A 54,573-nucleotide genomic window follows, 5' to 3' on the forward strand; every position below is an offset into this window, starting at 1 on the left:
CGAATGCGGATGGGAGTGATGGACGCGGCCCAGTCGTCCAACAGTGTATCCGTTTCTTACGGTGTACTACTGAAAGCTACTGAAAATTGGAACGGTTACAGCTCGTTTAGCTTCCGCAGGAGCTGTCCGCGGTACTCCTCGTCGCTCGTGATGCCTTTGACCTCCAAGACGTTGCGCTCGAGTTTGTCGAGAGCGACCCGGAAGGCGTTTTCCGCGCCGTAGCCTTCGCCGGTGCCGGCGACCTGGCCCTTGTTCGTCCGCAGGCGGATCTGACACTGGACCAGCGGCGTTCCACGGAGTTTCTCTTTGTGTTCTTTGAAACGCACGTGGGCGTGCATTACCTGCATCTCGGCGTACTTATCCGAGACATCCTGGATGCTCTCGGTGATCGACTCTCGCGTGATCGTATCGAGCATCGAGATGTTCGTGATCTGAACGTCCATGCGCTCCTCTTCGGTGAAGGTGAGCGCTCGCAGAACGTCGGTTTTGGTGATGACACCGATGACGACCCGGTCGTCGTCGTCGGGCGTGACCATCAGGCCACCGTAGTCGAGTTCGAGCATCGTCTCGACGGCCTCGTCGACGGTGGTATCGAGCGTCGTCGTCTCGACCGGGCTGTTCATGATGTCGTAGACGGGGACATCGAGCATTCGATCGTTGTCACCAACGCGGTCGCCGGTGGTCATCCGTTCGTTCTCACGGATGACGAAGTCCGCGATGTCGTGGGTCGTCACGACGCCGGTGAGGTAGTCGTTCTCGTTGAGGACCGGGATCCGAGAGATCCCGTGTTCGCGAAGTATGTTGATCACCGTCCCGACCCCGTCGCCTTCCTGAACCGTCTCCGGGTCAGACGTGTAGACATCGTCGACGGTCAACGCGTCGAGGTTCTCGAGGACTGCCTCGAGAACTCCGTCACTGCTGATTACGCCCCAGAGTTCGTCGTTCTCGAACACGGGCGCCATCTTCGCGTTGCTCTCGATCAGCACCCGGGCAGTTTCCCGAACGTCCTCGTCGCGGCTGACCCGCGGCGCTGGCGCGCTCCGGCTCGGTTTGATCAGCGCCGCGACTTTCGCATCGTCTTCGACGTGAGACTGGAGGACCTCCCGTTCGCTGATGACGCCCTCGTAGTCACCGTCATTGGTGACGATTATTCCTTTGGGGTTGCCGTCCTCGAAGGTCGAACGGACCTTCCCCATGCGCGTGCCAACGTCGACTTCGATGTACTCCTGGGTGGCGATATCAGCGATATTCATCGTTCCGGCTCGAGATACTCGCGCAAGGGATTTGAAGATACTGCCTGTTCCCACCCCGCTGGCGTATCTTCTTGTTGGTAGCCGCACAAGAGCCCCTATGAGAGTCGATATCAGCGTACTCGGTCGATACACCTACCTCGCAACCGAACTGTTCTGGGGAACGATCGCAGCGTTACTTTGCTACCGAGCCGGTGCCCTCCGGAGGGCCGCAGTGACAATTGTCGCCCTCTATCCGATCGCCTACGTCTGGGACCGATACACGCTCGCCGTCGGCGTGTTCGATATCACCCTCCGGACCGGGATCGACATCGCGGGCATTCCGCTCGAGGAGCACCTCTTCATGGCGGTCGTTCCCGGCCTCGTCGTCGGCGTCCACGAGACGATCTTCGGTTCCGAGGCCGACCGACCGTAGCCCATCCGCGCCTCGAGCAGTTCGTTCCCACGCCATCGAATCTCGACGAGGATCCCGTTCCATCGCATTTCGGCGGTCGTTTCGCGACGACGGTCGCTGCTATCACCGACTGCAACCGACCATGGGGCTCTTATCGCGAGGGCTCTATTCGAGAGACGATGGAGCGCCGTCGTCAGTCGGACCCCTCGCCAAATCGATCCCCTCGAAGCGATCGGGCGCTCGTCCGATCGATCCTCCGCCTACTCGTCCTCGCAGTCTGTCTCGTCAGCATCGTGGTTGCGGCGGTGACGGTCGGCCCGATCGTCCTCGAGGAACTCGAGGAGCTAGACGACGTCGAGATCGTCGACCGACCCGCGCCGAGTTCGGAGCCCCCGCCGGCTGGCGAACGCGACCCCGCCGTGACCGACCCCGGCGATCCCGGCGAGTCGAGCTACGAAACCAACGTCGAGACCGTCACCTCGCCAACCGTCGAGGATTTCATTCACGCCGAAGTCAACGACCGGCGGGCCGAGCACGATCTCGAGTCCCTCGAGTGGGACGGCACCGTCGCGTCGGTCTCGCGTGCACACAGCTACGACATGGCCGAACGCGATTACTTCGCCCACACGAATCCCGACGGGGAGGCGCCGTTCGATCGGTTCACCGACATCGACGACTACTGTCGCGCCTACGGCGAGAATATCGCGCTGACGTGGGTCGATCGACCGGTCGATCGCCCTGGTGAGGACGGTTCGACCACCTACTACACTGCGGAGGAACTCGCGACCGGGCTCGTCGACCAGTGGATGGACTCACCGCCACACCGAGAGGCGATCCTCGACGAGCACGGCGGCCCAGGCTGGGATCGCGGCGGGATCGGCGTCTACCTCGACGACGACGGCAGCGTCTACGCGACGCACAATTTCTGTCACGAGTGGTAGTTCGTCAGCGGACCGAAGCGTCTCCGGCTCGAGACACAGCAGATGCGAACGTGTTACAGTTTCTTGATGGATCGGCTCGTAGGGACCATATGGACGTCACGACGACGATCGCGTCGGTCTATCGTACGGCGACGGATCGGGAGATCACCTTCCTCGCCGCCGCCTTCGCCTACTACGCGTTCGTTTCGCTGATTCCGATGGTACTGTTGGCGCTCGTCGTCGGCTCGGTGCTCGGCGGCGAGGAGACCGCTCAACAGTTGATTCTTGTGGCGGGGGACTTCCTCCCCGACGCCGGTGAGGCGTTAGTGACCGAGGCGCTGACGACCGAAGCCGGCCGCGCCGAGGCGACCGTCGTCGCGCTCGCGGTCGCCACCTGGGGCGCTCTCAAGGTCTTTCGCGGGCTGAGCAAGGCCTTCGATACGGTCTATGACGAGGTCGTCGAGGAATCGCTGCTCGAGGAAGTTCGCGACGGCGTCATCGTCATCGTCGCGGGTGCGGGCGCGCTCCTGTTGATGATCGTCGTCGGCACCGTCTTGGGGGTCGTCGCTGGAACGATACCGTTTGCCAGCGCGATGAGCTGGCTCGTTCTCCTGATCGGGCTCGTCCTCGTCTTTCTGCCGGTCTATTACGTGCTTCCCCCAATATCGGTGTCTGTCTCCGAGATCCTTCCGGGCACGATCGTCGCCGCTGTCGGCTGGACCGCACTGCAGGTCGGGTTCCAGGTCTACGCCGGGAACGCGGGCCAGTACGAAGCCTACGGCGCCGTCGGTGCCGTCTTGTTGCTGGTTACGTTCCTCTATTTCGCCGGCATCATCGTCTTGCTCGGTGCCGTGGTCAACGTCGTCCATTCGGAGCCGACACTCGCCGAGTGAGCGGACGCATCGGTTTCCTGTACGTCATTGCCGGGACACCGTCCGGGTCGTGGGTGTGCGGGGACAGCGGTACAGGAATCCGTATCACTGGTAACGACCAAAAACCCACTACCGGTAGTTCTTGAACAACAACGCCCTGACATCGTCTTTGGTCTGGACGTCCTCCGTCGAGCCGTCCGGCAACGTCACCGTGTAGCGGTGATCCGACGAGTCCGACTCCGCCCACTTGTCGTCGTGGGTCTCGAGCAGGCTCATCATCTCGTCTAGCATCTCGTCGTCGTCGGCGTCGCCGCTCGCGTCGTCCGCGTTGGACTCGACGTCATCTTCGTCGCCGGTATCGCCCGCAGAATCCTCGTCGTCAGTCGCAGACTCACCGTCATCGCCGACGGACGACTCGTCCGGGAGCTTCGACGCCGTCGTTTCGTCGTAGGCGACTTCCTCGAGTGCGGTTGGATCGGGATCGCCGTCGATCGCAGCGCCGACCGAGGCGGCAACGTCGTCGGTCGCCGAGGAGTCGAACTCGCCGTCGAGATCGATATCGTCGTCGAGATTGTCGATCAGATACTGAAGCGCATCCTGTTCGCGAACGTAGCCGTACTTGCCGACGACGTCCTCGGAAATTTCCTCGCGGAGGTGCTGAATGAACGCGTACTGGTCGTCGGTCACCTCGAGGGTTTGCATATGCCTTCGATGCGGGTGACGGTACAAATATGTACGCCGTCCCGACGCGTACCGGCTCGTAACGAGCGCTATTCTTACGTCGATAGATACGAATGGATCACGTATGGTCCTACAAGAGTCCGATTCGACGCTCGAGGCCAGCGACGAGGCGCCCGCCTTCGAACTCGAGGGTGTCGACGGCCAGACGTACACGCTCGAGTCGTTTGCCGACAGCGAGGCACTGCTGGTCGTGTTCACCTGCAATCACTGTCCGTACGCGAAAGCGAAGTTCGACCTGTTGAACGAACTGGCCGCCGAGTACGACGACGTTGCAGTCGTCGGCATCAATCCAAACGACGCCGAGGAGTACCCCGACGACTCCCTCGAGGCGATGCAGGAGTACGTCGACGACGGCCGAATCCAGTACGACGCCTACCTTCGGGACGAGTCCCAGAGCGTCGCCCGCGAGTACGGCGCAGTGTGTACGCCCGATCCGTTCCTCTTCGACCGCGACGATGGTGCGTTCAGACTCGTCTACCACGGTCGACTCGACGACGCGCTCAATCCCGAGGACGAGCCGACTCGGTTCCACGTTCGCGAAGCGATCGACAGCGTGCTGGCTGGCGAGGCGGTCGACCTCGAGTGGCAGCCCTCCCAGGGATGTTCGATCAAGTGGGCCGACGACTAGTGGCGTCCCGACCCTGATACGGTTTACTGTAAGTCATTTCTGGCGCACCCGCGACCTGGACGGCGGGTGCGCCGGTAAATCGTTACAGCAATCCGTATGAACGACGGGATCGAATCCGGCGGAGTGGGTCGGTTCGATGGTCGGACGGCTACTTGACGACGAGATCGCCGACCTGATTTACTTCGTGATAGCTACAGACGTACGTCGCCATCGCACTGTCTGCAGTAAACTCGAGGGATGCACTCTCGCCTTCGGAACTGACCTCGTCGCTGATCAGGTCGTCGACGACGTCGTCGGTATCGTCCCAAATCTGGATGTCGTGTGGCATGTCGTCGGCGTTGATCCACTCGATGGTGTAGGCTTCACCGTCGGTGAGTGCGAGCGTCGGATTTTCCTCACCCTCGATCGCAGTCGGTTCGACGCCGTCCCAGTGGGTAGCGTAGCCCTCGAGGACGATCTCCGTTCCAGGCTCGACCTCGATGCCGTCGCTACCGTCGGTTCCGTTTCCATCGCCGGTTCCATTTCCATCGCCGGATCCACCGTTACCGTCGCTCCCGTTATCGTCGCCGCCCATACATCCTGCGAGGGTGAGCATTGCTGTCGATGCCCCTGCAGCCTTCAGGACCGTGCGCCGAGTATGATCGGTCATGGCTCTTCGGCCGACGGTTCGGGTCAGATACCGTTGAAAATGCGACCGCGTTCCCAGCGGGTGAGGCCTCGACCGATCATATTCGGCGCCGGACTATCGGACGGCGCGACGGTATTGGACCGGCCATCGGTCGGCCGACTCGTCCTCGAGGCGGTCGGCGGCATGGAGTCCGAAGTACGGATCCTGGAGGAACTCCCGACCGACGAGCACGAGGTCGCCACGTCCGTTGCGAACGATCGCGTCGGCTTGTTCGGGCTCGGTGATCCCGCCAACTGCACCGACGGCGATGTCTGCCCCGTCGCGAATCGCTTCGGCCAGGGGCACCTGGAAATTCGGTCCGCCAGGCGGTTCCTGATCCGGATGGACCGAACCCGAGCTCACGTCGATCAGGTCGACGCCGAGTCCGGCGAGATCGTCGGCGAGTCGAACCGACTGCTCGAGATCCCACGAGGGTCGATCCTCGAGCCAGTCCGTTCCGGAGATACGCACGAAGAGGGGCTTGTCCGCGGGCCAGACCGCCCTGACTTCCTCGGTGACCTCACGGAGGAGTCGCGTTCGGTTCTCGAAACTCCCGCCGTACTCGTCTTCGCGTCGGTTGGTCACCGGCGAGAGAAACTCGTGGAGCAGATAGCCGTGTGCAGCGTGAATCTCGGCGATGTCGAACCCGGCCTCGAGCGAGCGCTCTGCCGCCGTTCGGAATGCGCCGATTACGTCGACGATGTCGTCCGTGCTCGCTCGTTTCATTGCCGGCCGATCCCCGCGAAACGGCGGGTAGGCGTCGGGTGACGGCGAGAGCGTTTCCCAGCCACCGTCGGCGGGCGACAGCGGCAGGTTCCCCTCCGAAGGCGGACACTTGCTCGCCTTGTGACCGGCGTGAGCGAGTTGAATACCCGGGACGGCACCCTGTTCGCGAACGAAGTCGGTGATCGGCTCGAGTGCGGCCGCGTGCTCGTCGCTCCAGATACCGAGGTCCGCGCCGGTGATACGGCCGCGGGGCTCGACGGCGGTGGCTTCGGTCAAGACGATGCCGGCACCACCGACGGCGCGACTCCCGAGGTGAACGCGGTGCCACTCCGTCGGCAGTCCGTCGCGGTCACAGGAGTACTGACACATCGGCGAGACGGCGATTCGATTCGGTATCTCGCAGTCACGCATCGACAACCCGTCGAACAGCGCTGGCATAGCCGGGGCTTTCGACCCAATCGGGAAAACGACGATGAACGGGGCCGCGTTTGCCGGCTCGCACGGCGGGACAGTCATCGGTCGACCGTATGGTTATATATTGGGTTAGAAACACGTCTGGCGCATGGAAAACACCGCTAGCGAAACAGCGTACTGTTCCGCGTGTGGAACCGAGATTCGTTCGGACACCGCCATCTGCCCCACCTGTGGTGCCAACCAGAACGGGCGCTCCACCCAGCACGGAGACAGCAGCCACCACCAGGACCACCGACAGGAACCGGCAGAACCGACGGGCCGATACGTCGCTGCAGCGGTCGGCGCGCTGATCTCGTTTTTCATCGGTTGGTTTCCGTTCGTCGGTCCGATCGTTCCGGGTATCGTCGCGGGATATCTACGCGGGAGCGACACGAAAGAGAGCGCACTCGCCGGTACCCTCGCGAACGTGATCGCCTCGATCCCGATCGTCGGACTGCTGATGCTCTTTTTCGGCCTGGGCGCGATCGGCATGGTCACCGAAGGCAACGGCGAGGCCGGACTCGGCCTCGGCATCCTCCTGGCAATGACTCTCGTCTCGCTTCTGTACTACTACGGCTTCGGTGCCCTCGGCGGCGTCATCGGTGCCGCGATGACCGATCGTCGCGACCCCGAGTGAGACGGGTTCGTCAACGTCGTGCAACCCGCCCTCCCGTGGATCCACCGGAACATCGATACACCAGACTGGAGACTGACCCCGTCGCACAATCAACTGACGAACAACAACGGCCCGATCAACACCCCCATCAGATGGACGCGCCGGGCCCGCAGCCGAACCGGAACCATGCCGACGGCGGCCGCGACGAGAAAGATCACGATTCCGATCGGACCAGTAAAGAGAAACGACAGCCCGATCAACAACGCGAGGACGACTGCCGAAATCTTCCAGTAGGTCATCCGACCGACTATCTCGAGATAGGCGTCGCCGACGACGATAACGAGCACGAAGCCGATCGCACCTGCGAGCACGACACCAGTAAGGAGAATCGGCAACTCGAGGGGGACATCGGCGCTGTCGACGGCGACCATCACCCCCGTTCGGGGTTGGCCGATGGCGACGAGAGCAAAGAGCGCGAAGATCGTATTCGCCGTATCGACGCCACTAGTCGCGACGATGTAACCGCGGTCACCCGAGCCGCCGGGCACGAGCACCAGGACGGCGACGGCAGCGATCGCGGCGGAGATTCCCGGAATGTAGCCGACGACGGCCCCCGCGAGCGCGCCGGCGATCGCCGTACCGGCGACGAGCCAGCGCGGGAGGGCGATCGTCTCCTCGCGCTGGGCCGGAACCCCGCTGCCGAAGATGGCGTCGATCAACACCGGCGCACCGAAGAGACCGGCAAACAGTGGTGCGAGCATCCCGCCGGCCTCGAGCGGCGCGTTCGGCGAGAGATCGAGTGTGAGAAACCCGAGCGCCGCGGCCAGGGCAAACGAGACGAGGGCAGCCACGCGTCGAAACCAGGTGTACTCCGAGGCGATCAACGCGACAACGACCATCGCCAGCACGAGCGAGAGGTTGTCACGAATCGTCGGGTAGACGGCCATCACGCCCCAGGTGATCGGAACCGCCAGCGGGAGAGCCACGAGAACGGCGAGCAGACTCCCGATCGCCGAGAGTCGAATCGCCTCGTACCCCCGTCCCGCCATGACCATCCGGTGGCCCGGGAGGGCCGTCACCGCCATCTCCGCGTCGGGGACGCCAAGCGCCATCGCCGGCACCGCGTTGAGAAACGTGTGGACGACGCCGGCGGCGAGCATCCCACAGCCGATGAACAGCGGCGGACCGGGAATCGACGTCGCGACCCCCGCCAGCAACAGGGCGAAGTTGTTCGCGTGCAGACCGGGAACGAGCCCACTACAGCTTCCCAGTACCGAGCCAGCCAGAATCCACGCGAGCAACGCAAGCGTGAACTCGAGATCGACGACCACCTCGAGGCCGGAGACCATCGCTCTTGTTGGTCCGGCGTTTGGATTTAAACCTGCGCACGGACGTGCTCGAGCCGCGCCCTCGACTCACAGCGATACTGTGGGGAAGCCAACGGCGTCAGCCGCTGGTAGTCGACCAGACGAGCAGTCCCTGCGTCCTGTCGAGCAGTGTGACGACGACGACGTGGGGCAGCGTCAGGACTGCGAGACAGACCAGGTAGAGGGCCAGTACGTCGGGAACGTTCGTCGGTGCGTACGGAACGAGCACCGCCAGTCCACCGAGGACGGCGAGGGCACCTGCGGTCAGGGGCGCGGCGTCGCGGACGAACCGCCAGCTCGCAAGCCGATCGTTTCCTGCCGCGAGCGCTTCCGACGCCACGTCGTCGACGAGCATCGTGCGGAGGATGTGACGCACCGAGTGCCAGAGCGGGAAATAGAACCCAATCGCGAGAATCGGTGGCACGACCGCGAAAAACCCCACCAGACCGAGAGTTTCGACGACGTCGGCGAGCCAGGGCTCGAGCGTCTCGGCCCGCCGGTAGCTCAGCGACAGCGATCCGACGACGAGCGCGCCGACGCCGACGGCCACGCCGAGTCGAACCGTCGGCTGGAAGATCGGCTCGAGTGCGGCCGCTGCACCCGGATCGAACAGCCCGACGAGCGACTCCGCGACGACGGCATATTGGCCGGGAAAGGCGACCAGTGGGACGAGCATCGGAATCCCGCCGCGGACGAGCACCGTGAGAGACGCCGGCGCCAGACCCTCGAGGTAGCATCCCCCGGTGAGGACGCGGACGGCGTAGACATCGCCTTGCCCCCAGTGTAGCAGCGTCACGAGGATGAACAGTACGAAGGCGACGACGGGCGCGAGAAACCAGACGACGGCGTACGCGCCGCCGACGACCAGATAGAGGCCACCGACGACAGCGAACGACCGTGCCGTCGGTCGCCGGTTGGCGGCCCTGGGAACCACGAGGTGGTCGACGGCTCCGTGGGGAAGCCCGAACGCGAGGACGCTCACTGCCAGCGGGAGGTATTGGTACGCGAGCGGAACGGAGTCGACGAGAGTCGAGAGAGCGAGCCCGGCCAGTACTGCGAGCGCGCCGAAGCCGTAGCTCGCACGCGCGGCGCGACGCCGGGCGCTCTCGGTTGGCTCCGTATCGTCGCCAGCGCCCGCACTGTGGGAGTCGCTACGGACCATTCGTCGGGTTCGAGCCGATCACGGGCAGTCGATCCAGGCTTGAATCGCCCTCGAGGCGCTCGAGCACCCAGACGTACAACACCAGCCCCTGCACGATGAACACGTTCGTCAGGAGGAAAAAGAGCGCTTCCTCTATCGGCAGCCCGAGAAGCGCAATTCCGGTCGTCTGCGTGCTCGAAATCATCCAGATCCCGAGTTCGATGGCGATCCGATCAACGACCCAGAGATACAGCGTCGGCACGGCGACAGCCAGGCCGACCATCGGCCAGACTTCCCGAAGGTACGGCAGGCCGAACCCCCACTGGATCGCGAGGATCGGCCCCGCCCAGAACAGGAGCCAACCCAGGTAGTACGTCGTCGTCGAGCCAAGCAAGAACCAGCCAGCGAGACACACGACGAGACCACCCGCCACGCCGGTCGCCCGGTGGCGCAGTGAGACCTCGAGCGGCCGGTCGACGACATCGAGGAACTGAAAGAGCCAGAGTCCGGTCAGTACTGGCTGGAGGACGAAAAACAGGTATTCCTCGACCGGCGTGTGCCAGATCGTCGCGAGAACTGCACCGTCGCCGTACCACCAGACGCCGGCCGGAATGAGGTGGTTCGTCCACGGCGTGGTGTAGACGACAGCCAGCCCCACGAGGACACAGAGTCCCGACAACGACCGCCGATCGATCCAGGCGTCGCTTCGCCACCAGGCAGCGGCCGCCAACACCAGAATCGGCGGGAGCAGAAAGACCAGGTGGAACTCGAGGTAACTCAGCGGTGGGCTCACGCACGATCACCGACCCTGGGTGGGCTGTCGGCACCCACGTCGACGACTCGGCTGTCGACGGACGCAGACGGCTGTTTCACCGCGCGGTCCCGAACCATCGCCATCGAATCCTTCTCGAGACTCCACCGACAAAAACGGACACCCATACAGTCGTAGATCGTTGGTGTTCACCAACACGGGAATTACTGTACACGGTAGGTGCACGTGACTTTAACCCGTCAGGAGTAGGGAGGCATGCACACACATGACCCCACCGACGCTCGGCGATCCGCCCGCGTTCGAATCGGTCGGCGTCCCGCTCGAGACGACACAGTCGGAACTCTTCGAGTTCGTCCATAGCGACCCACTGCTATCGCTGTCGTTCGTCGTCAACATCGCCCTTGCCGGGCTGACGATCCTCCTGATCGTCTATCTCGGCCGGAACCTGACCGACCCCCGTGCGAAACTGATCGCCGTCTCCGTAATGCTCATCTCGGTCGTCTCGATCTCGAGTTACACCGGACTCGCCTCGGGACTCACGCTCAGCTTTCTCGAGATGCCCCCTGGACACGCGATGGCGGGCGACGAGGTACTCGCGATGTGGGGCCGATATCTCACCTGGACGTTCTCGACACCGTTTATCCTGATCGCGCTCGGAATGATCGCCGGGTCGAACCTCACGAAGATCTTCACGACCGTCGCCTTCACCATCGCGATGTGTATCACGGGCCTGGCTGCAGCGTTTACGACCTCGAGTTATCTGCTGCGGTGGTGGTGGTTCGTGATTAGCTCGGCGTTCTTTCTGGTGATCGTCTACGTGTTGCTTTTCGATTGGGTCGAGGACGCGAAACGGGCCGGAACGATCGACCTGTTCAACACCCTGAAACTGCTGACGGTGGCGAGCTGGTTTGGCTATCCGATCCTGTGGGCCCTCGGCGTGGAGGGGTTCGCGCTGCTCGACATCGCTATCACGTCCTGGGGATACAGCGTCCTCGACATCGTCAGCAAGTACATCGTGACCGTGTTGATCATGGTGTGGCTCGCGAAGGAACCCTCGGCGGTCACGGCTGGCGCTGCGTACGGCTCGAGTCGACCCGGCGTTACCCCTGCCGACGACTGAGACGGATTGCTGTAACGATTTACCGGCGCAACCGCGACCCGGGCGGCGGTTGCGCCGGCAATGACTTACAGTAAACCGTATGAGACGGATTGCTGGCAGTCATTTCCGGCCCGCCCCCGGACAGGAGCGGTCACGCCGGAAGATCGTTACAGCAGACCGATACTGCCTGCCCGGCTGTCGTCTCCGCACAGCAGTCGCTTCTCGGGTAGTGGTCGATAAAAATTCGTGGTCGTCGATATCGTCGCGTCGCGACTTAGCCGAAGAGTTCGCCGAGACCCTCGCCGTCGGCTTCCTCGTCTTCCTCGTCCTCGTCGTCTTCGGTCGTGTCCGGCACGTCGGCTTCGCCGTCGTCGTCGTCGCCGTCGTCAGCAGCCTCGTCGGCTGCCGCGCCACCGGCAGCTGCGCCGCCTGCAGCGGGGACGGCAGCAGCTTCCGAAACCGCTTCGTCGATGTCGACGTCCTCGAGGGCGGCGACGAGCGCTTTGACACGGGATTCTTCGACATCGACGCCAGCGGCGTCGAGTACGTCGGTGAGGTTGTCTTCGTTGATCTCTTCGTCCGTCTCGTTCAGGATGAGTGCAGCGTAAACGTATTCCATTGTAAGGTCCTCCGTGGTTATCCGAACATCTCGCCGAGGCCGGACGCGCCGTCACCGTCGTCTTCGTCGTCATCGTCGTCGGTGTCGGCGTCGTCGGCCGCAGCGTCGTCTTGGTCGTCAGCCGATTCGTCCTCGCCCTCGTCGTCGGTATCCGCCGTCGCGGCGGGTGCGTCGACATCCTGCAGTTCCTCGGGCAGGGCCTCCTCGTCGTCGATCTGGGCCGCGAGCGCACGCAGCTGTGCGTCGGCCTTGCTGACGAGGTCGGGCAGCAGGTCTTCGTCCTCGATGGCGGCCTGGAGGCCAAGGCTCTTGGCTTCGCCCGTGGCCTTGGCGATGAGCGTCGGTGCCGTCGTCTCGGTCGGGAACGTCGCGTTGACCGCGAGGTTCCGTGCGCGAGCGGCGGCCGTCGCCACGTCGCTCTCGTAGGCCTCGATATCGATATCGAGGTCGTCCGGATCGAAGCGCACGCCCTCGGCGATGACGGCGCGCAGGTCGAGCCCGACTTCCTTGGGCTCGATACCGAGTTCGTTGAGGACGTTCGAGAGGTCCGCAGAGACTTCCTCGCCGGCTTCTAAGACCGTCGAGTCCTCCATGACCTGAATCGAACCGTCCTCGATGCGTGCGTTCGCACCGACTCCCTGCAGTTCGCCGACGAACGGTCCCGGGTCGACACCCGTGTCCCCTTCCGGAATGACGATATCGTTCGGGGCGACTTCGCCCTCGTTGATTGGGGCCGGCGTCTTCGAGGCCTCGAGTTCCTTGTAGAGTGCGAAAGGATTGTCGTTCGTTCCGACGAGTCCGACCTGTCCCTCGACCTCCTCGACGAGTTCGTCGAGTCCGGCCGATTCGAGCGCGCGGACTTGCAGCGTGTTCCGGCTGACGCGCAACTCGGCGGTCCCGTGGAGATCACGGCGCATGTCCTGGAGCTGCTTCGACGGAATGCCGGCGATGCCGACGACGCCGACGCTCTCGTAGTTCTCGATGAGGTCGGTAAGTTCGTCGACTTCCTCTTTCTTCCACTGTGGAAGGTTCTCTGTCTTGCGTTCAGCCTGTGCGCTCATCTTAGGCCACCTCCACGGACGGGCCCATCGTCGTCTTGACGAAGACGCCGTCGATGTTCTGTGGACCTTTCTCGAGGTCGGCGTGCAGTCGACGCAGGATGACGTCGATGTTGTCGGCGATATCTTCGGCGTCCATGTCTTCGGCGCCGACGAGCGTGTGGAACGTGCGTCGGTCGCCCGAGCGAAGCTGCACGGTATTTTTGAGTCGGTTGACGGTCTCGACGACATCGTCGTCGGGGGCGAGCGGATCCGGCATCTTTCCTCGCGGACCGAGGATGGTACCGAGATGCCGGGCGATGTCTTGCATCATCGCCTCTTCGGCGATGAAGAAGTCCGTCTCGTCGGCCATATCTTTGGCCTCGTCGTCGTCCAGATCGGCCACGTCGTCGACCGAGAGCACGTCGTCCGCAACCTCTTCGGCACGGACGCCGGTTTCGCCCTCGGCGATAACGACGATGATCGTCTCTTGGCCGGTTCCGGACGGCAAGACGATTGACTCGTCAACACGATTCGACGGTTCGTTCAAATCAAGGTCGCGCAAGTTTATCGCGAGGTCGACCGTCTCGGTAAAGTTCCGGTCCGGCGAGTCCTCGAGTGCGCGAGCCACTGCGGTTTCGATATCCGAATCTGCCATCGTTCACCTCCGTAGTACGCAGGAGTGCTCCTACGGGTCAGTGAAACAGGCTACGCCTGTCTCTGTTGGACGAAGTGGGATCCCGAACTTAAACCCGTCGAACTGGAGCCGTTGCAGTGTGCGCGACTGACCACAAATGCTATTGTCCCTGTCAGAGTATTGTCCAGCAATGAGTGGGTTAAATTTACTCGATATTGCTGCCGTATGGGGGGCCGATGGGGCGGCGGCCATCGCAAACAGCGGCTGGCTCGAGCAGTACCAGTCGCTTGGCGTCCTCGAGCGCGTTGGCGGGCAGTTCGTTCTCACGGTCGTCGTGGCCATCGTCGTTCTCGGGATGATCCATCGTCACGGGACGGACGCGGTCACGAAAGCCCGGCGAAGCCCGATCATTTCGCTCTGTATCGGGACGCCCACGTTACTCGTGATCAGCGGCCTCACCGCCGCGGGCTACTATATGCTTGGCTCGAGCGTCGGTACGTTCTTCGGCGTGGTACTCATCGCGATCGGATTCGCTGCCCTTCCAACGAGTATCGCGATCGGGTTCGTGGCGATCGGCCAGGGTATAACCGGTCGGCTTGGACGAACGAAACTGTGGCACGGTATCCTGATGGGAGGACTGTTGGCGGGCCTTTCGGGCGTCTCGCTCTCAGCAACGCTCGTTGCCGTTACGATTACCGGCACGCTCGGAACGGGGGCACTCGTTCGGATCCTGTTTGGGGCCGGCGGGACGACCAGTCCCGAGGAGCGGACCGTTCCACCCGCGAACAAAATCTGAGACCGGTTCGTCTCTGGGAGAGTAATACTACGGTTCGTCGTCGTCCGGGAAAATCTTTCCCGGATTGAGTGTTCCAGTCGGATCGAGAGCCGCTTTGATGCGTCGCATCATGTCGACGCCGCCAGCACCGTGTTCGGGCTCCAGGTAGGCCTGTTTGCCCTGCCCGATACCGTGTTCGCCGGTCGCGGTGCCGCCCATCTCGATCGCTAGTTCGACGATCTCCCGATAGGCACGCTCACCGCGGGCCAGTTCGTCGGGATCGGTCGGGTTCGCAAGGACGGTGTAGTGTAAGTTCCCGTCGCCTGCGTGACCGAAACAGGGGATCGTCACGTCGTACTCGTCGGCGACCCGCTTTGCCTCGCGGACGATGTCGGGATAGCCGCTGATCGGGACGGTAACGTCGCCGGGATGGAGCGTCTCCCGGTCGGGATCGTAGCTTCGGGTGGCATACGCTAGTTCCCGACGAGCCTCCCAGAGGCGATCCATCTCGGCGTCGTCGTCGCTCACCTCGAAGCGCTCGAGGGCGTAGTCCGAAAAAATCGTTCGACAGAGGCCGATCTCTTCCTCGATGCCGTGGTTGGCGTGGAACTCGAGAAAGACCATCGGCGCGTCGGGCAGATCGCTGCCGAGATACTCGTTTGCTATCCGTGCGCTCAACTCGTCGACGAGTTCGATCCGGGCGACGTCGATTTCGGTCTGGAGGGCATCGGCGATCGCCGCGGCGGCGGCGTCGAGCGTTTCGAAGATAGCGCGGCCGCCCCGAACCTGTTGTGGTCGGCCCGCCAGCGCGAGCGTCGCTTCGGTGACGACCGCGAGGGTCCCCTCGCTGCCGATCAGCAGCTCGGTCAGGTTGTAGCCGCTCGAGGTTTTGATCGCACGCGAGCCCGTCCGAACGACGGTACCGTCGGCGAGGACGGCCTCCAGAGCGAGCACCCAGTCGGCGACCTCGCCGTACTTGACGGTCTGCATGCCGCTGGCGTCGGTCGCGATCATGCCGCCGATGGTCGAGATATCGCCGGAAGAGGGAAGCGGCGGGAAGAAGAGGCCGTCGTCTGCGACGTACTCGTCGACTGCCGAGCCGATGATCCCCGGTCCGACATCGATCTGGAAGTCCTCGGGGCGGTAGTCCCGAACGTCGTTCATCCGGGTGAGGTCGAGGCTGATTCCACCCTCGGCAGGGACGGCGTTGCCTTCGAGCCCCGTCCCCGCTGCGTAGGGCGTGACGGGAACGCCCTGTTCGGTTGCGGCCTCGAGCACCGCCGCCACGTCGGCGGTGGATTCGGGCCAGACGACCGCGTCGGGAACGGTGGGAGCGTCCTCGTCCTGGGTCCCCCAATCCGTCGCGTGTGCCTCGCGTCGACCGCACTCGAACGAGTATTGGTCGGCCTCGAGTGTGAGCCCCTCGAGAAACGAGCAATCGTGAGCCATAGCCCCACGTTGGACAGCAGTCGTATCAACGTTTTTCATACTGCCGGACAGAACTACTGTGAGCAGTCGCCACCCTATCCGGATCGCTGACCTTTATAGGAATGGCACTCGCGGTAGGAGATGATGGTAATTAATCAAGCAATTCGACAGCAGACACGGAGGGCAGGACTGTGAACGCGACGCTCGATCTCCTGATTCGGCTGACGGACTACGAGACGCCACAGGACGTCGCCGATCGGGCCGTTTTCGCCGAAGAACTGGGGTTCGACCGCATCACGGTCGGGGAAACGACCGGGTGGAACATCGTCCCACCGCTGACGCTTGCGGCGGACCGGACCGACGACCTCGGTATTTCGAACGATGTCGTCTCTCCGTTTGCCCGGTCGCCGGCATTGCTCGCCCAGACCGCGCTCACGCTACACGATGCCTCTGACGGCCGCTTCCGACTGGGGCTCGGACCGAGTTCGCCTGCGATCACCGAGCGTTGGCACGGCGAAGACTTCGAGCGGCCGCTGCGACGCACCCGCGAAGCCGTCGAGATCATCCGCAACGTCTTCGAGACGGGCAACCCCGCCTACGAAGGCGACATCTTCGATGTTCCCGGACTGGATTACAACCGCGATCCACCCGAGGAGCCGCCGGCGGTCGACATCGCGACGCTCGGGCCGAAAGCGACCGAGATGGCCGGCCGTTTCGGCGACGGCTGGGCGCCACAGATGTTCACCAAAGACGGCCTCGAGGAGCGCCTCGAGGACTTACAGCGGGGCGCCGAACTCGGCGGAAAAGACCTCTCGGACCTGCGCGTCGCGCCGATCGTGCGAGCGATCGCCGACGAGGACCGCGAGAAGGCCCGGGAGAAGGCCCGCAAATCGACGGCGTTCATGGTCGGCGCCTACGGCCCGTACTACGGCAACTCGGTCGCCGAGCAGGGGTACGCCGATGTCGTCGAGGAGATCCGGTCGGAGTGGGAGAACCGCGATACCGAGGCGATGGCCGAGGCCCTCCCCGACGAGGTACTCGACGAACTCGCGGCGGCGGGGACGCCCGAGGAAGTCCGCGACTGGCTCGAGGACTACGCCGAGGTCGATGACCTCGACACCATCCGACTGGGCTTCGTCAACGGCATGACCGACGGGGAAAAGGAGACGACGATGGAAGCCGCCGGCGAACTGTTGTAGCCCCGAGATCACGAGGCGTCCTGCGAGACGCTTCTCGACGGGGTTGGGGATCGATCGGCGTCGCCTATCGAACGGCTCCCATCGGCCTACCGAACCGCTCGCGTCGCGTCGTCGATGATCTCGAGGGCTGCTTTCAACTCCTCCATCCCCGTCGCATACGAGAGGCGAGCGTAGCCCTGGCCGTTCGCGCCGAAGGCGTCGCCCGGGACGACGATCACGCCGCGGTCGAGCACTTCGTCGCACCATCCCTCGGGGACCTTCGGCATGACGTAGAACGCCCCTTCGGGCGACGGCACCTCGAGGCCGGCGTCCTCGAGGCCGTCGAGGACGACATCGCGGCGTCGTTCGAAAGCGGCGACCATCTCTTCGACTGGGTCTTGGGGGCCGGTCAGGGCGGCTTCGGCGGCGTACTGTGCGGGTGCGGAGGCACAGGCCTGCCCGTACTGGTGGACTCGGAGCATGCGTTCGATCCGCCGGTTCGAACCGGTGACCCAGCCGAGACGCCAGCCGGTCATCGAGTAGGTCTTCGAACAGGCGCTGACGGTGACGACGTTGTCGCTCTCGGCGAACTCGAGCGGCGGATGGTGGGTCCCCTCGAAGACGATCCGTTCGTACACTTCGTCGGAGACACAGAGGACGTCGTGTTCGTCGGCGATGCGGGCGAACTCGCGCATGTCGGCTTCGCTCTGGACGGCGCCGGTCGGGTTCGCCGGGCTGTTGACGACGAACGCGGCGGTGTCGTCGGTGATCGCTTCCTCGACGGTCGCGGGATCGAGTGTGAGGTCATCGCGAAGCGGGACAGGTTTGGGCGTCCCGTCGGCGATGTGGGTCAGTGCGTCGTAGGAGACGAAGCCCGGATCCGGGAAGATCACGTCTTGGCCGGGATCGACGTGAGCCTCGAGGACGAGGTGGAGTGCTTCGCTGCCGCCCGAGGTGGCGATGATGTCCTCGGGATCGATCTCGAGCCCGTACTCGCGGTCGTAGGTCGCCGCGATCGCCTCCCGAAGCGAACGGGTCCCCTTGTTCGACGTGTAGGCGTCGGCTTGGTCGTTTTCGATCGCCTCGATCGCCCCGCGTCGGGCGTGGGCGGGCGTGGGAAAGTCGGGCTGCCCGATACCGAGGTTGATCGCGTCGTCGCCGGCGGCTTCGAACACTTCGCGGATGCCGCTGATCGACACCTGCTCGACTCGCTGTGCAAACTCCGTCATTACCCATACGCGGGTGGGCAACCCCGATAACTCTTGATGCTCGCGCGCGCGTCGTCCGCCGTCGCCGCGATCGGTGTCTCCCCCGTGGGCGAGAGCCGATACCGCCGTCAGCGTTCCTCGAGGTTCGAGCGAACGGTCGCCTCGAATTCGTCGCTCGAGCGTTCGAAGATGGTGTACCCATCCTGCGATCGTCGACGAGGAATGGAGGAGACTGGTTCGTCGTCGACGAAGACGGTCCAGTCGTCGCCGTAGCGCGCGTCGACGCCGGCGATGCGAACGGCGATGTCGAGGTCGCGCTCGAGTCGGTCGACGACCTCGTGTGTCAGTTCGCCGTCGGCGAATCGAGAGGGGCGAAACGGACGCAGATCGTGGCTCTCGAACAGTCGAACTGCCCGTGCCCACCAGTCGGGAAGCGTCTCGAGTGCGACGCCTTCGTAGGGATCGTCGGGATCGTGGCCGGGTGGGCGAGATCGCAGTCGGGTGATCTCGTCGTCGGTTGCGCCCCGGTCGTCGTCCATGGTTCCCGGTTGCAGGCGGAATGTCAAAAATCCAGTTATCGGACGCCCGAACCACTATATGCCCATACAGAGACAATCTCTGTCATGGCACAGTCACAGCGCAGTTCCGACTCGATACGCTCGCTCGCCGATATGACGATCGTCGATACGGATTCGCACGTCACCGAGACGCTCGAGGATCTGATTCCCTACGTCGAACGGCAGAATCCGGGCGTGGTTCGATTCCTGAAGAACGCAGCAGACGCACGGCGAGACGTCTACTCCGCGACGCGTGCAACCGCGGCGTTCAGCCAGACGCCGGGGCCGCTCGACGGCCAGGAGAGCGGGTCGGACGACCTCGTCCACTCGCAGGTTCGGGAGCCGTCGGTGAAGATCGAACTGATGGAACAGTTCGACATCGATTACTCGATCCTCTCGCCGGGGTTGAACCTGAACTTGGCGACGGTCAACCACGATTCGACGGCCGTCGCGATCGCGCAAGCGTATAACTCGTGGCTGACGGACACCTTCCTCGACGCCCACGATGGGTTCCGCGCGACGGCGATCGTCGCCCATCAGAAACCGGCCAAGGCGGCCGAGGAAATCGACCGCATGGCGAGCGAAGACGATATCGTCGGCGTCCAGTTGCCCGGCTCCGGACTCGTCCCGCCCGCCGGTCACACCTGGTACGATCCGATCTACGAGGCGGCCGAAGACCACGGGCTCCCCATCGTGATGCACAGCGGCAACAACGGCGCGTCAGCCGTCTTCCCGATCCAGCGACAGTGGGCTGAAACCTTCCTCGAGGATCACGCCTTTACCTTCCCCGTCGAATCGATGTGGCACCTCATCTCGTTGGTCTGCCAGGGCGTACCAGAGCGGTTCCCCGACCTCGAGTTCGTCCTCCAGGAGTGTGGGATCGAGTGGCTGCCGTGGCTCATGTGGCGACTCGACGATCACTATCTCCAGAACTCACAGGACGTTCCGATGCTTCGTCGGATGCCAAGCGAGTACATCAAAGAACAGTTCTACATCACCTCCCAGCCACTCGGACACACCGAACGCAACGACCACCTCGCCTCGATCGTCGAGATGGCCGGCGGCGCGGAGACGCTGCTGTTCGCGATGGACCACCCACACCCCGACTTCGATACGCCCGAAGAGCTGTACAATCCGCTGTGTGCGGGCCTGGACGGCGACAGTATCGGCGGGATCATGGGCGAAACGGCGCTCGAACTCTTCGATATCTGATCCGTATGTGTGGGCGTCACAAAGTAACCGACGAAGCTGCGATCGCCGACCCCGGCGAGCGCGTCCTCACCGAGGTCAAGGGCGTCGAAATCGCCGTGTTCAACGTCGACGGCGACTACCACGCGCTCGCGAATTTCTGTCCCCACCAGAGCGGCCCGCTCTGTGAGGGGCCCACCCAGGGCCGGGTAACCGTCGACGACGACCTCGAGTGGGCGTACGACGACGAGGAGCGAAACGTCGTCTGTCCGTGGCACGGTTGGATATTCGACGTGACGACGGGGACGAATATCGACGCCGAGCAGTACACCGTTCCGACGTACGATATCGAGGTCGAAGACGGCGAGGTGTTTATCGTGATCTGACGGGTACCGGCGCCGAGACGGTGCGTTTACACCGCCGTCGGCCCAAGCGTCACCAATGAGAGACCCCGACGCATTGATCGCTCGCGCTGGCGTCCGCGGCGATCCCGATCGCGACCAGCACTTTCTCGTCGACGACCGCGTCCTGAATCGTCTGCCGACCTACCTCGAGAGCGAGGCGCTACGGGCCTCGGATGAAGGGTGCGAGGCGCTACGGGCCTCGGATGAAGGGTGCGAGGCGCTACGGGCCTCGGATGAAAAGCGCGAGGCGATCGACCGCACGCATCTCCTCGAAATCGGCGGCGGAACGGGGGCACTGACCGACCGACTCCTCGCACTCGAGGAGACGGACGAGGTGACCGTCGTCGAGCGCGACCCCGATCTCGCGGCCTTTCTGCGCGAAGAGTTTCGCGACGAGATCGACGCCGGACGACTCACCGTGATCGAGGCCGACGCACTCGAGGTCGAGTTACCCGACTTTACCGCCTCAGTCTCGAATCTTCCCTACGGCGTCTCGAGCGAAATTGCGTTTCGGCTGCTGCCCGAGCGACGGCCGCTCGTCTTGATGTTTCAACAGGAGTTCGCCGAACGGATGGTCGCCGAGCCCGGGACCAGCGAGTACGGCCGTCTCTCGGTCTCGACCCAGCACTACGCCGATGTCGAACTCGTCGAGTCGATCCCAAAGGAGGCGTTCTCGCCGCCGCCGGCCGTCCAGAGCGCGGTCGTTCGCGCCGTCCCGCGACCCCCCGAGTACGAGGTCGACGACGAGGCGTTCTTCCTCCGGTTCGTCAAGGCCCTATTTACCCAACGGCGCAAGACCGTCCGCAACGCGATCAGAAACACGGCACACATCTCCGGGCTCGAGGAGCCAGATGCCGTCGTCGACGCCGCCGACGAAGAACTGCTGAAAAAGCGGCCGGATTCGGTCACGCCCGCGGAATTCGCCGAACTCGCGGCGCTTGCGGATCGGATCGGGGAGCGGACGGACTAGGGTCTTCCCCTCCAGTCGACGCGAACGACCGTCACACCCATATGTCTCTCACCAAAACTGAGACCTATTGGGGATGACCGCCTCGAGCCGTCGGCCGATCGTCCTCGTTGCGATAGCCCTCGCACTGTCGATTGCCGGAGCAGTTGCTATCACCGGCCTCGGTATCGACGTGGTGGGAACCGATTCGGATCCGGATCCCGACGAATTGGTCGCCGATGTCGTCACCGCCTCCGGTGACGTCGAGACGCTCCAAGCGACGCGAACCGACACGTACGAAATACACGACCTCGGATCCGGGGAACCGCGCACGGGCGAGACGACCGTCGACGTCTGGAAGCGACTACCCGATCAGTCACGTACCGAAGTCATCGCCACGAACGCGCCCGAGCGCACTCCCGGCGACGTTCGCGTCGTCGACGGCTCGAGGCTGCAAAGCTACGATGCGAACCAGGCGTCGATGCTCGTCGACGACGAGTGGGACGGCGACGCCGTCTCTCACTGGCCAGTAACCGCAGCGGAACTCGAGGACGGCAGCCTCGAGACGACGTATCGCGGCACCGACACTATTGACGACCGCGAAACCTACGTCGTCGACATCGAACGCGCCGACAACTCGACGGCCGGGATCAGCCTGCTCGTCGGCGACACCGAATACGCACTCGGCGACGACGACGAGAATCGAACTCTCAGCCGGACGACGACCTGGTGGATCGATGTCGACGCCGGCGTACCGATCAAAGAGCGCGTCGTCACCGAACACGACGCGCCCGCGGAACACGTCCTCGAGCGCGAGCGAGACGTGCGGACGGTCACGTACGAAGACGTTCGCTTCAACGAAGACATCGACGACGACCGCTTTGTCATCGACCCGCCCGACGGCACCGATGTCTACGAACCTGCAACGTCGTTCGACGTCGACACGGTTCCAGACGCCGACGACGCGGTCCCGTTTACCGTCCAAGAGCCGGTGATCCCGGATCGATTCGAACGGGTTATCGTCAGTGCACGCGAGTTCAGGGGGAATACGACTGTCGATCTCGTCTATCGTGACGGGGACCTCCGTGACGGCGAGGAGATATTCGTGCGACTTTCCAATGCACCGTTCGATCAGACGAGGGTCATCGAAGACGATGTCGGTCCCCACGATGGCGCCCGCGTCACCACGGGCTTTGGACCGGGGTACGGCTGGGACTGCAATGGGGTCTACTACGAACTGGCTGCGGACGATCCGGACGGCGACAACGCGCAGTTCGCGATGGATCTGGCGGACTCAATCGACTGTTGAGCGACGGGCCAAACGACGGACGACGGTCGCGTCGGTGCATAGGGACTCGAGAACGGAACGATACAACGGCGACTCGAGAACGGAACGGTCGGCGTTGCGTGATCAGCGGGAAAACGACCGTCGTCGTTACCGACTGTTCGGCGTCCACTCTTCGCAGGCGTCCATGTCGTCCATGGCGCGTTCGTGGCGAGCACAGTACGGAACCATGCCGGAGGACGACCGGACGTACTCGAAGTGGCGACAGTTTCCACAGTAGCGGTCGGCGGGGTTGGACGGTTCGTCGGGGCTCGATTCGACGATTTCGGCGTCACGCCCGTCGCCATCCAGCGGCGAGGAGATATCGGCCGTCGTCGATCCGCCGTCGCTCGTGGGTGTGCCAACCGACGGACCCCGCTTCGAGGCGGAGCCTCGAGAGCGAGACTGTGTCGACGACCGCTGCTCCGTGAGGATCGCCCCGTCGTCCAGCTCCGGCTCGGTGTCTGCGTCGGTCGCCGACTCTGACTGGGCGTTGGTCTGCGTTTCGACATCGCCGTCTGGCGTGCTACCGAAAAAGCCGATGCCGCCGTGGCCGCCCGAGTCCGGTTCCGGCTCCTCGTACTCGACGATGGTCTGATTCCGGCGCGTGACGTTCATCTCGAGCATGCCGCCAGGGTCGTTGCGGGTCTTGAAGTTGACGACGGCGGTAAAGAGACACCAGACGGCGATAAAGAGCCCGAGCAAGTAGACGACGGAGACGTGGAGGGTGAGGTCGTCACCGTAACCCCGCCAGTGATACGGGTAGGCGTGCCAGAAAAGGGCAACGCCGAGCAGACAGAGGCTCGCGCTGATCGCGGCGGTCGCACGGACCCGTCTGCCTGCAGGTAAGACAATGAAGACGCCGACGAGTGCCGCGGGAACGCCCAGTCCGGCGAGGACGCCGGCGACGCGGACGGCGGCGTAGTGGTCGCCGACGACCCCGACGAGGAGGTCCGTCGTCGCGATGACGACGGCGACGACCGACAACGCTGCCCCGAGCAAGACGAGTGCCGTCCCCGCGTACAGCCGTCGGAGGCTCGTCACCTCCCGTTCGTTCCCTTTGTAGGCCTCCGTCAGACTTGTCATGGAGCCACGTTTGTACTCCGAGCACAAAACGCTACGTCAGACACACCTCGGTTCTTAGAGACGTTACTCGACCGTCGGTAAGAGCGTCTCGGGTCCACAATAGCCGCGTTTCGATTCTCGCGTGCTTTCCCGAGTCGGTGCTCACTCGGAGACAGGTTCGAAGCGATGACGGACGGCGGTGTTGTCGTCGTTCCACTCCGTCCCGTGTGTCTGCTCGATGCGGCGCTTGTAGGCCTCGAGATTCGGCGACCCTTCGGCGCGGGCGTCTTCGTCGGTCAGTTCTCCGAGTCGACGTTCGGTAACGTCGACGACCTCGAAGGTCGTTCCGTCGATTTCGAACGTATCTCCTTCTGATGCGTGTTTATCACCGCGGTGGAGCTGGGTGATCTCTCCCTCGAGGACGCTGGTTCGAAGCCGTTGTGCCGGAAGCAAGTCTGGCGCTGGAATCGTCGCCATAGCTCAGTAGAGCGGATCGACGTTACTAATTCTGTCGAATGGGTTGCTAACGGCGATCCAATCGGGTCGGAGCCGTCGAAGCGAAAGCTTGAATCGACGCGCTCGCAAACCTCGAGTCATGAGCGACGAGGACGAAGACGACGAGCCGGCGGTCGAACTCGGTGAGCAAACGCCGGTCGAGGGGGCACCACTCGCACGCGTGAGTTCGCGCCTAACCTGGCCCAAGGAAAAAAGCGAGATCGATCGTCTCGAAGGCGAGAGCGTCCTCCGCACGCCGGAGGGGCCACAGGAACTGTCAGCGATCCTCGAGTCGGTCGAGGAGACCTACTTCGAACGGCGACAGGAGTTCGAATCACACGTTCGGGATGTCGTCGGTACCGGACCGATCCCGACGACGGACACGTAATGACCAGTGGCCACCGAAGACAGTAGTTATCGCCTCGACTGGCTCCGCGATCGGTTTGACCGCCTCTCCTGGTTCCACAAGTCGCTACTGACGGGTGCGGTGTTGACGCTGTTGTGGATGCACTTCGTACCGGGTGCGTTAGAGCGCCGAGCCGTCGTCGATAGCGTGCTGTTGATCGGTGGGCCGCTCCTCCTGGGACTGACACACGGCCGACGTATCGGCTGGACGATAAACCGGGTGGCCGTTCGTAACGCCGTCTTGCTTGCGATGTTCGTCTTGCCGTTTTACCTGGTCGGCTCGACCCTGCCGACGATCCGGCAGTTCTATCCGATGTGGCAGACGACGGTCGCGCCGGCGTCGTTTCTTCCCCACGCGGTCCAGTTGTTCGTCCTCGCACTCGCTGCGGAGACGTACTATCGGGGACTGCTCTGTGTCGGAGTCAGGGAGATCGGCTTCAAAGCCGTGCTCATCAGTCCCGTCGTCTACATGATCCACCACGCGAGCAAACCGCCGATCGAGTTCCTGTTGTCGGGACCGACCGACGTCCTCTTTGGCGCCGTCGACTACAAGTCTGGCTCCATCCTGCCGTCGGTAATCGCCCACGGCGCCGGTCTCGTCTTACTCGACTGGTTGGTTCTCCACGAGCCGCTGTTCGATCCGACGGCGCTTCTCGAGGCGCTGTCGTGGCTCCCCTTACCACTATAAGATGTCACGCCGTGTCAGCTGGAACCGCCCGCGCAGCCGTCGCCTTGAACGCAGCCGTAATCGGCTCACCGACGGTGAGGTTGAGACGGTCGGCGCTGGCGCGCGTAACGAGTGCTCGAAGCTCGCGCTCGCCCTCGAGGCCGATCGTTACGCCCGTGACCTCGGCACCCGGCTCAAGGGCGGACACTGTCCCCGTAAACTGGTTGCGAAGGCTCGTTTCGTCTTCGCCGGGGGACTCGTCCGGATCGGTCAACACGACGGCGTCCGAGCGGACGGTAACCTGTACCGCCACGGTCTCGTCCGGTGCTAGGGCGACGATAGCGCCGATCGGCGTCTCGACGGTCGCGAGCTCACCTATTTGATTACTTACATGTCCTTCGAAGACCGATTCAGTGACTCGCGCAACCCCGTCGAGTTCGGCGTTGTGACGGTCGAACTGCTGGCAGAGATCCCGCGCCGTCTCGGTGAGTTCGGTCCCGCCGCCCCCGGGGCCGCCGCGTCGACGTTCGGTGATCGGCCCGAGAGCGTCTTCGATCTCGACGACGCGGTTTTGCAGCCGTGCATACGAGCGTTCGAGCGCGTCGGCCGCGCCGTGCATCGACCCGTGTCGGTCGATTGCCTCGAGCATCTCGATGTCTCGTCGGTCGATCGTGAGGTCGCCGACGGCCAGTTTCGTCCGATATTCCTTCTCGATTCGCATCGTGGGTTCTCCCGACGGACCTGCCGCCAGTCGCGTTAGTATATCAGTTCGCCGTCGATAAACTTCCGGGTTCGATCGTCCGACGGCGACTCGAAGATCGGTTCGGTCGGCCCGACCTCGATGATCTCGTTGCCGAGCAACACTGCGACGCGATCCCCGATGCGTTCGGCCTGGTGCATATCGTGGGTCGCGACCACGACGCCGATATCGCGTTCCGTCGCCGCGAGAACGGCATCTTCGATCACTGCCGTGTTTCGCGGATCGAGGTCGGAGGTCGGCTCGTCGAGCAACAACACGTCGGGCTCGTAAGCGAGCGCACGAGCGAACGCGACTCGCTGTGCCTGGCCACCCGACAGCGACGTGGCGTCTCGGTCGGCCCGCTCGTGAAGCCCCACGGTTTCGAGGGCCTCGACGACGTTGCTGTCGCCGTTCCCCCGTCGAGAGAGACTCGAAAGCGCAGTCCGAAGCCGATCGGCCCACGATTGGCGGACGCGCACGCCGTACTCGACGTTCCGGCGAACGCTCGCGTCGAAGAGGCTGGCCTCCTGGAAGACCATTCCGATCCGGCGCCGGTACTCGAGTCGGCGCTGGTCCGACGCCGCCCAGACATCGACGCCGTCGACGGTGATCGTTCCGTCGTCGGGAGCGTCGAACAACGCGAGTAGACGAAGCAGCGTCGACTTGCCGACGCCCGAGGGGCCGATAATCGTGACGACCTCACCGGGCGTCACCGAAAGCGAGACGCCGTCGAAAACGGGGTCGCCGTCGTAGCCGTGACACAGTTCGGTCGCCGAAAGGGTCATCGGTACCGCCCTCCGCCGTTGCCGAGTCGGATCACCAGTGCATTGACGAGCAAGACCAGAACGACGAGAACCGCGCCCAACAACATGGCGGTCTGGAACCGACCCTGTCGGGCCTCGAGCTGGATCGCCGTGGTCAGCGTTCGGGTCTGGGAGATCCCCTCCGGGCCGGTGATGTTCCCGCCGACGATGAGTACGGAGCCGACTTCGCTGATCGCCCGACCGAAGCCGGCCAGCACCGCCGTCGCGATGCCGTACCGGGCCTCCTTGATCGTCACGAGCGCGACGTCGATCCGGGTCCCGCCCATCGCGAACGCGGCGTCGCGGACGTTCTGGTCGACGCTGCTGACCGCCGCGAGCGTTACGCCGGTAATTACCGGTGCGGCGAGAACGAACTGGGACATGATCATCGCCTCGGGCGTGAAGACGAGATCGAACGTGCCGAGCGGTCCCTCGTTCGAGACCGCAAACAGGACGACGAGTCCGACGACGACGCTCGGAAAGCCCATGCCGGTGTTGATGAGCGACGTCACCAACGTCTTGCCGCGAAACTCCTTGAAACCGATCAGTAGCGCGACCGGGATACTACAGAGGGTGCTCAACGTGACGGCGACCAGACTCACGTGTAGCGAGACCCGAATGATGCTCCGAATGTAGTGCCACTCGAACGGAAACTCGAGCGCGAGTGGAAGCAAGGAGCCGGTCACGGCGCCCATCAGTACTGCGTATCCCGCGGTCAGTGCGTGTCCGATCATCAGTGTGCTCCTATCATCACGAGTATATCATCGTCAGCGAATGTCAGTCGGTACCGTTCTACCCGTCCCACTCTTCGGGCACGTACTGCTGGAACTGCGGTTCCTCCGCCAGCGCCTCCGAGAAGAACAGCTGTTCGCCGTCGACGGTGTAGCTTTCGATGATCTCCTGGCCCTCGGGACTCGTGATGTAGCCGATGTAGGCCATCGCCAGATCGTAGTTCACGGTGTCGTGGACGGCGGGGTTGACGGCGACGATCCCGTACGGGTTCGCGAGCAGTTCGGGGCCGCCCTCGACCGGACCCTCAACGTGAATCTCGAGATCGATTTCGTCCTGCATCGAGAGGTACGTCCCGCGGTCGGACAGCGTGTAGCCGCCCTGCTGGTCGGTCTGGACGAGCACCTCGCCCATCCCCTGTCCGGCTTCCATGTACCAGCTGCCGAACTCGTCGGACCCAATTCCGGCCCCCTCCCACATCTCGAGTTCTTTCGTGTGTGTCCCCGAGTTGTCGCCCCGAGAGACGAACGTCGATTCCGTTTCAGCGATCGCCGTGACCGCGGCGGGTACGTCCTCGCCGCCGCCGATGGACGACGGGTCGTCGGAATCACCGACGACGACGAAGTCGTTGAACATGAGGTCGCGACGGTTGATTCCGTATCCGTCCGCCATGAACTCGTCCTCGAGGGATCGAGCGTGGACCATCACGACATCCGAATCCCCGCTTCTCGCGGTCTCGAGGGCAGCGCCGGTTCCCTGGGCGACGGTGTCGACGCTGACGCCATATCGGTCCTGAAACGGCGCGTTGAGTTCGTCGAGCAGGTCCGTATCGTAGGTGCTGGTCGTCGTGGTCAGCGTCAGCGTTTCACCACTGACCCCCGGTCGTGACTCGTCGTCATCACCCGTCGCCGCGCAGCCGGCGAGGCCGGCCGCCACGACGCTGGCGGCCGAAGCCAGGAACTGGCGCCGTTGTATCGCCATGGATACCACGTCCGCCCCGGACCCAAAATAACTTTTGATCGAGCCGTAACTGCCTTCGGTTTCATCAAGAAAGGATTTCGGCCCGTCTCGCCGGTAGGCGCCGAGTCACCAGTGTGGTTCTCAATAGATGTTGGTCTGCAACAACGCACGAGGGGAGCGGGAAACTATCGCGGACTATCTTTCACTCTGATGTAACTGGAATACGTTACAACATACGGGCGAACCGAATCGGGTAGTCATCCAGCCTCGGCCGACCTCGAGTACCGGTGGTTCGCTTTCGTTCGATAGATGATAGGTGAGCGTTTCGGTCGCGACAGGTTTTTCACCACCCATCGATACCACCTAGTTGTATGAGCGACTTCGACCAGTTCAGCGACGTTGGTGAAGCGGACGTAACCCGTGCGATCGGCCAGGAGTGGACCGAGGAGTTCATGGATTTCTCGGATAGCGACGTGATCATCGTCGGCGGCGGCCCCTCCGGACTGACGGCGGCGAAAGAACTCTCCGAGCGCGGTGTGAAGACGATGGTCGTCGAGAAGAACAACTACCTCGGCGGCGGCTTCTGGCTCGGCGGCTTCCTGATGAACAAGGTCACGGTCCGTGATCCGGCCCAGCAGATCCTCGACGAACTCGAGGTTTCCCACAAGGAGTCTCAGGATAGCGAGGATCTCTATGTTGCGAACGGTCCGGAGGCTTGTTCCGGGCTGATCAAGGCGGCCTGTGATGCGGGTGCGAAGATGCAGAACATGACCGAGTTCACGGACATCGTCATCCGCGAAAATCACCGCGTCGGCGGTATCGTCATGAACTGGACACCAGTCCACGCCCTGCCCCGGGAGATCACGTGCGTCGACCCGATTGCCGTCGAAGCCGACCTCGTCATCGACGCGACGGGTCACGACGCGATGGCCGTCAAGAAACTCGACGAGCGTGGCGTGTTGGATGCCCCCGGCATCGGCGACGCCGAAGCCAACGCAACGGGGATGGACCAGACCGGCGACGACAGCTACGGCGCGCCCGGCCACGACTCGCCTGGCCACGACTCGATGTGGGTCGGCAAGTCCGAGGACGCCGTCGTCGAACACACTGGTCTCGTCCACGACGGGCTGATCGCTACCGGCATGGCCACGGCGACGACTTACGGGCTTCCGCGGATGGGTCCGACGTTCGGCGCCATGCTCGTCTCGGGCAAACGCGCCGCACAGGTTGCCCTCGACGAACTCGAGGTCGACGCCGACCCCGTCGACATCACCTCGCGAGCCGCCACGCCGGCCGACGACTGATACGGGTTGCTGTACCGATGTCCCGGCGGTGAGTCGAACGGTGTGCGACGAGCCTCGGTCGAGGAGCGATGCGAGTCGACCGGCCCAGCCGCGACTCGGGCGGCGAGTGCGCCGGCAATGGCGTACAGCGCTCCGTACGAGCGGATTCCGTAGCCACAGCGACGCGCTGTTCGAATTGACGGACGACGAACCCCGTTTCCTCACCGCTACCTGGACCTAATACTGTCGAGCAGCGAGCAATAGTATACATTCGACGAACGAAAGTGGCGAATACACACGGGAGTGCCGACGGAATACGTAACAGGCTAACCGTAAGTGTTTCACCGAGTGGTACGACTAGGTAATACATGGTCGATCGAGTTATGTGCTACCGCTCTCCGACGACCGTCGCTGACGTCGACGAAATCGCCGACTGGCTCGAGGCACGCGTCGACGCGGACGTGACGGTTCGAGATCGGTTCCTCGAGGAACATCGGACCGACGGTCTGGCCGACCGGTTTGCCGCGGCCCGTGTCACGTCGCCGTACGACCGCGACACCGGTAACACGATGTTGGGAACGATCCGCTACGAGGAACGTGCCCTCGAGAATCCCGATCGAGAGGGCGGGGTCCTCTACGATGGCGTCCAGATGCAGCGCGCGCTCAACGCCGCGCTCCCGGCCGCCGAGCGCGGCCTCGAGACGCTCCACCTTCCGATCATAGACCGCGCGATCGGCACCTGGGGCGACCACGACGGCCGCTGGCACAAGCGCGTGACCGTCCTCGGCCAACCCGCGTTGCTCTCGGTGCCCGGCCTGTACGAAGCCCCAGCCAAGCCCGAATCCTATTACAAGGAAAAGCAACGCCACGCCCTCTTGTCCGGAGATACGCCGCCTCGAGAAGTCCTCGAGAATCAGGTCGAGGGTGAGTTCCTGATCGCGGACGATCCGCGGACGACCGCTGCCCTGAAAGGGTACGCCTTGCAAGCCTATCACTACCTCGAGACGGGCGAGGCGTTCTGCGAGCGGGATGGATGTCGCCTCTTCAACGCACACTACCACGAAGATCTCGTCGAGGCGCAACTGCGAGAGCCGTCCTTTTGTTCCCGTCACGGTCGCCAATACGGTCTCGAGAACGAGGTTTAGCCGTGTAGCGAGTGTCAGCGCGCTTTTCCGACCCGTACGTTCGTCCCGTCCGTCTCGTACGGACCGCTGTACGTCGGTACCGGCGCAACCGCGAGTCGTCCTGCGGTTGCTCCCGGAAACGTTACAGCAGCTCGTATCATACGGTTTACTGTAAGTCGTTACCGCCGAAACCGCAGACGGGTCGCGGTTTCGCCGGTAAATCGTTACAGCAATCCGTATCAGTCCTCGTCGTCAGTGTCTTCGAAGACAGAGTACTCTCCCGGATCCGTTTGTTCGTCGTCACGGTCCTCGAAAACCGAGTACTCGTTTTTGTCGCCCGGTTTTTCCTCGGTCGCCTCGATATCGCCAGTCGTGTCGTCCATCTCGACGGACCCGCGTCGTCTTTCGTCTCCCTCGAGCGCTTCGTCTTCGAGCTCCTCGAGGTATCGTTCGGCGTCGTAACGAACGTATCCCGTATAGAGCAACAGGAGCGCGAACAGGATGGCTGGCACGCCAAAGAGCAAAAAGAGGACGGCGACGATGGTGAGGGGGTCGCTGGGAAGCGCAGCCGGATGCATTATCGCAGGGTCGGTGGTCCGCGGAGAAAGAGCTTTTCCTCGAGCGTAGACTCGTGTGTCTCGAGGCCTGTCGAATACATTCGGCCGTCGAGTTCACGAGACGATCGGCGATCGCTCAGGGCGGCTGCGAGAACGCGTCGAGGCTGGACTGCAAACCGGCGGCGAGTTCTGACTTGCGCTGGAGTCGCTGGTAGCCGACCGGCAACTGGGTCGCGACCTGCGAGACGGCGTCGTGAAACGTTTCAGCCTCGCCGTACTCGCCGTCGAAGGCGTTGCGAACGCTCTCGCGAACCTGCCAGACGCCGACGGGCGCCCAGTAGTCGTCGCTCACTTCCCGGAGCACCAGACACTTCGCCTGCCGACCGATCGACTCGAGGTGCTCGAGGACGGCCAGTCTGGCCGCATAATACGCGCCGGCGGTCTCCTCGACGTAACTCGAGCGCCCCTCGTAGCCTTCGCTGGCGCTCTGGAGCCAGATGTCGTCCTCCGGGTTGGGGTTCCAGATGCTCCCCGGCGCCTTCATCTCGACGAGTTCGAACTCCCAGCTACCGGGCGCGAGGACGATCCAGTACCGGTTGCCCATGTACTCGTTGGCCCAGACCTGTACTTCGTCGATGCCTCGCTCGTTGCGGATGCGCCCGCGGAGAAACTGTCCGACCGTGTCGTCGACCGCGGTGATCGACCACCGCGTTGGGACGAGTCGGCGCTGGTCGGTCTCGCCGAGCGCGCCAGCCGAGAGGATCGAGTTGATGTCGTAGACGTCGAACCCACGCCGATAGAGGTAGGTCATCGCCCCCTGAGCCTGCCAGTCGTCGTCCTCCAGGGTCTTTTTGACGGGTTTTGGCACGGAGGGGTTCTCCCGCAACTCGGCGTTGCGAGCGTTCGCCCGCGGCCCACGCGGTGTCGCGACATCCGTGCCTGCATCCAGTCCGAGGTCGGGGGTGTCGTCGAGTCCGATCTCGAGGTCGACCGGGCGGTCGGCGATGGCGACCTCGCGCTGGACGCCGACGAAGCCGTCCCACGTGTCGTGAACCGACGGCGTGAGGCGACTCGCGATCGAGGGTGAATCGACGTTTGCGCGCTTGCTCGAGTTCAACAGCCCGGTACGGCGCTGGAGGACGTCGTCGATGCCGTACCCCTGCTGGTACCAGGCGCCGTCGGTGACGTACTCGTCGGCGGCGTCTTCGTCGCCGACCGGCGAGAGCAGCCCGATGGGAATGTCGGGGTAGTTCGATCGGCCGACGAAGATCGACGGCGACGTCGAGCCGACGAGGGTATCGCCGGACAACGCGTCGTCGAAGCGCTGCTCGAACTCCTCGAGGTGGTCCGTGATCGCGTAGGACTTCTCCTTGGCGAGACGGCGTCGCTTCGCCTCCTCGTCGGGCTCTAGGTCCTCGATGTAGTCGTCGAGGCGCATTCATCGAACGTAGGGAGCGGGCTGGTTTGAATGTTGAGTTCCCACGCGAACATCGAGGGTTTCGGGGATCGGTGTCGCCGATCGAAATCGGGGAAAGATTGTTGAGGAGAAACGAGGTAGCAGCACAGAGACGTGGACATTCTGCCCGTCGTTATCGGCGTCGTGGCACTCGGCGTCGGCATTCAGGTGCTGGCCAAGCGGGTGCGAGTGCCGAGCGTTCTCTTTCTGATCGTCGTCGGCGTCGTCGTCGGTCCGGAAGGACTCGGCTTCGTTACGATCGAGACCTTCGGCGACGGACTCTCGACCGTCGTCGGCATCAGCGTCGCGATCATCATCTTTGACGGCGCATTTCACCTTCGCCGGGAGAAACTCGAGGCCGCACCGCGATCGGTTCGCCGACTGACAACGATTGGTGCGATACTCGCCTTTCTCGGGACAACGGCCGCGGTCCGGCTGTTTCTGGATACCGACTGGGACGTCGCCGCCCTGATCGGTGCACTACTGATCGCGACCGGACCGACCGTCGTCACCCCGATTCTCGAGGTGGTGACGGTTCGTGACCACGTCGAGACGGCGCTCGAGGCCGAGGGGATTATCAACGATGTGACCGCAGCGATCCTCGCGATCGTCATCTTCGAGGCCGTCGTCGTCGGAGACGCTCCCGAACTGGTGCTGGTCGGCTTCCTGCAGCGATTGGTCGCCGGCATCGGCATCGGCATCGTCGTCGCGGCCGGCGTCTGGTACCTCCTCGTCGAGGTCCGTCCGCCGGCCGGCGACGCGCCGCAGGTGGCGCGGCTGGTGACGCTCACCGGCGCGCTCGTCTCGTTCGGGCTCGCGGAGTCCGCCTTTCCCGAAACGGGCGTCGCCGCGGCTGCAGTGTGTGGGCTGGTTCTCGGCAATCTCGAGTTGCCACACCGCGCGGAGATCCTGGCGTTCAATCGCGATCTCACCCTCGTCGTCCTCTCGTTCGTGTTTATCTCGCTGGCGGCGCTGATCGACTTCGACTCGTTGCTCGGGTTGGGAACGGGCGGCATCGCCGTCGTCGTCGCGGTTACGCTGTTCGTCCGTCCGATTCTCGTCGCGCTCTCGGCGGTCGACCGGCAGTTCAGCCGCGAGGAACGACTCTTTCTTTCGTTCGTCGGTCCCCGCGGGATCATTCCCGCCTCGGTGGCGACCCTGTTTGCGATCGAACTGGAGGCGGCGGGCCAGTTCGAAGCCGCCCAGACGCTCGCCGGGACCGTCTTTCTCGTCATCTTTCTCACTGTCGTGATTCAGGCGGGCCTTGCCCGTCAGATCGCAGAATACCTCGAGGTAATTCCGATGCCAGCTATCATCATCGGCGGCGGCCGGGTCGGCCGGGCGCTCGTCACTCGACTGGAGAACCGTGGCGAAAACGTCGTTATCGTCGACGAAGACGCCGAGACCGTCCAGGCGCTTCGTCGGGACGGCTACACGGCCGTCGCGGGCGACGGAACGAACACCGAGACCCTTCGCGAGGCGGGTATCGAACGAGCCAAGCTCGTCGTCGCGACGACGGCCGACGACGACACGAACCTGCTCGTCTCGCAGCTAAGTCGAACCAAATTCAGCGTCGAGACGGTCGTCGCTCGGGTCAACGAACCGGAGAACGTCGACGCGTTCGAGACGCTCGGCGTCCGTGCGATTGACGTCGCGAGCGCGACCGCGTGGTCGCTCGACAACGAGATCGAACGTCCCGCGCTCGCCCACTGGATGACCGAACTCGGCGAGGGCCACGACGCCCAGGAGATCGTCGTGACCGCGACGGATCTGGGTGGATCGACCATCGCCGAGTTGGATGCGGACATCCCCGATGGCGTGATCGTCGCTGTACTCGCTCGCGACGGCGAAACCTACGTGCCGGACGCCGACACGGTCCTCGAGGAGGGTGATCGGGTGACGTTTCTCGGCCGTGAAGACGCCGTTGCCGAGGCCGTTCGTCGATTCCATCCGCACGAGTAGAGCGGGACCCGACGGCGGAGTAGACGGCAACCACGCGCGTCGCTCGGCCAGGTCGGTCGGGAGCCACGAGAAGTGTCAGAGGCACGGCCCTCGGCGGTCGGGCACGAACGCCGTTGGCAGGCCGCACTCGAACCGACGACCTGGGGGGTAAAAGACCCGGAAGTGGATTTTCTGACCCAGAAAATGCGCTGATATAACCGACGAATCGGCGTCTCGTCAGGATACCGGGGTGTGTCGGGTGACAGAAAGTACGAGAGCGAGGTCGGCTGGCGGCGTCACTCGAGGTCGGCTTCGCGGTCAGGCGTCGCTACTGAGGTCTGCGTCGACGCGAACTTCCGAATCGGTGATCGTCTGGATGTTTTCGGCGGGGATCTCGAGGTCGTCTTCGCCGGCGTCGCCGCGGCCGAGACTCTGGATCCATGCGTTCGTGAGGGTGGGTTCGGGGTCGACGTAGGCGACCTGCTCGATGGGGTCGATCTCGGTGACGATCCCGATCTGTTCGCCCCTGACATCCATCAGGAACTTCCCTTCGTCTTCGGTCGAGAGGACGGACATAGTACTCGAGTGAGGCTCGCCCGTCGATAAGTACTTGTTGGTATTTGAATACGAACGCCGTCGCACGCAGACGGTCTAGCGCTTGGTTGCCGTGGAACCATCAAAAGACAACGGTTAAAAACGGCGGGCGGGAAGGGATGGATATGAGTACGACGGACGACCGAAACACGCGATCCTGCGTCTCCTGTGGGATCAACATCGCCGGCACGAACGCCGCCGCGTTCAAATGTCCAGACTGCGGCGCACAGATCTACCGCTGTGCCAAATGCCGCAAGCAGAGCAACCTCTACGAGTGTCCCGACTGCGGATTTACCGGCCCCTAACTACTACCATGGGAAAAGTCGCTGCAAAAATCAAGGTCATGCCGGACAGCCCCGAAATCGACCTCGACGCGCTCCAGGAGCGCCTCGAGAGTGCGCTCCCGGAGGGCGCAAAGATCAACGGCGTCGAACGTGAAGAGGTCGCGTTCGGCCTCACCGCGCTCTACCCGACCGTGATCGTTCCCGACGGCTCCGGCGGTACGGAAACCGTCGAGGAGAACTTCTCCGATGTCGATGGCGTCGAGAGCGTCGGCGTCGAAAACGTCGGCCGTATCTAACGGCTCGCTCGTTCTCTCGAGCGGTCATCCAACCGCGTGACGGCACCGACTACCAGCGGTTGTGTTGGCAGTCTCGGCTGTCCAGCGAGAGCCGTAGACACAACGCTTACGACCACACCCCGGAAATGATCTCAGCGTGAACGTTCTGTCGGATTCGACTACACGGCGGTGGCTCGCGTGGGCTGCGCTGGCGACCGTCTTCTTGTTGGTCAACCTGCATCGACTGTCGACGGCCGTCCTTTCGGAGGACCTCACGACGGGATTCCAGACGACTGCCGCACAGCTCGGGACGCTCCACGCCTCGTTTTTCCTGATTTACGCAGCGATCCAGATCCCGACCGGCGTGCTCGCCGACCGGTTCGGTCCCCGATACGTCGGTTCGATCGGCGGCGTGCTCCTCAGTCTCGGTGCGATCGGTTTTGCGCTCAGCAGCAGTTATCTCGCGGCGTTTGGCTCACGCGCGCTCATCGGCCTCGGCAGCGGCGTCATCTTCGTCTCGATCCTCCGGTTCTGTGCCAACTGGTTTCGGACCGACGAGTTCGCCACGATGACCGGATTGACCGGCAGCATCGCCGGACTCGGCGCGATCCTCGCAACGACGCCACTGGCTGTGACGGTCAATCTATTCGGCTGGCGTGAGACAATCGCTAGCCTTGGCATCCTCGGGTTCGTCGCGGCCGCTGCTGTCTTCGTCCTCGCTCGACAGTCACCCTCGAGTGCCGGCCTCGAGCCGATCGAGGGCGTGCCCGAACAACCGACCGTCACGCTCGCAGAGACGTGGCAATATCTTCGAACGCTCGCTCGAGACCTCGATCAGTGGTTGCTGTCGATGGTCTTTTTCGCCGGCAACGGGACGATCCTGACGTTGCTTGGTCTCTGGGGTGTGCCGTACCTCGTTGTCGTCTACGAGATGGACGTGACGACGGCCTCGTACTTCACGCTGCTTGGGTCGATCGGAACGCTGCTGGGGCCGCCGCTTCTGGGCTGGTTTTCCGACAGGATCGCGCGCAGACTCCTCCCGATGACTGTCGGTATCGGGATATTCTGTCTCGCACTCAGTACGATCCCCGTCTTCGGTCGACCACCGGTGGCGGTTATCGCGGTCGCGTACCTGTGCTGTGGCTTTCTGTTCGGATCGGCGATGTTGGCGCTCTCGGTCGTCAAAGAGCGGTATCCGGCCGGGGCAAGCGGCGTCGCGACGGCGACGGTCAACACCGCCGGCTTCGTGGGTGCGACGATCCTGCCGACGATCATGGGCGTCACGCTCGATACGTACCAGACGGGCGAGACCGTCGAAGGAACCGTCGCCTACACGCAGTTTGGCTACCGGCTCGCGTTTGGCCTCCTCTCGATCGTCCTTCTTCTCGGTTTCCTCGCTGGACTCTGGCTGCTCGTTCGCAACCGAGATGTCCAATCGCAGTCGAGAGTGGGCACCGGCTCGAGTTCGTGACCCGTTGTACGGACTGGGGTCGCTCTTGGCCGGCGATCACCGCAGCCAGTCGATCGGGTGCGGCGATCACCGGAAAAACGCTATGCTAACCAGTATCACCGCGGCTACTGGATTGGGGCGGTTGTCGATACGAGTGTGTGGCAGTGACGGGCGTTCGATTCCTGGGGTCGCCAGCCGTTCGTCGAGGGGGTAGCCTCGCTACGTTTGCTTGTTGATGTCCGCGCCGAGGTCCGCGTTGGAGATAATCTGTGCGCTTGGCTCCGAGAGATCGACGGTCACGTCGCCGGGGACGGCTTTGTTGATCTCGTCGATATTGCCAGCAAGTACCGTCACGATGTCGTCGAGATTCGCGTACAGCAACATGTTGCCGTCCTGGCCCTCCGCGACGAGTTGTGTGTCGTTGAGGACGATCTGATCGTTCTGGATCGTCGCCGCCACGACCGGCAACGCCGCTGGCTTCCCCTGCTCATCGTCGCGAACCCGACGAATGTGGACCTCCTCGAGGTCGAGGACATCCTTGTGCGCGTTGATCTGCTCGGCACACGCGACCATATCCTGCAACAGCGCCGACTTCTGCTCGGACGCGCCGTGGTCGCCCTCGAGACAGTGCTGACAGACGCGAAGTTCGAGTCGCATTAGGCACCCGTTGGGACTCGAGCCCGATGACAATTCCGCTTCGAAGCCCCCGACTGATACGGTCTGCTGTAACTGTGTACCGGTGCAACCACAGTCCGTTCGCGGTTGCTGGGGCGATGACTTACAGCAGACCGTACGATTCCTCGAGACGCCGTCAACCACCGATCTCACGAATCGTCTCGGAACCGCGGTCGACGTAGCCGCCGTGGAAACAGACGACGTGGTCGATCTCGAGGGCGGCGAGTCGATCGACGGACTCGAGCGCCTGGTCCATCTCGGGAGTGAACTCGGGTTTCGGCCCCGAGAGCGGCTCGTCGCCGTCGGCCACGAGCGCGTCGCCGGCGATCAGCAGGTTGCCCGCAGGGACGGACAGCGAGACGTGGCCGGGCGTGTGACCTGGTGTTTCGACGACCTCGAGCGGGCCGGCCGCCGTCGCCACGCGAGCGCCATCAGTGAGCTCGAGGTCGACGGCGACCGTGTCGTACTGGCCGCCCTTGAGCGGCTCGCGCTCGCCGGTGATGTAGGGGGCTTCCTCGGGATGGGCCGCGACGATGGCGTCGGTGTGGGCGAGCAATTCGGCGAGTCCGCCCACGTGGTCGCCGTCGTGGTGGGTACATAGCACCAACCAGATATCGGCGAGGTCGTAGCCGAGGCCCCGGACGTGTGTTCGGAGTGAGTCGACGATCCCAGCCGGACCCACGTCGATCAACACGAGTCCGCCACCCGTCTCGACGACCGTGGGGGTGATCGTGATCTCGCGGCCGCCGTAGTCGATCGTCATCGGTAGCGTGTGCACGCCAGCGTCGTCATCCGACATAGCGCTTCGTTCGGGCGGGACGAAGAAAGGTTTGGCTGGTCGCTCCGACCGACAGCATCGATCACCGTCGACGCCACGTGGGTTGGGGTAATCGTGATCTCGCGGCCGCCGTAGTCGATCGTCACTCACAATTACTGGCTATTTTCAACACTACCCTAACTGTTTCATGTTAGATTTAAAATAATAATCCGAAGATAGTTTCTCCAGTGACCCACCAAATCGAACCCCCCGTTCCGGACACCGACGATCCAGTGGCAGCGGTTCGAAACGCCGCGCTTCCGGAATCGGTCGGCCCGTTGCTCGAGGCCTACGAGGCGGTCCTCGGCGGTCGAGATCCGTATCTCTGGAAGTGGCTCGCCCACCTCTTCCCGACGTTTACCCTTTCGACCGTCGAGGATCGACGCCGGCCACAGGTCCAGGAGGCAAAGTTCCTCGCGTCGCTGTTCGTCACTGTCGCCGACGACCTGGCGGAGAAACACGGCGATCGATCCACGTTCGAGGAAGCCGGGAAAATTCCGTTCGACCGGTACGCCGTCGATGTCGAACGGGACGGCGTCGACACCGATGTCGTTCGATACCTCGAGGATGTCTGGGCGGCGTTTACCGACGCGATCACGGACAGTCCGCGACTGGCCGAGTTCGGCGATCTCCTGTGGTTCGACCTCCAGCAGATCGTCCAGGCGATCAGATACACCGCCATCGTCAGCGATCACCTCGAGTTCGTCTCCGAGGCCGGATTGTGGCGCCACGACGTTCACAACATGATGATCTGTTTCTACGCCGACATCGATCTCGTCAACGCCGGTGCGATCGAACCGACGGAACTGGCGACGCTCAGGGAGATGGTCCATCGCACACAGCGAATGGGCCGCATCTGCAACTGGCTGGTTACCTGGGAACGCGAACTCAGCGAAGGCGACCCGATCTCCGGCGTCGTCGTCCGCGCACTCGAGACCGACATCGTCTCGATCGACCAGCTACGGGCACTACAACGATCTCCGACAGGCGAGACCGTCGACCCGGTCGTCGATGCCATCCGCGAGAGCGATATCGAGGATCAGTTCCTCGCACGGTGGCAACGAGAGTACGACGAGGCACAGCAACTTGCGGCCGATATCGATTCCGTCGATGCCGATGCCTATCTCGAGGCGTTCGAGGACATCCTCGTCTATCACGTCGAGAGTCGCGATTTGCTGTAGGTTCGCGGGCTGGGCTACGCACCGACCGGCGGACCGATGTCACTCACCGACCGTCGCTCCCGGTTCGGCCGCGACACGCTCGAGACGATCGTCGAGGGCGTAGGGGCCGGCGCCGGTGATGAGCAACACCGAGGCCATCCCGAACAGCGCGACGTGAGCGAGGACGGGATCGTCGGGTAGTGCAAAGAGCGTCAGTGTGAACATCGCGATCGCCGTCGCGGCACTCGCCCGCGTAAACAGTCCGAGGACCAGCGCGGTACCGAGCCCTGCCTCGGCCAGTCCAGCCCCCAGCACCCAGAGCTCGGGACTCACGGGGACGACCGCGGTGAGCTCGTATCGGTCGACGACGGCGAGTGCGAGCCCTGGCTGGAGCAGCTTCTGGGTCACGCCGAGAAAGATGAACGTCGCGCCGAGTCCGAGACGAACGACCGTCGGGAGATACCGTTCGGCGGGTTCGATTCGATTCTGGAACGCTCGTGAACGCGTGTGAACCGGGTCGAACCGTCTGTAGGCGGTTCCCGTCGTCCCAGCGATCCGCTGGAGGACGTGATCCGCGCTCGGCTTCCCGCTTCCGAGGACGGCAAGCGCCGCCAGACCGCCCACGAACTCGAGTTGCAACAGCAGCGTCGGCCAGATCACTACCCCGACGAGGTAGACCGCGAGCGCGAGGATGGCGACGACCCGCGTCGCGAGTCCGAACAACAGGAGAAAGCCGAGGCCGACCTGCAGCAGTCGGAGGTCGACCTCGAGGGCGGGGCTGATGAAATAGCCGCTAAAGCCGGCCCCGATCAGCGGAATGCCGAGCGAGATCCGCAACAGCCAGGGAACGTACGCGGTGTACTCCCGCATGGCAGCGCGAAACGCCGCGATATCTCGTTGCAACGGCCGAACGGAGAGATAGAGTCCGATCACTGCGAGTACGGCGACTGTGCCGGCGATCAGCGGGCCGACGACGAACGGATCGGTGAGCGCTGTCCCGACGAATTCCCCAAGTGTGATGTCTCGTTCTTCGTCGACGACGTACTCCTCGTGGGCGCGAGCGGATGTCGCCGCCGCCACGAACAGAGCGATAGCACACACCATCCCCAGCACCGCAGGGCAGAAAAGCCCCGGAGAGCGGCCGCGGCCAACTCGAGTCACGAACCCCGCTACCACCAGCGACCGCAAATAAGCTTGGTCGGCAGCCGCGACAGCGAGATGTCGACCGATCGGGCGGCGGCGGCGCTATTCGACCCTGCAGTGCAGGCGTAGAACGGCACTCGGTCCGGCGACTACACGTCGAAGACGACGTAGGCTTCCCACCCCTCGTCGATCCGCTCGAGTCGCATCTCCGAGTACGTCACGGCCTTGATTTCGCGGGCGGTGACCGCTGCCAGCGAAACGCCGCGTGCGGTTGCCTCGAGCGACCAGGCGTCGGTGGCTATCCCCTTCGATCTACTTGCTGTCGGTCCGGTCGCCGCCGGTCCGTCGATCGAGTCCACGCGATGGTCGACGGGAAGTACCGCGCGAACGTCGCGCTGATAAACGAGGTCGTCGAGATAATCGAACAGCAGCGCCTCGCGGCTCTCGGCCGTGACAGCGATCTCGAATCGGTCGCCGCCCTCGTCGGGAACGCTCTCGCAGGAAGCCGCCGCGAACCCGTCGGCCACGGCGCCGAAAACCCCCTCGAGGGAGTCGCCCGTGGCCGCGACCGCGATATCGGCCGTGTGGTCGCGCAGTTCGTATCCCATCCCGTCATCGTAGGTCGACTGGGGTGGTATGTTCGTCGATTCGTCGCGGACGCCGGTCCGAGCAGCCGACTCGAGGCGGCTCCGAATGGATCGATTGTTCTCGATCGTCTGACGTTCTCCAGCAACTGGCGCCGGTGGAATTATAGTGACGACGGTATAAGCAGACTGTAGTGAGCGTCAACATCGACAGTCGTGTCGTTACCCCGGGCAGCGACGAGTTCGTCGACGACGCCTGGGAGCTCAAAGAGCAGATCAGTCGCCGCGAAGGCGTACTCAAGCAACGCCACGACTTCTTTACCGACGCGTATCGCCGCTCGAAGGTCCACTGTTATCACCAGGACGGCATCCTCATCGGCTTCGCGGCGGTGCGACGCGACGGCTACATTCTGTTTCTGGCTGTCGACCCGACCTGCCGCGGCGAGGGTATCGGCAAGAAACTCGTCGCCCGCGTCGCCGACGATCACGAGACGATCACCTGTCACGCCCGCACGAGCAACGAGAACGCGCTCCAGTTCTACGAGCATCTGGGCTTCGAGATCAAACGTCGCATCGACGACTACTACGAGGACGGTGGCGACGCCTACTATCTGAAACTCGGCTCCGACATCGGCATCACCGACCGGCTCTCGGATCTGATGCGACGGTAACGTCGTTGCCGGGTCGCCTCCATCCCCATCGAGCCGAGCCGTTTCGAAGTCGACCATTCGGCACCATTATACGCCCCCACCCACGACTACTCGAGCGCATGGAGGAGCGAACGAGGGCCTATCTTCGAGGGCGATTTCGCGATCACTACCGTCGGACGGAGATTACGCCACCACCAGCGGCCAACGAGCGCGAGTGGGGCTTTATTCCCTGGACCGAGGGCCCGGATACGACGATGGTTCGCCACCGATCGCTCCTCGAGTTAGGCGATCTCTCGGAGTTTCTCGTCCGCAAGCGACCCCGCCACGTCTACTTTTCGGCGGGGCGCTTTCGCGATCCCGGCGCGAGTTCGATGCACGAGAAAGACTGGCAGTCCGCCGACCTCGTCTTCGATCTCGACGCCGACCACCTCCCGTCGGTCACGCTCGGCGAAGATTCCTACGCCGAGATGCTCGCCAAATGTAAAGGCGCCCTCGGTCGGCTGCTCGAGTTTCTCGAAGACGACTTCGGCTTTGAAGAGCTCGAGATCGTCTTCTCTGGTGGTCGCGGATACCACGTTCACGTGCGCGACGACGGCGTACAGCACCTAGCGCGCGAGCATCGACGCGAGATCGTCGACTACGTTCGAGGGATCGGACTCGAGTTCGAGCACCTGATCGAGACCGAAACCGTCGCCGGGTTAGGTCGTAAGACGCCGACGGAGCGACGAACCCTCCAGATCGAGGGTGGCTGGGGGAGGCGAACGCACGACCACTTCATGGCGTTCGTCGACGAGTTACTCGCGATGGACGACGACGATGCCATCGCGCGCCTGCAGGCGTTCGACGGCATCGGCGAGGGGAAAGCCAAGGCGACGCTGAACGCCGCCCGGACGAATCGCGAGGGCCTCGAGGCGGGCAACGTCACGGTCCACACGGCGGTCGCCCAACTAGCCGAACGCTTCGCCAGCCGAGCCGTCGAGCGGGACAACGCCCCGATCGACGAGCCGGTGACGACCGATACGAACCGACTCATCCGACTGCCGGGCTCTCTGCACGGCGGCAGCGGGCTCGAGACGGTGCGTCTCGGCCGTGGCGAAATCGCGGATTTCGACCCGCTCGTCGACGCCGTCCCCGACACCTTTCACGGCCAAGAGATCGCCGTCGACATCACCGACGGGGGGCCGGTCGAACTCGGAGGAGATAGCTTTACAGTCTCGGAGGGCGACCAGTCACTCCCGGAGTACGTTGCCGTGTTCCTGATGGCACGGGGCAGAGCTGAAAAGGAGAAAGAATGAATTTAGACGAGTTGCGCTCGGTCCAGAGCAAGGAGCGAAAGAAAGACAGCCTCCAGAACCTTCGCCCCTCCTTTTATCAGGAGGTCGGCGACTACATCGCCGACCTCGAGGACGAGCGCGACCGCGTCGCCGAGCAAGTCGACGATCCCTTCTCCTCGCCGGAAGTAAGCCAGCTCACCGACGAGATCGAGACGGCCAAAGACGTCGTCGAGGCCGTCTACGAGCGTCGGATGGGGAAACTCGTCAAACAGGCGAGTCTCGCGGCGGCTGGAATGGCGGCCAACGACGAGGGGTTGACTGCCGAGGAGCAGGATCTGTTTGCGGATCTCGTCGACCGAATCGGCTCGAACAAATCCCGCGTGCTCGACGTCCTCGAGGGCAACGCCGTCGAGGCGGCTGCCGATGGGCAACGGATATCCGACGGCAACGCGACCGATCCGACCGCGGACCAGTCGCTCGCGTCCGACCCCGAGCCGGCGCCAACGCCACCCGAGCCAGAACCCGAGCCGACAGCCGCGCCACCCGAGCCCGATCACGCGCCTGCAGATTCAGACCCGCCCACAGCCGACGGCTCGAGCGGGCTCTCGCCCGCAGCTGCGATGGGCAGTGGCGCCGACGATTCCCCGCCAGCCGAGTCAGGCGAGGACCGTCCCCACGAACCGTCGGATCGCAACTCGAGCCAGCGGGAGCCGACGGACCAGCGGTCGGCGTCCGACGAGGCGCTCGGTGGTGACCCGTCGACAGGGGCCGACTCGACCGCCGATGGTGAACCGGCTGGTACCGACGCTACGACAGCCGACGTCGACCGAGTCACCGTCAAGATCACCCAGGACCTGGGGTCGATACTCGGCGTCGACGCCCGCGAGTACAGCCTCGCGACCGACGACGTCGTCACCTTACCCGAGGAGAACGCGACGCCGCTGCTCGAGCGCGAGGCCGCCGAACGCCTCGAGTAACGAGACAGAAACCGGGAAAGTCGGCTATGGTGATCGATTCCAAACCGCAATACATACGGTGGTCGTCGCTAACACACGGCTATGCTCGACGTAGGCGACGACGCACCGGAGTTCGAACTGCCAAATCAGGACGGGAACCTCGTCAGCCAGTCCGATTTTGACGGCCGCCTCGTAGTGTACTTTTACCCACGTGCGAACACCGACGGCTGTACGACCGAAGCGTGCGCATTCGACGACGCGAAACCACAGTTCGACGATCACAACGTCGATATCGTCGGCATTAGCGACGATCCGATCGAGGATCTCGAGGACTTCGCCGAAGCGTACGATCTCGGATTCGATCTCCTCTCCGACGAGATGGGCGAAGTCGCGACGCTGTACGACTCATACGGCGAGAAGCATATGTTCGGAAACACGTTCGACGGCGTCTTTCGGAACACGTACGTCGTCGGGGCCGACGGCACGATCGAAGCCGTCTACGAGGGCGTCACGCCGGAGGGCCACGCCGAGGAGGTGCTTGCAGACCTCGCCGACGATGCGACGGTCGCGACGCCGCGGTGTGACGACTGAGACGGTTTACTGTCCGTCATTTTCGGCGCACCCGCAAGACGGCTCGCAGGTGCGCCGGTCGACTCGCGTCGCTCCTCGACCGAGGCTCGTTGCACACAGTTCGACTCACCGCCGGTAATCGGTACAGCAGTCCGTACGAGACGGTGTGCGGTTGAGACAGCACTCGAGGACGAGCGACAAAAATCGGGAGCACGGCGTTTCTGACGCCTTCGACGCCGAGACGGGCCGTTATTGGAACGTCCGGCCGAGTTGGTCTTGTTCCTGTGCGGGTTCGGCCTGCTGGAACTCCTCTTCGATATCTTCGTAACGCTCGCGGGTCTCGGGAGTCACGCTCGCGTTGACTTCCTTGAGGGCGTGCTCGAAGTGGTCCGTGCTGATGCGAACGTTCTCGATGGTGTCTGGCATCTCCTCAGGGTCGACGGAGCTGATGAACTCGCGGCTGGCGGCCATCGACGCCTCGCGACAGACGGCCTCGATGTCGGCGCCGACGTAGCCCTCGGTTTTGCCGGCCAACCACTCGAGGTCGACCGCGTCGGCGAGTGGCTTGTCACGGGTGTGGACCTCGAAGATCTTCTTGCGGCCGTCCTCGTCGGGGACGGGGACGTGGACGTGTCGATCGAGTCGCCCCGGCCGGAGCAAGGCGCGATCGATGAGGTCGGGCCGGTTGGTCGTCGCGATGACGACGACGTCTTCTAACTCCTCGAGCCCGTCGAGTTCGGTCAGTAGCTGGGAAACGACGCGTTCGCCGACGCCGGAGTCACCTTGTTGGCGGCCGCGCTCGGTCGCGATCGAGTCGATTTCGTCGAAGAAGATCACGGTCGGGGCGTTCGACCGTGCCTTCTCGAAGATCTCGCGGACACCCTTCTCGGACTCGCCGACGTACTTGTTCAGCAGCTCGGGGCCTTTGATCGAGATGAAGTTCGATTCGGCCTCGTTGGCGACGGCTTTGGCCAGCAGCGTCTTTCCGGTTCCCGGCGGCCCGAACATCATGACGCCCTTGGCAGCCTCCATGTCCATCTGTTCGAAGACCTCGGGGTAATCGAGCGGCCACTGGATCGTCTCGCGCAGGCGCTCTTTGGTGTCTTCGAGGCCGCCGACATCGTTCCAGGTGATGTCTGGGACCTCGACGAACACTTCCCGCATCGCCGAGGGCTGGATTCCCTTGAGCGCTTCCTTGACATCGCTCTCGTCGACCTGCAGTGACTCGAGGACGTCGGCGTCGATCTCGTCTTCCTCGAGATCGAGTTCGGGGCGAATCCGCCGCAGTGCGTTCATCGCGCTCTCGCGAGCGAGGCTCTCGAGATCGGCCCCGACGAAGCCGTGAGTGTTGGCGGCGTAGTGATCGAGGTCGATCGACTCCTCGAGTGGCATCCCGCGGGTGTGGACCTGCAGGATCTCCTTGCGGCCGTCCTTGTCGGGGACGCCGATCTCGATCTCTCGGTCGAAGCGACCGCCGCGTCGGAGTGCGGGATCGATATCGTCGACGCGGTTGGTCGCCGCGATGACGGTGACTCGGCCCCGCTCCTCGAGGCCGTCCATCAGCGAGAGGAGTTGGGCGACGACGCGACGTTCGACGTCACCGCCGGCGTCCTCGCGCTTGGCCGCGATCGAGTCGAGTTCGTCAATGAAGATGATCGCGGGCGCGTTCTCCTCGGCTTCCTCAAAGACTTCGCGGAGTTGCTCTTCGGACTCGCCGTAATACTTCGACATGATTTCGGGGCCCGAAATCGTCTCGAAGTACGCGTCGATCTCGTTGGCGACGGCTTTCGCCATCAGCGTCTTCCCGGTGCCCGGTGGCCCGTGCAGGAGGACGCCTTTCGGCGGTTCGATACCGAGCTGCTGGAACAGTTCGGGATGGCGCATCGGCAGCTCGATCATCTCGCGAACTTGCTCGAGTTCGTCGTCTAAACCGCCGATGTCTTCGTAGGTGACGTTCGGGACACCTTCAGCGGATGCGGCGGGACCGCCGGCGCTGACCTGTTCGGCCGGCGTCTCGGAGATGTCGATGGTCGTCGAATCCGTGATGACGACGGTGCCACTCGGGCTCGTACTCGCGATCTTCAGCGGGACCGACTGGCCGGAGCTGGCCATCGGCCCAAAGGAGAGCGAGAACGGTACCGTCTGCCCTTCCGCGACCGCCTGCCCGGAGAGCTTGTCTCGGACGAGCGGGCCGATATCGCCGCGGATCCGAAGATTCTGGGGGAGCGCGACGGTGACGGATTTGGCCGGCTTGACGTCGGCGGGTTCGATCGTCACGCGATCGTCGATACCGACATCTGCCTCCTGTCGCAGTCGACCGTCGATACGAACGATCCCGCGGTTCTCGTCCTCGGGATAGCCGGGCCAGACTCTGGCGACGGCCTGGCTCTCACCCGAGCCGTCGATGACGATGTAATCGCCGTTCTCAAGGTCGAGTTCGCGCATCGAGGCGCGATCGATCGCGGCCAGTCCGCGGCCCGCGTCTTTCTGTTTCAAGGGTTTGACGGTAAGTTTCATCGTGCAGCCTCCGTCTCGATACTGAGGACCCCGTTTTTGATAAACGTGTGCGCGTCGTTCGCGTCGACTGGTAGATCCAGTTCGTACTGGTCGTCATCGACGACGACGATCACGGTGTCGTCGACCACGTCGACCGAGGGTTCCGTCGTTGGACCGAGATCGACGGCCAGAACCGTCCGGTCGTCGTACTGGTACCGCCGCACTAGTGCGTCCTCCGAGTGAACGATATTGTCGAGAGTCATTTTGTAACTAACCCAAGGTTAGGGTTATAAGTATATATATCTTTCGCCAAAAAACCCACAGACGGCGTCGGGTAGTGGGCAGAGGAGACTGTTCGCAGTTCACACCTCGCTGGCGGTTGATCCAGCCGTCACCGAGCGACCGGTTCGAGTCTTTATACGTAAACCCCTCGTGTAGACACGTATGGAAACGGTACCACACCACGGACGGGAGACGGCCTACGAGGTGATCGACTGCGGCGGCAACGGGCTACCAGTCTGTTGGATTCACGGCAGCGGTGGCACGGCCGACATCTGGCGCGCCCAAGAACAACTCGCGGATCGGTACCCGCTCGTTATGCTCGATCTGAGCGGACACGGTGATTCGAGCGACATCGACGCCAACACCGGATATGCAACGCTTTCGGCCTACGCCGACGACGTCCTCGCCGTCGTCGAAGAGACGGATGCACGGGTCCTCGTCGGCAGTTCTCTCGGCGGCGCGGTCGTCTTACACATCCTGCTCGAGCGCGACTTCGATCCCGAGGCCGTCGTCCTCACCGGAACCGGCGCGCGACTCGGCGTTCTCGACGATCTGTTGGTCTGGCTCGAGCAGGACTTCGAGCGTGCACTGGCGTTCCTGCACGCCCCCGGGCGACTCTTCGCCGATCCCGATCCGTCGCTTCGCGAGCGATCGATGGCGATGATGGAAACGACCGGCCAAGCGGTGATGCGACGGGACTTTCGTACCTGCCACCGGTTCGACGTTCGTGACCGTCTCGAGGATATCGACATCCCGACGCTCGCGATCTGTGGTGAGAACGATCAACTCACGCCACCGTGGTATCACGAGTTTCTCGCCGACGAAATCGACGGGGCGTCGTGGGTTGCCCTCGAGGATAGCGCCCACCTCGTCATGCTCGAGCAACCCGATACCTTCAACGAACTCGTTGACGACTTTCTCGCGGAAACGATCTGAGATCGAGCGGGACAACCGCGAGGGGCCAAATCGACCGCTACCGTGCGTCCTCGAGCGAGACGAACGACTCGCTGTTGGCGGTAAGCCACTCCGTCGCGACAGCTGCCGTGTGGTCCTGTGGGAACATCGTACACGTGGCGAGATCGTCGCCAGTCTCGACGGTCACGTGCTGGAGTGTGGACAAACGATGCGGCGCGGAGTCGGGTACTGCGAATCGCGTCATCTGTGCGTCGGTCATGGGTCGGTGTTTCGATGGAATCACACACGTCGTGGTATGTAAACACTGTCGCTAAACGTGTGGTAGTTCCTTATGATATATTATCACAATAATATTGTGTGTCCCTCGGAACCGCATCCACCGGTGACAGTTCAGTAGATGTCTTCGAGATCGTCGGCCTCGTGACTGTGTTCGTCGGCCGGGAACTCGCCGGATTCGACGGCATCGATGTAGTCGGCGACGGCAGTTTCCATCTCTTCGCGGACGTTGCCGAACTGTTTCGAAAACGACGGTGACCACTCGCTCAACCCGATCGCGTCGTCGACGACGAGCACCTGTCCGTCGCAGTCGGGTCCCGCACCGATCCCGATCGTCGGCATCTCGACGGCGTCGGTGACGTCGGCAGCGACGTTCGCGGGGACGTGTTCGAGGACCAGCGAAAACGCACCGGCCGCCTCGTGCTGGCGAGCGAGCTCGAGAATTCGCTCTGCGGCGTCTTGATCGGTTCCTTGGCGGGGGTAGCCACCGTACTGATTGACGTGTTGCGGTGTCAGCCCGAGGTGGGCCATTACCGGAATGCCGAGTTCGACCATCCGCTCGGTCAACTCGACGGTGTGGGGGCCGCTCTCGAGTTTGACCGCCGACGCGCCGGCGTCTTTGATCATCCGGCCGGCGTTCTCGAGGCTGTCGGCTTCGTCGACGCCGAAGGAGAGAAACGGCATATCGGCGACCACCAGCGCCTCGTCGGTCGCCCTCGAGACCGCGCCGACGTGGCGGGCCATGTCTTCGACGGTGACGGGGAGGGTCGTCTCGTATCCGAGCGAGGCGTTCCCGACGCTGTCGCCGACGAGGATGACATCGGTGCCGGCCTCGTCGACGATCGCCGCCGTCGGCGCGTCGTAGGCGGTCAACATCGTGATCGGTTCCTCGCCCGCTTTCGTTCCCAGATCCCGAACGGTCGTCATGGATCGACGTTGGACCTCGGACGGTATAGTAGCCACCGATACGAGTGGTCGGCGAGCGGATACCACAGAACTGATCGACGACTATCCCAAACCCGCGGCGTTTAAGACGACCGCGTCTGGAGTCACCACCGTGCCAGAACCCGTCGAAACGAGCGATCCGGAGGGCGTCGACTACGGCTGGGTGATGCAGACGACCTTCGTCGTAACCATCCTCGTCGGCGCACCGCTGGTGGCACTCCTGTCGACGACCGCCGACCTGCCGTCCTGGGGCGCTCGAGCGGAGTTTGCGATCCGGGTCGGCGCACCCGTCTGGTTGCTGACGGCGATCGCCGTCTTCCTGTACGCAAAGCGGGCGCAGACGTAGCTCGAGTCGGGGCGCTACGAGACATCGGCTGGCCCGTCGCCGACGTACTCGAAATCTGTCCCCGCCCGACGCGCAGTCAGTTCGTCACGCTCGGAATCGCCGACGAAGAGCGTGTCCGACGGCTCGGCCTCGAGACGATCGACGGTCTCGAGCAAGGGCTCCGGCGCCGGTTTACGTTCCGGAACCGTATCGCGGCCGACGACCGCCTCGACCGCGTGGGTGAGATCGTACGTCTCGAGTGCGATCCGACAGGCCGCCTCGCAGTTGAGCGAACAGACGCCGACCGGCACCGTCCGCTCGAGGAGTTCGTCGGCGTGTGCCAGTCGCGGTGCAGTCTCGGCCCCCGCACGTTCGTGGGCGGCGATCGCCGCTTCGACCTCGGTTGCCACGCCGTAGCCGGTCGCTCCCTCGAGCATGTCCCAGAGACCGCTACCGGGCGGGTCGACGTTGGCGTCGACGTAGACCTCGCGGACATCGGCCGCGACGGCGCCCCAGTCGACTGCCAGATCGACGAGGGTTCCATCGAGATCGTAGACGACAGCGTCGTAGCTAGTCACGCGGTGCAGTACGGTCCGTGGAAGAATAGTGACTTCGGTCACAGCCGTCATAGCGGCGGCTGGGACCGACGGGATCGAGAGTAGATTATCGGTCGAGGTAGCTATCCACCGGCTTCCGAACGGCGGTCAACCACTCGACATCGTCCTCACACGACCGGAGCAAGAGTGCACCTTCGAACAGAAGAAAGAGCATACTGGCAACCGTCTCCGAATCGATCTCTCGGATCGATCCGTCGTCCATCCCGGCCTCGAGCAACGCCTCGAAGTGATTCCGAATCATCGCGTCGGTCCGACTGACGTACTCGCGCATCTCGGGATTGCGGACCGCCTGGGCACGCATCTCCATAATCGTCGCCACGTACCCCGGTGCAAACACCGATTCGAAGCAGACGCCGTCGGCAGTCTCGCCCAGCAAGAGGAGATCCAATAGCCGATCGAGGCTGGCTCGAGCGTCGCCCTCGTGGTCGACGACCAACTGATCGATATACCAGGTGAGCAGTTCTTCGGAGAACTGCATGAGCAGGTCGTACTTATCGTCAAAATGATAGTAGATGGTCGATTTGCTGAGCGACGTTCGGTCGGCGATCCGCTGAATCGAGACGCCCGCGTAGCCGTGGTCGCGGAGAACGAGGTACGTCGCTCTGAAAATCTCCTCCGTGCTCGTCGCCGGGTCGATAAATGGCTCCTCGAACGTCGTCATCCTGACCGGTTGTTCGGTCGGGGCCGGCATAAAGTCATCCCGAACGTTTAATGCGCGACCGAACGTTCGGTCAGTCATGAACCGAACGTTCGGTCAGCTCGGGTCGATCGATCGTGCTCGAACCGCAATGGAGATCAGTACCGCCGCCACCAGAAGCAGTCACCGGTCGGACACGTGGAGGGGACACAGATGAGCACGAAGCGACCGACGACGGCGGATATCCTTCGTCCGATGCAACGGACGACCAAGTGGTTCTATCTCGCGTTCGCCGTTGCTGGAGTGGCCTTGTTCGTCTGGGTCCTCGCGTGGGGGTATCAGCTCCGAGCAGGGATGGTCGTCACGGGACTCTCTGACTGGGGATCCGGCGGCGGTGCGACCTGGGGGCTGTACATCGGCGCGATGATCTGGTGGGTCGGGATCGCCCACGGGGGGATCATCCTCTCGGCAGCGGTTCGCTTGCTCGGCATGGATCGATACATGCCGGTCGCCCGTCTCGCGGAGTTACTCACCCTCGCTGGCCTCTCCGCAGCAGGATTTTACATTCTCGTCCACATGGGTCGGCCCGATCGCATGGTCACGAGCATCTTCGGCCACTACCACATCACGGTCAATAACTCGCCGCTGGTGTGGGACGTGACGGTCATCACGGCCTACTTCGTGCTGACGGCGACCTATCTCGCACTCACGCTTCGTTACGATATTACGCGACTGCGTGAGCAGTTGCCCGACCGCTTCGAGCCCGTCTACATGGTCATGACGCTCGGCTATACGAAAGCGGAAGACGAAATCGTCGAGCGGATGGTCTGGTGGCTCGCACTCGCGATCATCATCATGGCACCACTCCTGCTCCACGGCGGGGTGATTCCGTGGTTGTTCGCCGTCCTTCCGTCGATGCCGGCCTGGTTTGGCGCCGTGCAGGGACCACAGTTTCTGACCATCGCGCTGACGTCGGCGATCAGCGGCGTCATCGTGGTCGCCTACGCGTTCCGGCGGGCCTACGGCTGGGATCACATCATCACCGACGACGTCTTCCGTGGCTTGCTACTGTGGCTCGGCTTCTTCTGTCTCCTCTTTTGTTGGCTCCAACTCCAGCAGAACGTCACCGGTCTGTTCGCTGGGCCAGTCAGCACCGCCATCGCACAGGAGGCTACTCTCGGACACCCGGTCTACATCACCGCGATGGTGCTGGTCCTCGCGACGCTTACGTACATCTTCGCACAGACGGTCCGACCGTCGCTGTTTACGAAGACACGAGCGGTCGTCGCCGCGTTCGCCGTGCTCACAGCCACGCTGCTCGAGAAGCTACTCTTCGTCGTCGAAGGCTTTCTCCATCCCGAGTTCGAACTTTACGCGGCGACGCCGGGCGAATACTTCCCGAGCGCGATCGAGTGGCTCTCACTTGCCGGAACCACCGGAATGGTCGTGCTGTTTTTCCTCGGGGTCGCAAAGGTCGTTCCCGTGATCGAACTCCACGCGATCGAGCACCTCCAGGCCTCGCGCGACGAACTCGAGGCGTCCGATCGGCTCGAAGAACGCGACTCGGCAACGGCCGACGCGTGAACCGCCTCGGGGCTTGATCCCGAGGCACTCGGCCTGCTCCGCCTGTAGACGATTCGACTCACTCGAGCAGTTCCCGCGCGATCACCGTCTGCTGGATCTCGGTCGTCCCCTCGTAGATTTCGGTGATCTTGGCGTCCCGGTAGAGGCGCTCGACGTCGGTTTCGCTGACGTAGCCGTAGCCGCCGTGGATCTGGACGGCCTCGTTGGTCACGTGCATGGCCGTCTCGCTCGCGAAGTACTTCGCCATGCTCGCCTCGAGGGCAGCGCCGCCGGATTCCGTACTGGCGCGCTTCCGGGCGGCTTCCCGCGTCAGAAGCCGAGACGCCTTCGTTCGGGTTGCCATTTCGGCGAGTGTGTGGCGAATCGACTGGATGTCGGCGATCGGACCGTCGAACTGCTCGCGCTCCTGACTGTACGCGATCGCTTCGTCTAACGCGGACTGGGCGAGCCCGACCGACTGGGCGGCGATAGCGATGCGGCCGCCGGTGAGAATGTGAAAGGCCGCCGAGAGCCCGTCGCCTTCTGGAGTCAAGCGGTTTTCGGCGGGAATCCGAACGTCGTCGAAGGTGAGACTCGTCGTGTCGCTGGCCCGTAGGCCGAGTTTGTCCTCGGGTTCGCCGACGTCGAGCCCATCCACGTCGCCGGGCACGAGAAACTGCGTAACCGAGTCCGGATCGTCACGGTCGGTCTTCGCGAAGACGATGTAGACGCCCGCACGCTCGCCGTTCGTGATCCACTGTTTCTCGCCCTCGAGGACGTATTCGTCGCCCGCTTTGCGGGCTTCGGTCGTCATCTCGGCCGGGTTCGAGCCGGCGTGTGGCTCCGAGAGGGCGAAGGCACCGACGGGGCGACCCTCGGCCATGTCGGGGAGCCACCGCTCGCGCTGGGACTCG

The 54,573-nt window shown here is 63.5% G+C and carries 61 protein-coding genes (1 of these 61 only partly in view); 28 read left to right on the forward strand and 33 right to left on the reverse strand.

Annotated elements, in window-relative coordinates; all coding sequences use genetic code 11:
• Positions 1-95: 95 nt before the first annotated feature.
• Positions 96-1,253 (reverse strand): CBS domain-containing protein, encoded by a 1,158-nt coding sequence (locus tag D8Y22_RS13860; RefSeq protein ID WP_141465295.1) that lies wholly within the window; start codon positions 1,251-1,253, stop codon positions 96-98.
• A gap of 97 nt (positions 1,254-1,350) precedes the next feature.
• Between D8Y22_RS13860 and D8Y22_RS13865 the strand changes: the two genes are divergently transcribed.
• From D8Y22_RS13865 to D8Y22_RS13875, 3 genes are all read left to right on the forward strand, one after another.
• On the forward strand, positions 1,351-1,665 hold the full coding sequence (locus D8Y22_RS13865; protein WP_141465296.1) for a lycopene cyclase domain-containing protein: 315 nt from the start codon (positions 1,351-1,353) through the stop codon (positions 1,663-1,665).
• A 158-nt stretch (positions 1,666-1,823) separates the two neighbouring features.
• A complete protein-coding gene (locus D8Y22_RS13870; protein ID WP_141465297.1) occupies positions 1,824-2,585 on the forward strand; it encodes a CAP domain-containing protein in 762 nt (253 codons plus the stop codon).
• An 89-nt stretch (positions 2,586-2,674) separates the two neighbouring features.
• Entirely contained in the window at positions 2,675-3,457 is a 783-nt protein-coding gene (locus tag D8Y22_RS13875; protein WP_141465298.1) for a YihY/virulence factor BrkB family protein, read from the forward strand.
• A 108-nt stretch (positions 3,458-3,565) separates the two neighbouring features.
• Here the strand turns inward: D8Y22_RS13875 and D8Y22_RS13880 are convergent, their stop codons facing one another.
• Positions 3,566-4,138, reverse strand: coding sequence for a hypothetical protein (locus tag D8Y22_RS13880; RefSeq protein ID WP_141465299.1), 573 nt, complete (start codon positions 4,136-4,138; stop codon positions 3,566-3,568).
• 103 nt (positions 4,139-4,241) lie between these two features.
• Here D8Y22_RS13880 and D8Y22_RS13885 point away from each other — a divergent pair, with 103 nt between their 5' ends.
• The gene (locus tag D8Y22_RS13885) at positions 4,242-4,805 is read left to right on the forward strand and encodes a thioredoxin family protein (RefSeq protein ID WP_141465300.1); all 564 of its coding nucleotides are present in this window, start codon (positions 4,242-4,244) and stop codon (positions 4,803-4,805) included.
• Positions 4,806-4,953: 148 nt separating this feature from the next.
• On the opposite strand, the gene D8Y22_RS13890 is transcribed toward D8Y22_RS13885, so the two are convergent.
• Both D8Y22_RS13890 and D8Y22_RS13895 read right to left on the reverse strand, forming a co-directional pair.
• Positions 4,954-5,454 carry a plastocyanin/azurin family copper-binding protein gene (locus tag D8Y22_RS13890; protein ID WP_141465301.1) on the reverse strand — a complete coding sequence of 167 codons (501 nt, stop codon included), beginning with the start codon at positions 5,452-5,454 and terminating at the stop codon, positions 4,954-4,956.
• 93 nt (positions 5,455-5,547) lie between these two features.
• Complete coding sequence (locus tag D8Y22_RS13895) at positions 5,548-6,636, reverse strand: NADH:flavin oxidoreductase/NADH oxidase (protein ID WP_141465302.1); 1,089 nt, start codon at positions 6,634-6,636, stop codon at positions 5,548-5,550.
• A gap of 124 nt (positions 6,637-6,760) precedes the next feature.
• Between D8Y22_RS13895 and D8Y22_RS13900 the strand changes: the two genes are divergently transcribed.
• Positions 6,761-7,288, forward strand: a complete 528-nt coding sequence (locus D8Y22_RS13900) for a DUF5518 domain-containing protein (RefSeq protein ID WP_141465303.1) — start codon at positions 6,761-6,763, stop codon at positions 7,286-7,288.
• 89 nt (positions 7,289-7,377) lie between these two features.
• Here D8Y22_RS13900 and D8Y22_RS13905 read toward each other — a convergent pair whose 3' ends face one another.
• The 3 genes from D8Y22_RS13905 to D8Y22_RS13915 all read right to left on the reverse strand — a co-directional run bounded on the left by D8Y22_RS13905 (position 7,378) and on the right by D8Y22_RS13915 (position 10,568).
• Positions 7,378-8,616 (reverse strand): tripartite tricarboxylate transporter permease, encoded by a 1,239-nt coding sequence (locus D8Y22_RS13905; RefSeq protein WP_141465304.1) that lies wholly within the window; start codon positions 8,614-8,616, stop codon positions 7,378-7,380.
• 97 nt (positions 8,617-8,713) lie between these two features.
• A complete protein-coding gene (locus tag D8Y22_RS13910; RefSeq protein WP_141465305.1) occupies positions 8,714-9,796 on the reverse strand; it encodes a Brp/Blh family beta-carotene 15,15'-dioxygenase in 1,083 nt (360 codons plus the stop codon).
• A complete protein-coding gene (locus D8Y22_RS13915; protein ID WP_141465306.1) occupies positions 9,786-10,568 on the reverse strand; it encodes a lycopene cyclase domain-containing protein in 783 nt (260 codons plus the stop codon). Before D8Y22_RS13915 ends, D8Y22_RS13910 begins: the two co-directional genes overlap by 11 nt.
• Positions 10,569-10,812: 244 nt before the next feature.
• Between D8Y22_RS13915 and D8Y22_RS13920 the strand changes: the two genes are divergently transcribed.
• Positions 10,813-11,667 (forward strand): bacteriorhodopsin, encoded by an 855-nt coding sequence (locus D8Y22_RS13920; protein ID WP_141465307.1) that lies wholly within the window; start codon positions 10,813-10,815, stop codon positions 11,665-11,667.
• 253 nt (positions 11,668-11,920) lie between these two features.
• On the opposite strand, the gene rpl12p is transcribed toward D8Y22_RS13920, so the two are convergent.
• From rpl12p to D8Y22_RS13935, 3 genes are read right to left on the reverse strand one after another with little or no spacing between them, the layout of a single operon-like run.
• Positions 11,921-12,265 carry a 50S ribosomal protein P1 gene (gene rpl12p, locus D8Y22_RS13925; protein WP_141465308.1) on the reverse strand — a complete coding sequence of 115 codons (345 nt, stop codon included), beginning with the start codon at positions 12,263-12,265 and terminating at the stop codon, positions 11,921-11,923.
• A gap of 17 nt (positions 12,266-12,282) precedes the next feature.
• Positions 12,283-13,326: a 50S ribosomal protein L10 gene (locus D8Y22_RS13930; RefSeq protein ID WP_141465309.1), complete on the reverse strand. Its 1,044-nt coding sequence runs from the start codon at positions 13,324-13,326 to the stop codon at positions 12,283-12,285.
• A 1-nt stretch (position 13,327) separates the two neighbouring features.
• Positions 13,328-13,960, reverse strand: a complete 633-nt coding sequence (locus D8Y22_RS13935) for a 50S ribosomal protein L1 (RefSeq protein ID WP_141465310.1) — start codon at positions 13,958-13,960, stop codon at positions 13,328-13,330.
• 169 nt (positions 13,961-14,129) lie between these two features.
• On the opposite strand from D8Y22_RS13935, the gene D8Y22_RS13940 reads away from it, so the two are divergent.
• A complete protein-coding gene (locus D8Y22_RS13940) occupies positions 14,130-14,735 on the forward strand; it encodes a hypothetical protein (RefSeq protein ID WP_246084452.1) in 606 nt (201 codons plus the stop codon).
• A gap of 27 nt (positions 14,736-14,762) precedes the next feature.
• Here D8Y22_RS13940 and D8Y22_RS13945 read toward each other — a convergent pair whose 3' ends face one another.
• Complete coding sequence (locus tag D8Y22_RS13945; RefSeq protein ID WP_141465311.1) at positions 14,763-16,163, reverse strand: FAD-binding oxidoreductase; 1,401 nt, start codon at positions 16,161-16,163, stop codon at positions 14,763-14,765.
• 170 nt (positions 16,164-16,333) lie between these two features.
• On the opposite strand from D8Y22_RS13945, the gene D8Y22_RS13950 reads away from it, so the two are divergent.
• The gene (locus D8Y22_RS13950; RefSeq protein WP_141465312.1) at positions 16,334-17,341 is read left to right on the forward strand and encodes a TIGR04024 family LLM class F420-dependent oxidoreductase; all 1,008 of its coding nucleotides are present in this window, start codon (positions 16,334-16,336) and stop codon (positions 17,339-17,341) included.
• Between the two features lie 86 nt (positions 17,342-17,427).
• Here D8Y22_RS13950 and D8Y22_RS13955 read toward each other — a convergent pair whose 3' ends face one another.
• Together D8Y22_RS13955 and D8Y22_RS13960 are read right to left on the reverse strand one after the other, a co-directional pair.
• A complete protein-coding gene (locus tag D8Y22_RS13955) occupies positions 17,428-18,549 on the reverse strand; it encodes a pyridoxal phosphate-dependent aminotransferase (RefSeq protein WP_141465313.1) in 1,122 nt (373 codons plus the stop codon).
• Between the two features lie 107 nt (positions 18,550-18,656).
• Positions 18,657-19,067, reverse strand: coding sequence for a hypothetical protein (locus D8Y22_RS13960; RefSeq protein ID WP_141465314.1), 411 nt, complete (start codon positions 19,065-19,067; stop codon positions 18,657-18,659).
• An 84-nt stretch (positions 19,068-19,151) separates the two neighbouring features.
• Between D8Y22_RS13960 and D8Y22_RS13965 the strand changes: the two genes are divergently transcribed.
• The 4 genes from D8Y22_RS13965 (at position 19,152) to D8Y22_RS13980 (ending at position 22,932) form a co-directional block, all read left to right on the forward strand.
• Positions 19,152-20,297 (forward strand): amidohydrolase family protein, encoded by a 1,146-nt coding sequence (locus D8Y22_RS13965; protein ID WP_141465315.1) that lies wholly within the window; start codon positions 19,152-19,154, stop codon positions 20,295-20,297.
• A 5-nt stretch (positions 20,298-20,302) separates the two neighbouring features.
• On the forward strand, positions 20,303-20,659 hold the full coding sequence (locus D8Y22_RS13970) for a Rieske (2Fe-2S) protein (RefSeq protein ID WP_141465316.1): 357 nt from the start codon (positions 20,303-20,305) through the stop codon (positions 20,657-20,659).
• A 55-nt stretch (positions 20,660-20,714) separates the two neighbouring features.
• Entirely contained in the window at positions 20,715-21,647 is a 933-nt protein-coding gene (gene rsmA, locus D8Y22_RS13975; protein ID WP_141465317.1) for a 16S rRNA (adenine(1518)-N(6)/adenine(1519)-N(6))-dimethyltransferase RsmA, read from the forward strand.
• A gap of 73 nt (positions 21,648-21,720) precedes the next feature.
• Positions 21,721-22,932: a LolA family protein gene (locus D8Y22_RS13980; protein WP_141465318.1), complete on the forward strand. Its 1,212-nt coding sequence runs from the start codon at positions 21,721-21,723 to the stop codon at positions 22,930-22,932.
• A 126-nt stretch (positions 22,933-23,058) separates the two neighbouring features.
• Here the strand turns inward: D8Y22_RS13980 and D8Y22_RS13985 are convergent, their stop codons facing one another.
• Together D8Y22_RS13985 and D8Y22_RS13990 are read right to left on the reverse strand one after the other, a co-directional pair.
• Positions 23,059-24,033 carry a DUF7139 domain-containing protein gene (locus D8Y22_RS13985; protein ID WP_141465319.1) on the reverse strand — a complete coding sequence of 325 codons (975 nt, stop codon included), beginning with the start codon at positions 24,031-24,033 and terminating at the stop codon, positions 23,059-23,061.
• 141 nt (positions 24,034-24,174) lie between these two features.
• Positions 24,175-24,489, reverse strand: a complete 315-nt coding sequence (locus D8Y22_RS13990) for an ASCH domain-containing protein (protein ID WP_141465320.1) — start codon at positions 24,487-24,489, stop codon at positions 24,175-24,177.
• A 118-nt stretch (positions 24,490-24,607) separates the two neighbouring features.
• Between D8Y22_RS13990 and D8Y22_RS13995 the strand changes: the two genes are divergently transcribed.
• Together D8Y22_RS13995 and D8Y22_RS14000 are read left to right on the forward strand one after the other, a co-directional pair.
• Entirely contained in the window at positions 24,608-24,895 is a 288-nt protein-coding gene (locus D8Y22_RS13995; protein ID WP_141465321.1) for a DUF5789 family protein, read from the forward strand.
• Between the two features lie 6 nt (positions 24,896-24,901).
• Positions 24,902-25,600, forward strand: coding sequence for a CPBP family intramembrane glutamic endopeptidase (locus D8Y22_RS14000; RefSeq protein ID WP_141465322.1), 699 nt, complete (start codon positions 24,902-24,904; stop codon positions 25,598-25,600).
• A 4-nt stretch (positions 25,601-25,604) separates the two neighbouring features.
• On the opposite strand, the gene D8Y22_RS14005 is transcribed toward D8Y22_RS14000, so the two are convergent.
• The 4 genes from D8Y22_RS14005 to D8Y22_RS14020 form a co-directional block, all read right to left on the reverse strand.
• A complete protein-coding gene (locus D8Y22_RS14005; protein ID WP_141465323.1) occupies positions 25,605-26,300 on the reverse strand; it encodes a TOBE domain-containing protein in 696 nt (231 codons plus the stop codon).
• A gap of 35 nt (positions 26,301-26,335) precedes the next feature.
• A complete protein-coding gene (locus tag D8Y22_RS14010; RefSeq protein WP_141465324.1) occupies positions 26,336-27,103 on the reverse strand; it encodes an amino acid ABC transporter ATP-binding protein in 768 nt (255 codons plus the stop codon).
• Positions 27,100-27,816, reverse strand: a complete 717-nt coding sequence (locus tag D8Y22_RS14015; protein WP_141465369.1) for an ABC transporter permease — start codon at positions 27,814-27,816, stop codon at positions 27,100-27,102. Before D8Y22_RS14015 ends, D8Y22_RS14010 begins: the two co-directional genes overlap by 4 nt.
• Positions 27,817-27,913: 97 nt before the next feature.
• The gene (locus D8Y22_RS14020; protein WP_141465325.1) at positions 27,914-28,831 is read right to left on the reverse strand and encodes a substrate-binding domain-containing protein; all 918 of its coding nucleotides are present in this window, start codon (positions 28,829-28,831) and stop codon (positions 27,914-27,916) included.
• A gap of 350 nt (positions 28,832-29,181) precedes the next feature.
• Between D8Y22_RS14020 and D8Y22_RS14025 the strand changes: the two genes are divergently transcribed.
• Both D8Y22_RS14025 and D8Y22_RS14030 read left to right on the forward strand, forming a co-directional pair.
• Positions 29,182-30,114 (forward strand): sulfide-dependent adenosine diphosphate thiazole synthase, encoded by a 933-nt coding sequence (locus D8Y22_RS14025; protein WP_141465326.1) that lies wholly within the window; start codon positions 29,182-29,184, stop codon positions 30,112-30,114.
• Positions 30,115-30,461: 347 nt separating this feature from the next.
• On the forward strand, positions 30,462-31,238 hold the full coding sequence (locus D8Y22_RS14030; RefSeq protein ID WP_141465327.1) for a DUF7001 family protein: 777 nt from the start codon (positions 30,462-30,464) through the stop codon (positions 31,236-31,238).
• A gap of 218 nt (positions 31,239-31,456) precedes the next feature.
• Here D8Y22_RS14030 and D8Y22_RS22430 read toward each other — a convergent pair whose 3' ends face one another.
• Positions 31,457-31,795: a hypothetical protein gene (locus D8Y22_RS22430; protein ID WP_174811858.1), complete on the reverse strand. Its 339-nt coding sequence runs from the start codon at positions 31,793-31,795 to the stop codon at positions 31,457-31,459.
• Between the two features lie 115 nt (positions 31,796-31,910).
• Positions 31,911-33,212, reverse strand: coding sequence for a DNA repair protein NreA (nreA, locus tag D8Y22_RS14040; protein ID WP_141465328.1), 1,302 nt, complete (start codon positions 33,210-33,212; stop codon positions 31,911-31,913).
• A gap of 132 nt (positions 33,213-33,344) precedes the next feature.
• Here nreA and D8Y22_RS14045 point away from each other — a divergent pair, with 132 nt between their 5' ends.
• Entirely contained in the window at positions 33,345-35,192 is a 1,848-nt protein-coding gene (locus D8Y22_RS14045; RefSeq protein WP_141465329.1) for a cation:proton antiporter domain-containing protein, read from the forward strand.
• 297 nt (positions 35,193-35,489) lie between these two features.
• On the opposite strand, the gene D8Y22_RS14050 is transcribed toward D8Y22_RS14045, so the two are convergent.
• Positions 35,490-35,747, reverse strand: coding sequence for a hypothetical protein (locus tag D8Y22_RS14050; protein WP_141465330.1), 258 nt, complete (start codon positions 35,745-35,747; stop codon positions 35,490-35,492).
• Between the two features lie 143 nt (positions 35,748-35,890).
• Here D8Y22_RS14050 and D8Y22_RS14055 point away from each other — a divergent pair, with 143 nt between their 5' ends.
• The 3 genes from D8Y22_RS14055 to D8Y22_RS14065 all read left to right on the forward strand — a co-directional run bounded on the left by D8Y22_RS14055 (position 35,891) and on the right by D8Y22_RS14065 (position 37,795).
• On the forward strand, positions 35,891-36,070 hold the full coding sequence (locus D8Y22_RS14055) for an HVO_2753 family zinc finger protein (RefSeq protein ID WP_141465331.1): 180 nt from the start codon (positions 35,891-35,893) through the stop codon (positions 36,068-36,070).
• A gap of 8 nt (positions 36,071-36,078) precedes the next feature.
• A complete protein-coding gene (locus tag D8Y22_RS14060) occupies positions 36,079-36,345 on the forward strand; it encodes an elongation factor 1-beta (protein ID WP_141465332.1) in 267 nt (88 codons plus the stop codon).
• A 136-nt stretch (positions 36,346-36,481) separates the two neighbouring features.
• Positions 36,482-37,795: an MFS transporter gene (locus tag D8Y22_RS14065; protein ID WP_141465333.1), complete on the forward strand. Its 1,314-nt coding sequence runs from the start codon at positions 36,482-36,484 to the stop codon at positions 37,793-37,795.
• A gap of 198 nt (positions 37,796-37,993) precedes the next feature.
• Here the strand turns inward: D8Y22_RS14065 and D8Y22_RS14070 are convergent, their stop codons facing one another.
• Positions 37,994-38,431, reverse strand: a complete 438-nt coding sequence (locus D8Y22_RS14070) for a hypothetical protein (protein ID WP_141465334.1) — start codon at positions 38,429-38,431, stop codon at positions 37,994-37,996.
• Between the two features lie 154 nt (positions 38,432-38,585).
• Positions 38,586-39,248, reverse strand: coding sequence for an MBL fold metallo-hydrolase (locus D8Y22_RS14075; protein WP_141465335.1), 663 nt, complete (start codon positions 39,246-39,248; stop codon positions 38,586-38,588).
• A gap of 206 nt (positions 39,249-39,454) precedes the next feature.
• On the opposite strand from D8Y22_RS14075, the gene D8Y22_RS14080 reads away from it, so the two are divergent.
• Positions 39,455-40,447, forward strand: coding sequence for a hypothetical protein (locus tag D8Y22_RS14080; protein WP_141465336.1), 993 nt, complete (start codon positions 39,455-39,457; stop codon positions 40,445-40,447).
• Positions 40,448-40,486: 39 nt separating this feature from the next.
• On the opposite strand, the gene D8Y22_RS14085 is transcribed toward D8Y22_RS14080, so the two are convergent.
• Positions 40,487-41,530 (reverse strand): DoxX family protein, encoded by a 1,044-nt coding sequence (locus D8Y22_RS14085; RefSeq protein ID WP_141465370.1) that lies wholly within the window; start codon positions 41,528-41,530, stop codon positions 40,487-40,489.
• Between the two features lie 188 nt (positions 41,531-41,718).
• Positions 41,719-42,177 carry an archease gene (locus D8Y22_RS14090; RefSeq protein ID WP_141465337.1) on the reverse strand — a complete coding sequence of 153 codons (459 nt, stop codon included), beginning with the start codon at positions 42,175-42,177 and terminating at the stop codon, positions 41,719-41,721.
• Between the two features lie 170 nt (positions 42,178-42,347).
• Between D8Y22_RS14090 and D8Y22_RS14095 the strand changes: the two genes are divergently transcribed.
• The 4 genes from D8Y22_RS14095 to bcp all read left to right on the forward strand — a co-directional run bounded on the left by D8Y22_RS14095 (position 42,348) and on the right by bcp (position 45,624).
• Entirely contained in the window at positions 42,348-42,824 is a 477-nt protein-coding gene (locus tag D8Y22_RS14095) for a GNAT family N-acetyltransferase (RefSeq protein ID WP_141465338.1), read from the forward strand.
• Between the two features lie 98 nt (positions 42,825-42,922).
• A complete protein-coding gene (priS, locus tag D8Y22_RS14100; RefSeq protein WP_141465339.1) occupies positions 42,923-44,098 on the forward strand; it encodes a DNA primase small subunit PriS in 1,176 nt (391 codons plus the stop codon).
• Positions 44,095-45,054, forward strand: coding sequence for a DNA replication complex subunit Gins51 (locus D8Y22_RS14105; protein WP_141465340.1), 960 nt, complete (start codon positions 44,095-44,097; stop codon positions 45,052-45,054). Before priS ends, D8Y22_RS14105 begins: the two co-directional genes overlap by 4 nt.
• Before the next feature lie 81 nt (positions 45,055-45,135).
• Positions 45,136-45,624, forward strand: coding sequence for a thioredoxin-dependent thiol peroxidase (bcp, locus tag D8Y22_RS14110; protein WP_141465341.1), 489 nt, complete (start codon positions 45,136-45,138; stop codon positions 45,622-45,624).
• 228 nt (positions 45,625-45,852) lie between these two features.
• On the opposite strand, the gene D8Y22_RS14115 is transcribed toward bcp, so the two are convergent.
• Complete coding sequence (locus tag D8Y22_RS14115; protein ID WP_141465342.1) at positions 45,853-48,120, reverse strand: CDC48 family AAA ATPase; 2,268 nt, start codon at positions 48,118-48,120, stop codon at positions 45,853-45,855.
• Positions 48,117-48,362, reverse strand: a complete 246-nt coding sequence (locus D8Y22_RS14120; protein ID WP_141465343.1) for a DUF7127 family protein — start codon at positions 48,360-48,362, stop codon at positions 48,117-48,119. Before D8Y22_RS14120 ends, D8Y22_RS14115 begins: the two co-directional genes overlap by 4 nt.
• 181 nt (positions 48,363-48,543) lie before the next feature.
• Here D8Y22_RS14120 and D8Y22_RS14125 point away from each other — a divergent pair, with 181 nt between their 5' ends.
• On the forward strand, positions 48,544-49,317 hold the full coding sequence (locus D8Y22_RS14125) for an alpha/beta fold hydrolase (RefSeq protein ID WP_141465344.1): 774 nt from the start codon (positions 48,544-48,546) through the stop codon (positions 49,315-49,317).
• A 37-nt stretch (positions 49,318-49,354) separates the two neighbouring features.
• Here the strand turns inward: D8Y22_RS14125 and D8Y22_RS14130 are convergent, their stop codons facing one another.
• Entirely contained in the window at positions 49,355-49,555 is a 201-nt protein-coding gene (locus D8Y22_RS14130) for a DUF7511 domain-containing protein (RefSeq protein ID WP_141465345.1), read from the reverse strand.
• Between the two features lie 131 nt (positions 49,556-49,686).
• Positions 49,687-50,499 (reverse strand): 3-methyl-2-oxobutanoate hydroxymethyltransferase, encoded by an 813-nt coding sequence (panB, locus tag D8Y22_RS14135; protein WP_141465346.1) that lies wholly within the window; start codon positions 50,497-50,499, stop codon positions 49,687-49,689.
• A gap of 130 nt (positions 50,500-50,629) precedes the next feature.
• Here panB and D8Y22_RS14140 point away from each other — a divergent pair, with 130 nt between their 5' ends.
• A complete protein-coding gene (locus D8Y22_RS14140; protein WP_141465347.1) occupies positions 50,630-50,863 on the forward strand; it encodes a DUF5822 domain-containing protein in 234 nt (77 codons plus the stop codon).
• A gap of 14 nt (positions 50,864-50,877) precedes the next feature.
• On the opposite strand, the gene D8Y22_RS14145 is transcribed toward D8Y22_RS14140, so the two are convergent.
• Together D8Y22_RS14145 and D8Y22_RS14150 are read right to left on the reverse strand one after the other, a co-directional pair.
• Positions 50,878-51,420, reverse strand: a complete 543-nt coding sequence (locus D8Y22_RS14145; protein ID WP_141465348.1) for an HAD family hydrolase — start codon at positions 51,418-51,420, stop codon at positions 50,878-50,880.
• A gap of 85 nt (positions 51,421-51,505) precedes the next feature.
• On the reverse strand, positions 51,506-52,198 hold the full coding sequence (locus D8Y22_RS14150) for a TetR/AcrR family transcriptional regulator (protein ID WP_141465349.1): 693 nt from the start codon (positions 52,196-52,198) through the stop codon (positions 51,506-51,508).
• 111 nt (positions 52,199-52,309) lie between these two features.
• On the opposite strand from D8Y22_RS14150, the gene nrfD reads away from it, so the two are divergent.
• Positions 52,310-53,680, forward strand: a complete 1,371-nt coding sequence (gene nrfD, locus D8Y22_RS14155) for an NrfD/PsrC family molybdoenzyme membrane anchor subunit (RefSeq protein ID WP_141465350.1) — start codon at positions 52,310-52,312, stop codon at positions 53,678-53,680.
• 58 nt (positions 53,681-53,738) lie between these two features.
• Here the strand turns inward: nrfD and D8Y22_RS14160 are convergent, their stop codons facing one another.
• Positions 53,739-54,573 carry the 3' portion of an acyl-CoA dehydrogenase family protein gene (locus tag D8Y22_RS14160; RefSeq protein WP_141465351.1) on the reverse strand. The gene runs 299 nt beyond the window's last position, so 835 of the gene's 1,134 nt are visible here — the last part of the coding sequence; the start codon falls outside the window, past its right edge; its stop codon occupies positions 53,739-53,741.

It is taken from the genome of Salinadaptatus halalkaliphilus (assembly GCF_006543045.1).
GTDB classification, from domain to species: domain Archaea; phylum Halobacteriota; class Halobacteria; order Halobacteriales; family Natrialbaceae; genus Salinadaptatus; species Salinadaptatus halalkaliphilus.

Coding starts and splice junctions, on each gene's coding strand:
- D8Y22_RS14005 (WP_141465323.1), bottom strand. CDS start 26,300: ATGCGAATCGAGAAGGAATATCGGACGAAACTGGCCGTCGGCGACCTC.
- D8Y22_RS13860 (WP_141465295.1), bottom strand. CDS start 1,253: ATGAATATCGCTGATATCGCCACCCAGGAGTACATCGAAGTCGACGTT.
- D8Y22_RS13970 (WP_141465316.1), top strand. CDS start 20,303: ATGTGTGGGCGTCACAAAGTAACCGACGAAGCTGCGATCGCCGACCCC.
- D8Y22_RS13985 (WP_141465319.1), bottom strand. CDS start 24,033: ATGACAAGTCTGACGGAGGCCTACAAAGGGAACGAACGGGAGGTGACG.
- D8Y22_RS13995 (WP_141465321.1), top strand. CDS start 24,608: ATGAGCGACGAGGACGAAGACGACGAGCCGGCGGTCGAACTCGGTGAG.
- D8Y22_RS13940 (WP_246084452.1), top strand. CDS start 14,130: ATGAGTGGGTTAAATTTACTCGATATTGCTGCCGTATGGGGGGCCGAT.
- D8Y22_RS14115 (WP_141465342.1), bottom strand. CDS start 48,120: ATGAAACTTACCGTCAAACCCTTGAAACAGAAAGACGCGGGCCGCGGA.
- D8Y22_RS13935 (WP_141465310.1), bottom strand. CDS start 13,960: ATGGCAGATTCGGATATCGAAACCGCAGTGGCTCGCGCACTCGAGGAC.
- D8Y22_RS13920 (WP_141465307.1), top strand. CDS start 10,813: ATGACCCCACCGACGCTCGGCGATCCGCCCGCGTTCGAATCGGTCGGC.
- panB (WP_141465346.1), bottom strand. CDS start 50,499: ATGACGACCGTTCGGGATCTGGGAACGAAAGCGGGCGAGGAACCGATC.
- D8Y22_RS13870 (WP_141465297.1), top strand. CDS start 1,824: ATGGAGCGCCGTCGTCAGTCGGACCCCTCGCCAAATCGATCCCCTCGA.
- D8Y22_RS13865 (WP_141465296.1), top strand. CDS start 1,351: ATGAGAGTCGATATCAGCGTACTCGGTCGATACACCTACCTCGCAACC.
- D8Y22_RS14055 (WP_141465331.1), top strand. CDS start 35,891: ATGAGTACGACGGACGACCGAAACACGCGATCCTGCGTCTCCTGTGGG.
- D8Y22_RS14075 (WP_141465335.1), bottom strand. CDS start 39,248: ATGTCGGATGACGACGCTGGCGTGCACACGCTACCGATGACGATCGAC.
- D8Y22_RS13955 (WP_141465313.1), bottom strand. CDS start 18,549: ATGACGGAGTTTGCACAGCGAGTCGAGCAGGTGTCGATCAGCGGCATC.
- D8Y22_RS13900 (WP_141465303.1), top strand. CDS start 6,761: ATGGAAAACACCGCTAGCGAAACAGCGTACTGTTCCGCGTGTGGAACC.
- D8Y22_RS14090 (WP_141465337.1), bottom strand. CDS start 42,177: ATGGGATACGAACTGCGCGACCACACGGCCGATATCGCGGTCGCGGCC.
- D8Y22_RS14020 (WP_141465325.1), bottom strand. CDS start 28,831: ATGGCGATACAACGGCGCCAGTTCCTGGCTTCGGCCGCCAGCGTCGTG.
- D8Y22_RS14015 (WP_141465369.1), bottom strand. CDS start 27,816: ATGGGCGCCGTGACCGGCTCCTTGCTTCCACTCGCGCTCGAGTTTCCG.
- D8Y22_RS13885 (WP_141465300.1), top strand. CDS start 4,242: ATGGTCCTACAAGAGTCCGATTCGACGCTCGAGGCCAGCGACGAGGCG.
- rpl12p (WP_141465308.1), bottom strand. CDS start 12,265: ATGGAATACGTTTACGCTGCACTCATCCTGAACGAGACGGACGAAGAG.
- D8Y22_RS14085 (WP_141465370.1), bottom strand. CDS start 41,530: ATGGTGTGTGCTATCGCTCTGTTCGTGGCGGCGGCGACATCCGCTCGC.
- D8Y22_RS13945 (WP_141465311.1), bottom strand. CDS start 16,163: ATGGCTCACGATTGCTCGTTTCTCGAGGGGCTCACACTCGAGGCCGAC.
- D8Y22_RS13905 (WP_141465304.1), bottom strand. CDS start 8,616: ATGGTCTCCGGCCTCGAGGTGGTCGTCGATCTCGAGTTCACGCTTGCG.
- rsmA (WP_141465317.1), top strand. CDS start 20,715: ATGAGAGACCCCGACGCATTGATCGCTCGCGCTGGCGTCCGCGGCGAT.
- D8Y22_RS14130 (WP_141465345.1), bottom strand. CDS start 49,555: ATGACCGACGCACAGATGACGCGATTCGCAGTACCCGACTCCGCGCCG.
- D8Y22_RS22430 (WP_174811858.1), bottom strand. CDS start 31,795: ATGCATCCGGCTGCGCTTCCCAGCGACCCCCTCACCATCGTCGCCGTC.
- D8Y22_RS13980 (WP_141465318.1), top strand. CDS start 21,721: ATGACCGCCTCGAGCCGTCGGCCGATCGTCCTCGTTGCGATAGCCCTC.
- D8Y22_RS13880 (WP_141465299.1), bottom strand. CDS start 4,138: ATGCAAACCCTCGAGGTGACCGACGACCAGTACGCGTTCATTCAGCAC.
- D8Y22_RS14060 (WP_141465332.1), top strand. CDS start 36,079: ATGGGAAAAGTCGCTGCAAAAATCAAGGTCATGCCGGACAGCCCCGAA.
- D8Y22_RS13930 (WP_141465309.1), bottom strand. CDS start 13,326: ATGAGCGCACAGGCTGAACGCAAGACAGAGAACCTTCCACAGTGGAAG.
- bcp (WP_141465341.1), top strand. CDS start 45,136: ATGCTCGACGTAGGCGACGACGCACCGGAGTTCGAACTGCCAAATCAG.
- D8Y22_RS14070 (WP_141465334.1), bottom strand. CDS start 38,431: ATGCGACTCGAACTTCGCGTCTGTCAGCACTGTCTCGAGGGCGACCAC.
- D8Y22_RS13875 (WP_141465298.1), top strand. CDS start 2,675: ATGGACGTCACGACGACGATCGCGTCGGTCTATCGTACGGCGACGGAT.
- D8Y22_RS13965 (WP_141465315.1), top strand. CDS start 19,152: ATGGCACAGTCACAGCGCAGTTCCGACTCGATACGCTCGCTCGCCGAT.
- D8Y22_RS14105 (WP_141465340.1), top strand. CDS start 44,095: ATGAATTTAGACGAGTTGCGCTCGGTCCAGAGCAAGGAGCGAAAGAAA.
- D8Y22_RS14150 (WP_141465349.1), bottom strand. CDS start 52,198: ATGACTGACCGAACGTTCGGTCGCGCATTAAACGTTCGGGATGACTTT.
- nrfD (WP_141465350.1), top strand. CDS start 52,310: ATGAGCACGAAGCGACCGACGACGGCGGATATCCTTCGTCCGATGCAA.
- D8Y22_RS13990 (WP_141465320.1), bottom strand. CDS start 24,489: ATGGCGACGATTCCAGCGCCAGACTTGCTTCCGGCACAACGGCTTCGA.
- D8Y22_RS14125 (WP_141465344.1), top strand. CDS start 48,544: ATGGAAACGGTACCACACCACGGACGGGAGACGGCCTACGAGGTGATC.
- D8Y22_RS13895 (WP_141465302.1), bottom strand. CDS start 6,636: ATGCCAGCGCTGTTCGACGGGTTGTCGATGCGTGACTGCGAGATACCG.
- D8Y22_RS14120 (WP_141465343.1), bottom strand. CDS start 48,362: ATGACTCTCGACAATATCGTTCACTCGGAGGACGCACTAGTGCGGCGG.
- D8Y22_RS14010 (WP_141465324.1), bottom strand. CDS start 27,103: ATGACCCTTTCGGCGACCGAACTGTGTCACGGCTACGACGGCGACCCC.
- D8Y22_RS14030 (WP_141465327.1), top strand. CDS start 30,462: ATGGTCGATCGAGTTATGTGCTACCGCTCTCCGACGACCGTCGCTGAC.
- priS (WP_141465339.1), top strand. CDS start 42,923: ATGGAGGAGCGAACGAGGGCCTATCTTCGAGGGCGATTTCGCGATCAC.
- D8Y22_RS13960 (WP_141465314.1), bottom strand. CDS start 19,067: ATGGACGACGACCGGGGCGCAACCGACGACGAGATCACCCGACTGCGA.
- D8Y22_RS14025 (WP_141465326.1), top strand. CDS start 29,182: ATGAGCGACTTCGACCAGTTCAGCGACGTTGGTGAAGCGGACGTAACC.
- D8Y22_RS14050 (WP_141465330.1), bottom strand. CDS start 35,747: ATGTCCGTCCTCTCGACCGAAGACGAAGGGAAGTTCCTGATGGATGTC.
- nreA (WP_141465328.1), bottom strand. CDS start 33,212: ATGCGCCTCGACGACTACATCGAGGACCTAGAGCCCGACGAGGAGGCG.
- D8Y22_RS13910 (WP_141465305.1), bottom strand. CDS start 9,796: ATGGTCCGTAGCGACTCCCACAGTGCGGGCGCTGGCGACGATACGGAG.
- D8Y22_RS13890 (WP_141465301.1), bottom strand. CDS start 5,454: ATGACCGATCATACTCGGCGCACGGTCCTGAAGGCTGCAGGGGCATCG.